The sequence below is a fragment of the Blastococcus saxobsidens genome, assembly GCF_002938435.1.
In the GTDB taxonomy this organism is placed as follows: domain Bacteria; phylum Actinomycetota; class Actinomycetes; order Mycobacteriales; family Geodermatophilaceae; genus Blastococcus; species Blastococcus saxobsidens.
The window spans coordinates 1-56,420 of record NZ_POQT01000018.1 but is presented as its reverse complement, the minus strand read 5'-3'; the positions used below and the strand labels follow the sequence as shown (position 1 = coordinate 56,420).

The 56,420-nt window shown below is 75.4% G+C and carries 54 protein-coding genes, 4 pseudogenes and 2 riboswitches (1 of these 60 running past the window's edge); of the genes and pseudogenes, 27 read left to right on the top strand and 31 right to left on the bottom strand.

The features are described 5' to 3' along the window. Positions 1-262, bottom strand: partial view of an alkene reductase gene (locus C5507_RS12440; RefSeq protein ID WP_104528841.1) — the start only. Its footprint begins 818 nt before the window's first position; only the first 262 of its 1,080 coding nucleotides appear in the window; it begins with the start codon at positions 260-262; the stop codon falls past the left edge of the window. A 106-nt stretch (positions 263-368) separates the two neighbouring features. After that, entirely contained in the window at positions 369-2,210 is a 1,842-nt protein-coding gene (locus C5507_RS12435) for an ABC transporter ATP-binding protein (protein WP_104528840.1), read from the bottom strand. A gap of 86 nt (positions 2,211-2,296) precedes the next feature. On the opposite strand from C5507_RS12435, the gene C5507_RS12430 reads away from it, so the two are divergent. Beyond that, complete coding sequence (locus tag C5507_RS12430) at positions 2,297-2,713, top strand: MarR family winged helix-turn-helix transcriptional regulator (protein ID WP_207225886.1); 417 nt, start codon at positions 2,297-2,299, stop codon at positions 2,711-2,713. A gap of 68 nt (positions 2,714-2,781) precedes the next feature. Further along, entirely contained in the window at positions 2,782-3,351 is a 570-nt protein-coding gene (locus C5507_RS12425; protein ID WP_104528839.1) for a DUF421 domain-containing protein, read from the top strand. Here C5507_RS12425 and C5507_RS12420 read toward each other — a convergent pair. Continuing rightward, positions 3,352-3,918: pseudogene (locus C5507_RS12420) on the bottom strand (hypothetical protein); the annotation flags it as partial. A gap of 262 nt (positions 3,919-4,180) precedes the next feature. Further along, on the bottom strand, positions 4,181-4,750 hold the full coding sequence (locus tag C5507_RS12415; RefSeq protein ID WP_104528837.1) for a TetR/AcrR family transcriptional regulator: 570 nt from the start codon (positions 4,748-4,750) through the stop codon (positions 4,181-4,183). A 42-nt stretch (positions 4,751-4,792) separates the two neighbouring features. Here C5507_RS12415 and C5507_RS22325 point away from each other — a divergent pair, with 42 nt between their 5' ends. Continuing rightward, positions 4,793-4,942 (top strand): hypothetical protein, encoded by a 150-nt coding sequence (locus C5507_RS22325; RefSeq protein ID WP_158657596.1) that lies wholly within the window; start codon positions 4,793-4,795, stop codon positions 4,940-4,942. Next, the gene (locus tag C5507_RS12410) at positions 4,939-5,454 is read left to right on the top strand and encodes a DUF2269 domain-containing protein (RefSeq protein ID WP_104528836.1); all 516 of its coding nucleotides are present in this window, start codon (positions 4,939-4,941) and stop codon (positions 5,452-5,454) included. Before C5507_RS22325 ends, C5507_RS12410 begins: the two co-directional genes overlap by 4 nt. A 60-nt stretch (positions 5,455-5,514) precedes the next feature. Here the strand turns inward: C5507_RS12410 and C5507_RS22685 are convergent, their stop codons facing one another. Then, positions 5,515-5,691 (bottom strand): hypothetical protein, encoded by a 177-nt coding sequence (locus tag C5507_RS22685; RefSeq protein WP_165400476.1) that lies wholly within the window; start codon positions 5,689-5,691, stop codon positions 5,515-5,517. A 137-nt stretch (positions 5,692-5,828) separates the two neighbouring features. Between C5507_RS22685 and C5507_RS23325 the strand changes: the two genes are divergently transcribed. Next, positions 5,829-5,957, top strand: a complete 129-nt coding sequence (locus C5507_RS23325) for a hypothetical protein (protein ID WP_278044332.1) — start codon at positions 5,829-5,831, stop codon at positions 5,955-5,957. Between the two features lie 8 nt (positions 5,958-5,965). Here the strand turns inward: C5507_RS23325 and C5507_RS12405 are convergent, their stop codons facing one another. Then, positions 5,966-6,472: a DnaJ family domain-containing protein gene (locus C5507_RS12405; protein WP_158657595.1), complete on the bottom strand. Its 507-nt coding sequence runs from the start codon at positions 6,470-6,472 to the stop codon at positions 5,966-5,968. Between the two features lie 142 nt (positions 6,473-6,614). Between C5507_RS12405 and C5507_RS12400 the strand changes: the two genes are divergently transcribed. The 4 genes from C5507_RS12400 (at position 6,615) to C5507_RS12385 (ending at position 11,496) form a co-directional block, all read left to right on the top strand. After that, a complete protein-coding gene (locus C5507_RS12400; protein ID WP_104528834.1) occupies positions 6,615-8,090 on the top strand; it encodes a SulP family inorganic anion transporter in 1,476 nt (491 codons plus the stop codon). After that, positions 8,090-8,470 carry a MerR family transcriptional regulator gene (locus tag C5507_RS12395; protein ID WP_104528833.1) on the top strand — a complete coding sequence of 127 codons (381 nt, stop codon included), beginning with the start codon at positions 8,090-8,092 and terminating at the stop codon, positions 8,468-8,470. Before C5507_RS12400 ends, C5507_RS12395 begins: the two co-directional genes overlap by 1 nt. Before the next feature lie 93 nt (positions 8,471-8,563). Then, entirely contained in the window at positions 8,564-9,577 is a 1,014-nt protein-coding gene (locus C5507_RS12390) for an ATP-dependent DNA ligase (RefSeq protein WP_104528832.1), read from the top strand. 65 nt (positions 9,578-9,642) lie between these two features. Continuing rightward, positions 9,643-11,496, top strand: coding sequence for a sensor domain-containing diguanylate cyclase (locus C5507_RS12385; RefSeq protein WP_104528831.1), 1,854 nt, complete (start codon positions 9,643-9,645; stop codon positions 11,494-11,496). A gap of 12 nt (positions 11,497-11,508) precedes the next feature. Here C5507_RS12385 and C5507_RS12380 read toward each other — a convergent pair whose 3' ends face one another. Then, positions 11,509-12,504: a sensor histidine kinase gene (locus C5507_RS12380; RefSeq protein ID WP_158657594.1), complete on the bottom strand. Its 996-nt coding sequence runs from the start codon at positions 12,502-12,504 to the stop codon at positions 11,509-11,511. A gap of 163 nt (positions 12,505-12,667) precedes the next feature. On the opposite strand from C5507_RS12380, the gene C5507_RS12375 reads away from it, so the two are divergent. Next, positions 12,668-13,162, top strand: a complete 495-nt coding sequence (locus C5507_RS12375) for a phosphoribosyltransferase (RefSeq protein WP_104528829.1) — start codon at positions 12,668-12,670, stop codon at positions 13,160-13,162. Positions 13,163-13,414: 252 nt separating this feature from the next. On the opposite strand, the gene C5507_RS12370 is transcribed toward C5507_RS12375, so the two are convergent. The 3 genes from C5507_RS12370 to msrA form a co-directional block, all read right to left on the bottom strand. Further along, on the bottom strand, positions 13,415-14,539 hold the full coding sequence (locus tag C5507_RS12370; protein ID WP_104528828.1) for a class I SAM-dependent methyltransferase: 1,125 nt from the start codon (positions 14,537-14,539) through the stop codon (positions 13,415-13,417). Further along, the gene (locus C5507_RS12365) at positions 14,536-15,450 is read right to left on the bottom strand and encodes a haloalkane dehalogenase (RefSeq protein WP_104528827.1); all 915 of its coding nucleotides are present in this window, start codon (positions 15,448-15,450) and stop codon (positions 14,536-14,538) included. Before C5507_RS12365 ends, C5507_RS12370 begins: the two co-directional genes overlap by 4 nt. 94 nt (positions 15,451-15,544) lie before the next feature. After that, positions 15,545-16,198: a peptide-methionine (S)-S-oxide reductase MsrA gene (gene msrA, locus C5507_RS12360; RefSeq protein WP_104528826.1), complete on the bottom strand. Its 654-nt coding sequence runs from the start codon at positions 16,196-16,198 to the stop codon at positions 15,545-15,547. A 69-nt stretch (positions 16,199-16,267) separates the two neighbouring features. On the opposite strand from msrA, the gene C5507_RS12355 reads away from it, so the two are divergent. From C5507_RS12355 to C5507_RS12345, 3 genes are read left to right on the top strand one after another with little or no spacing between them, the layout of a single operon-like run. Then, positions 16,268-17,290: an NADP-dependent oxidoreductase gene (locus C5507_RS12355; protein WP_207225884.1), complete on the top strand. Its 1,023-nt coding sequence runs from the start codon at positions 16,268-16,270 to the stop codon at positions 17,288-17,290. Positions 17,291-17,330: 40 nt separating this feature from the next. Then, positions 17,331-17,543: a hypothetical protein gene (locus C5507_RS12350; protein ID WP_104528825.1), complete on the top strand. Its 213-nt coding sequence runs from the start codon at positions 17,331-17,333 to the stop codon at positions 17,541-17,543. Next, complete coding sequence (locus tag C5507_RS12345) at positions 17,540-18,226, top strand: alpha/beta hydrolase (RefSeq protein ID WP_104528824.1); 687 nt, start codon at positions 17,540-17,542, stop codon at positions 18,224-18,226. Before C5507_RS12350 ends, C5507_RS12345 begins: the two co-directional genes overlap by 4 nt. A 4-nt stretch (positions 18,227-18,230) precedes the next feature. Here the strand turns inward: C5507_RS12345 and C5507_RS12340 are convergent, their stop codons facing one another. Both C5507_RS12340 and C5507_RS12335 read right to left on the bottom strand, forming a co-directional pair. Next, positions 18,231-18,779, bottom strand: a complete 549-nt coding sequence (locus C5507_RS12340) for a GNAT family N-acetyltransferase (RefSeq protein ID WP_104528823.1) — start codon at positions 18,777-18,779, stop codon at positions 18,231-18,233. A 23-nt stretch (positions 18,780-18,802) separates the two neighbouring features. Beyond that, a pseudogene (locus C5507_RS12335) lies at positions 18,803-19,605 on the bottom strand (SDR family NAD(P)-dependent oxidoreductase). A 300-nt stretch (positions 19,606-19,905) separates the two neighbouring features. Between C5507_RS12335 and C5507_RS12330 the strand changes: the two are divergent. Next, entirely contained in the window at positions 19,906-21,201 is a 1,296-nt protein-coding gene (locus C5507_RS12330; RefSeq protein ID WP_207225883.1) for an Nramp family divalent metal transporter, read from the top strand. Positions 21,202-21,281: 80 nt separating this feature from the next. Here C5507_RS12330 and thiD read toward each other — a convergent pair whose 3' ends face one another. From thiD to C5507_RS12305, 5 genes are all read right to left on the bottom strand, one after another. Beyond that, a complete protein-coding gene (thiD, locus tag C5507_RS12325) occupies positions 21,282-22,106 on the bottom strand; it encodes a bifunctional hydroxymethylpyrimidine kinase/phosphomethylpyrimidine kinase (RefSeq protein WP_104528822.1) in 825 nt (274 codons plus the stop codon). After that, positions 22,103-22,759: a thiamine phosphate synthase gene (gene thiE, locus C5507_RS22855; protein ID WP_104528821.1), complete on the bottom strand. Its 657-nt coding sequence runs from the start codon at positions 22,757-22,759 to the stop codon at positions 22,103-22,105. Before thiE ends, thiD begins: the two co-directional genes overlap by 4 nt. Next, the gene (thiM, locus tag C5507_RS22850) at positions 22,756-23,553 is read right to left on the bottom strand and encodes a hydroxyethylthiazole kinase (protein WP_104528820.1); all 798 of its coding nucleotides are present in this window, start codon (positions 23,551-23,553) and stop codon (positions 22,756-22,758) included. Before thiM ends, thiE begins: the two co-directional genes overlap by 4 nt. Further along, a riboswitch (TPP riboswitch) is annotated at positions 23,543-23,636 on the bottom strand. It overlaps the preceding gene by 11 nt. Before the next feature lie 15 nt (positions 23,637-23,651). Continuing rightward, positions 23,652-24,293 (bottom strand): TenA family protein, encoded by a 642-nt coding sequence (locus tag C5507_RS12310; protein WP_104528819.1) that lies wholly within the window; start codon positions 24,291-24,293, stop codon positions 23,652-23,654. After that, complete coding sequence (locus C5507_RS12305) at positions 24,290-24,898, bottom strand: TenA family protein (protein WP_104528818.1); 609 nt, start codon at positions 24,896-24,898, stop codon at positions 24,290-24,292. The genes C5507_RS12310 and C5507_RS12305 overlap by 4 nt, the downstream gene beginning before the upstream one ends. 32 nt (positions 24,899-24,930) lie before the next feature. After that, positions 24,931-25,043: riboswitch (TPP riboswitch) on the top strand. Here C5507_RS12305 and C5507_RS12300 point away from each other — a divergent pair. The 6 genes from C5507_RS12300 (at position 25,034) to C5507_RS12275 (ending at position 29,707) form a co-directional block, all read left to right on the top strand. Beyond that, a complete protein-coding gene (locus C5507_RS12300) occupies positions 25,034-26,383 on the top strand; it encodes a purine-cytosine permease family protein (protein WP_104528817.1) in 1,350 nt (449 codons plus the stop codon). Its footprint overlaps the riboswitch before it by 10 nt. Then, positions 26,380-27,495: a glycine oxidase ThiO gene (gene thiO / locus C5507_RS12295; RefSeq protein ID WP_104528816.1), complete on the top strand. Its 1,116-nt coding sequence runs from the start codon at positions 26,380-26,382 to the stop codon at positions 27,493-27,495. Before C5507_RS12300 ends, thiO begins: the two co-directional genes overlap by 4 nt. 33 nt (positions 27,496-27,528) lie before the next feature. After that, entirely contained in the window at positions 27,529-27,729 is a 201-nt protein-coding gene (gene thiS, locus C5507_RS12290; RefSeq protein WP_104528815.1) for a sulfur carrier protein ThiS, read from the top strand. Positions 27,730-27,731: 2 nt separating this feature from the next. Beyond that, on the top strand, positions 27,732-28,559 hold the full coding sequence (locus C5507_RS12285; RefSeq protein ID WP_278044331.1) for a thiazole synthase: 828 nt from the start codon (positions 27,732-27,734) through the stop codon (positions 28,557-28,559). After that, positions 28,556-29,155 (top strand): thiamine phosphate synthase, encoded by a 600-nt coding sequence (locus tag C5507_RS12280; protein ID WP_104528814.1) that lies wholly within the window; start codon positions 28,556-28,558, stop codon positions 29,153-29,155. Before C5507_RS12285 ends, C5507_RS12280 begins: the two co-directional genes overlap by 4 nt. A gap of 117 nt (positions 29,156-29,272) precedes the next feature. Next, the gene (locus C5507_RS12275) at positions 29,273-29,707 is read left to right on the top strand and encodes an ATP-binding protein (protein WP_104528813.1); all 435 of its coding nucleotides are present in this window, start codon (positions 29,273-29,275) and stop codon (positions 29,705-29,707) included. Positions 29,708-29,721: 14 nt separating this feature from the next. On the opposite strand, the gene C5507_RS12270 is transcribed toward C5507_RS12275, so the two are convergent. Further along, positions 29,722-32,265 carry a SpoIIE family protein phosphatase gene (locus C5507_RS12270; protein WP_104528812.1) on the bottom strand — a complete coding sequence of 848 codons (2,544 nt, stop codon included), beginning with the start codon at positions 32,263-32,265 and terminating at the stop codon, positions 29,722-29,724. A 2,010-nt stretch (positions 32,266-34,275) separates the two neighbouring features. Between C5507_RS12270 and C5507_RS12260 the strand changes: the two genes are divergently transcribed. Both C5507_RS12260 and C5507_RS12255 read left to right on the top strand, forming a co-directional pair. After that, a complete protein-coding gene (locus C5507_RS12260; RefSeq protein WP_242611252.1) occupies positions 34,276-34,845 on the top strand; it encodes an APC family permease in 570 nt (189 codons plus the stop codon). Positions 34,846-34,866: 21 nt separating this feature from the next. Next, a pseudogene (locus C5507_RS12255) lies at positions 34,867-35,631 on the top strand (nucleoside hydrolase); the annotation flags it as partial. Positions 35,632-35,824: 193 nt separating this feature from the next. Here C5507_RS12255 and C5507_RS12250 read toward each other — a convergent pair. Further along, on the bottom strand, positions 35,825-36,517 hold the full coding sequence (locus C5507_RS12250; RefSeq protein WP_104528810.1) for a GAF and ANTAR domain-containing protein: 693 nt from the start codon (positions 36,515-36,517) through the stop codon (positions 35,825-35,827). A 161-nt stretch (positions 36,518-36,678) separates the two neighbouring features. On the opposite strand from C5507_RS12250, the gene C5507_RS12245 reads away from it, so the two are divergent. Next, a complete protein-coding gene (locus C5507_RS12245) occupies positions 36,679-37,179 on the top strand; it encodes an ATP-binding protein (RefSeq protein ID WP_104528809.1) in 501 nt (166 codons plus the stop codon). Between the two features lie 10 nt (positions 37,180-37,189). Here the strand turns inward: C5507_RS12245 and C5507_RS12240 are convergent, their stop codons facing one another. The 8 genes from C5507_RS12240 to C5507_RS12205 form a co-directional block, all read right to left on the bottom strand. Then, positions 37,190-38,770, bottom strand: coding sequence for a GTPase (locus tag C5507_RS12240; RefSeq protein WP_104528808.1), 1,581 nt, complete (start codon positions 38,768-38,770; stop codon positions 37,190-37,192). Then, positions 38,767-40,470, bottom strand: coding sequence for a P-loop NTPase family protein (locus tag C5507_RS12235; RefSeq protein WP_104528807.1), 1,704 nt, complete (start codon positions 40,468-40,470; stop codon positions 38,767-38,769). The genes C5507_RS12240 and C5507_RS12235 overlap by 4 nt, the downstream gene beginning before the upstream one ends. A 37-nt stretch (positions 40,471-40,507) precedes the next feature. Then, positions 40,508-41,146: a PilZ domain-containing protein gene (locus tag C5507_RS12230; RefSeq protein WP_104528806.1), complete on the bottom strand. Its 639-nt coding sequence runs from the start codon at positions 41,144-41,146 to the stop codon at positions 40,508-40,510. A gap of 159 nt (positions 41,147-41,305) precedes the next feature. Continuing rightward, positions 41,306-42,583 carry a GGDEF domain-containing protein gene (locus C5507_RS12225; protein WP_158657593.1) on the bottom strand — a complete coding sequence of 426 codons (1,278 nt, stop codon included), beginning with the start codon at positions 42,581-42,583 and terminating at the stop codon, positions 41,306-41,308. 121 nt (positions 42,584-42,704) lie between these two features. Next, positions 42,705-43,409 (bottom strand): NYN domain-containing protein, encoded by a 705-nt coding sequence (locus C5507_RS12220; RefSeq protein WP_242611251.1) that lies wholly within the window; start codon positions 43,407-43,409, stop codon positions 42,705-42,707. A 110-nt stretch (positions 43,410-43,519) separates the two neighbouring features. Then, positions 43,520-45,577, bottom strand: coding sequence for a putative bifunctional diguanylate cyclase/phosphodiesterase (locus C5507_RS12215; RefSeq protein ID WP_104528803.1), 2,058 nt, complete (start codon positions 45,575-45,577; stop codon positions 43,520-43,522). A gap of 171 nt (positions 45,578-45,748) precedes the next feature. Beyond that, on the bottom strand, positions 45,749-47,368 hold the full coding sequence (locus C5507_RS12210; protein ID WP_104528802.1) for an acyl-CoA dehydrogenase family protein: 1,620 nt from the start codon (positions 47,366-47,368) through the stop codon (positions 45,749-45,751). Positions 47,369-47,683: 315 nt separating this feature from the next. Further along, positions 47,684-48,226, bottom strand: coding sequence for a hypothetical protein (locus C5507_RS12205; protein WP_104528801.1), 543 nt, complete (start codon positions 48,224-48,226; stop codon positions 47,684-47,686). A 160-nt stretch (positions 48,227-48,386) separates the two neighbouring features. On the opposite strand from C5507_RS12205, the gene C5507_RS12200 reads away from it, so the two are divergent. The 3 genes from C5507_RS12200 to C5507_RS12185 all read left to right on the top strand — a co-directional run bounded on the left by C5507_RS12200 (position 48,387) and on the right by C5507_RS12185 (position 51,662). Then, positions 48,387-48,737, top strand: coding sequence for a hypothetical protein (locus tag C5507_RS12200; protein WP_130504294.1), 351 nt, complete (start codon positions 48,387-48,389; stop codon positions 48,735-48,737). A gap of 153 nt (positions 48,738-48,890) precedes the next feature. Next, positions 48,891-50,699, top strand: a complete 1,809-nt coding sequence (locus C5507_RS22315; protein WP_158657592.1) for a hypothetical protein — start codon at positions 48,891-48,893, stop codon at positions 50,697-50,699. 126 nt (positions 50,700-50,825) lie between these two features. Continuing rightward, positions 50,826-51,662 (top strand): class E sortase, encoded by an 837-nt coding sequence (locus C5507_RS12185; RefSeq protein ID WP_104528799.1) that lies wholly within the window; start codon positions 50,826-50,828, stop codon positions 51,660-51,662. Between the two features lie 10 nt (positions 51,663-51,672). Here the strand turns inward: C5507_RS12185 and C5507_RS12180 are convergent, their stop codons facing one another. Both C5507_RS12180 and C5507_RS12175 read right to left on the bottom strand, forming a co-directional pair. Continuing rightward, positions 51,673-52,056 carry an SRPBCC family protein gene (locus C5507_RS12180; RefSeq protein WP_104528798.1) on the bottom strand — a complete coding sequence of 128 codons (384 nt, stop codon included), beginning with the start codon at positions 52,054-52,056 and terminating at the stop codon, positions 51,673-51,675. After that, positions 52,053-53,339, bottom strand: coding sequence for a competence/damage-inducible protein A (locus tag C5507_RS12175; protein WP_104528797.1), 1,287 nt, complete (start codon positions 53,337-53,339; stop codon positions 52,053-52,055). Before C5507_RS12175 ends, C5507_RS12180 begins: the two co-directional genes overlap by 4 nt. Positions 53,340-53,495: 156 nt before the next feature. Between C5507_RS12175 and C5507_RS12170 the strand changes: the two genes are divergently transcribed. Further along, positions 53,496-54,179 carry a hypothetical protein gene (locus C5507_RS12170; protein WP_104528796.1) on the top strand — a complete coding sequence of 228 codons (684 nt, stop codon included), beginning with the start codon at positions 53,496-53,498 and terminating at the stop codon, positions 54,177-54,179. Between the two features lie 52 nt (positions 54,180-54,231). Here the strand turns inward: C5507_RS12170 and C5507_RS12165 are convergent, their stop codons facing one another. Next, positions 54,232-55,710, bottom strand: a complete 1,479-nt coding sequence (locus C5507_RS12165; RefSeq protein WP_242611250.1) for a protein kinase domain-containing protein — start codon at positions 55,708-55,710, stop codon at positions 54,232-54,234. Beyond that, positions 55,707-56,420: pseudogene (locus C5507_RS12160) on the bottom strand (PASTA domain-containing protein); the annotation flags it as partial. The gene C5507_RS12165 and the pseudogene C5507_RS12160, both read right to left, overlap by 4 nt.

The following is a 56,420-nucleotide window of genomic DNA, read 5'->3' as shown; positions in this document are numbered from 1 at the left end:
GCACCGCGTCGGCGACCCTGCGCCACCCCTCCGCCTGCTCCTCGGTGACGATGCCCGGCTGGCCGGCGAAGGCGCGCGACTCGTCGTTGGGAAACGTGCCCTCGGTGATGATCAGGCCGACGCCGGCCCGTTGCTCGTAGTGCTCGACGACGATGTCGCGGGGAACGCCGGCGCGACCGGAGCGCATCCGGGTGAGCGGGGCCATGACGACGCGGTTGGCGAGCTCGAGGTCGCCGAGCCGCACGGGGGAGAACAGGTCCATGTCGCGCGCAACCGGATCCGCCCCGCCTCCGATTCCCGAGGCATGGGAAGCGATACATGCGTCCAGGGCTCCCGGACGCATGTATCGCTTCCCATGCCCCGGTGCGTCAGGAGCTGAGCACTGCGTCCCGCTGGGCCATGCCGGCCAGCCGGGCGTAGCGGCCGCCCCGCGCCATGAGCTCCTCGTGCGTCCCCTGCTCGACGATCCGACCCGCGTCCAGGACGGCGATGCAGTCGGCGTGCCGCACCGTGGACAGCCGGTGAGCGATGGTGATCGTCGTGCGGCCGCGGCTCGCCTCGTCGAGCGCCGCCTGCACCGCCCGCTCGGTCTCGTTGTCCAGCGCGCTCGTCGCCTCGTCGAGCACCAGCACCCGCGGATCGCGCAGCAGCGTGCGGGCGATGGCCAGCCGCTGCTTCTCCCCGCCGGAGAACCGGTGCCCGCGGGCACCCACCACGGTCTCGTAGCCGTCGGGCAGCGCGGTGACGACGTCGTGCACCTGGGCCCGGCGGGCGGCGTCGACGACCTCCTCGTCGGTGGCGTCGGGACGGGCGTGCAGCAGGTTCTCCCGGACCGTCCCGTGCAGCAGGTAGGTCTCCTGGCTGACGACGCCGACGACCTGCGCGAGGTCGGCCAGCCGCATGTCCCGCACGTCCACGCCGTCGACCAGCACGCGCCCGGTCGTGGGGTCGTTGAGCCGGGCCACCAGCGAGGCCAGCGTGCTCTTGCCCGATCCGGTCTCGCCGACCAGCGCCAGCGTCGTCCCGGCCGGCACCACGACGTCGATGCCGGTCAGCGCGGGGCGGACGCCGTCGGGGTAGCGGAAGCCCACGTGCTCGAACCGGACCTCGCCGCGGGCGCCGGCGGGGTCCACGCGGACCGGGTCGGCAGGGTCGTCGATGTCGACGGGCAGGTCCAGGTACTCGAACACCCTGCTGAACAGGGCCATGGAGGCGGTGAGCGAGACGCCGATGTCCAGCAGCTGCATGAGCGGCCGGAAGAGCGCGCCCTGCAGCGTGGTGAAGGCGACCAGGGTGCCGATGGTCATGCCGCCCGACGTCGCGGGCAGCCCCGCGGCCAGGTAGATCAGCGCCGGGATGCCGGCGAAGACGATGCTCATGGTGGCCATGCGCCAGCGGCCGGCGAGCTGCGAGCGCACCTCGAGGTCGACGAGGAACTCCGACGTGCCGGCGAAGCGCCGGGACTGCGCGGGCCCCGCGCCCAGGGTCTTGCCCAGGAGCACCCCGCTGACCGAGAGCCCCTCCTCCACCTGGGAGTGCAGGTCGGCCAGGTGCCGCTGGCGCTGCGCGGTGATCGCCCGGCGCATGCGGGCCACCCGGCGGGTCAGCCACACCGCCGGCGGCAGCACGACGAGCGACAGCAGGGACAGCCGCCAGCTCAGCACCGCCATGGCGACGACGGTGCCGATGACCGTCGTGGCGCTGGAGGCGAACGACGTCGCGGTAGAGGTGACGACCGACTGCATGCTGCCGACGTCGTTCATCAGCCGCGACTGCACCTCCCCACCCCTGGTGCGGGTGAAGAAGCCGAGCGACTGGCGCTGCAGGTGCGCGAAGACCGCCGTCCGCAGGCCGTGCATGACGCGCTGCCCGACGGTGGTGGACAGCCAGGTCTGGACGACGCCGAAGATCGCCGTGACCACGGTGACCGCCAGCATGCCGCCGACCGCCCACAGCAGCAGCGGCACGTCCTGCTCGGGGATGGCCTCGTCGATCACCAGGCGGATCAGGAACGGGGTGGCCAGGGCGACGACGGAGGAGGCGACGATCAGGGCCACGACGACGGCGAGCTGCCAGCGGTAGGGGCGGAACAGCGCGGCGACGCGGCTCCAGCGGACGGGGGAGCGCTCGAGCTGGGCCCGGTCGGCGGGGTCGGGCCGGCGACCGATGCCACCACCACCGGGACCACCGCCCCGGCCGCCCGTCGTCATCTCGGTGATGCCACCACCTCCCCTTCCACGATTGCTGAGGTTACCTCATGATGAGGAACACGCGGGGTCGTCGCTACCATTCCCCCGTGGCGGACGACGGGAGCGGCGAGCTGGGCGACCTCCTCATGCGCGCGGCCCGCACCCAGCGGCGCCGATGGCGCGACGCCCTCGCCCCCTGGGACCTCTCCCCGCACCAGGCCCGGGCGCTGCGGGTGGTCTGCGAGCGCGACGGGGTGCGCCTGTCCGACCTCGCCGACTCCCTGCACATCGCCCCGCGCTCGGCGACCGAGGTGGCCGACGGGCTGCAGGAACGCGGCCTGGTCGAGCGCACGCCCGATCCGGGTGACCGGAGGGCGGTGCTGCTGCGACCCACCGAGGAGGGCCGGCGCATCCGGGGCGAGGTCGGGCGGGCCCGGGCGGCCGACTCCGCGGAGCTGTTCGCCCGCCTGGGGGAGGAGGACCGCACGACGCTGGCCCGCATCCTCCGGACGCTCGCCGGCTGAGGCCCGGCCGCCGACGACGCGGACCGGCGACAATGGGCCGGTCCGACCGTCGACGCCGAGGGGATCCGATGCGGGAGCAGCTCGGGATCGACGCGGGAACTGCCGCGCTGGTCGTGCTCACCACGGTGGCGATGTACCTGACCCTGGTCCTCTGCGTCCGCCTGGTGGGCCAGCGCAGCCTCGCGACCATGTCCAGCTTCGACCTGGGGTGCGCGATCGCGCTCGGCGCGGTGGTGGGGCGGACCGTGCTGCTGCTCGATCCCACCCTGGCCACCGGCGTCGTCGCGATGGTCACGTTGTTCGCGACGCAGACCACGCTGGCCCGGCTGCGGCAGAGCCGGTGGGTGGACCGGCTGATGAACCGTCCGCCCGTCCTCCTCATGGCCGGCCCCACCCCGCTGACGGACAACCTGCGCGCCGCCCACGTCGCCGAGGACGAGTTGCGGCAGAAGCTCCGCCTGGCCGGCATCCGGGACCTCGCCGAGGTGCGCTGCGTGGTCCTGGAGCGCACCGGGGCGGTCAGCGTGATCCGGCGGTCCGAGCCGCTGGACCCGTGGCTCTTCTCCGACGTCCCGGGCGCGGAGCGCCTGCTCGGAGCCGAGCGGGACGAGCCCGGCCCCCGCCGCCCGCCGTCCTGATCACTGCCCGCGCGGTGGGTGCTCGGCGCGCCAGGCGTCGAACGCGTCGAGGAAGGAGATTGCCATGGTGTTCTCGGTCAGCACCTCGTCCCGGTCCCGCTCGTCGACCATCCGCTCGCTCAGCGCGAGGGTGTTGAACTTGATCGCGCGGAAGTAGGGGATGAACGAGGCCGGCGTGAACGCGCGTTCGGACGGCCGCGGGTCGACGCCGTCCAGGGTCCACGGTCCCGGCTCGGGCAGCGCCGGGAGGCCGAGCCGCTCGACGGCGGTCAGGATCGGCTCGTCGTCGGGGCGGTCGGTGAAGTCGCGGGAGCGCTCGCGGAACACCTCGCCGCCGTCCGGCCCCACCGCCACGACCACCGGCCGGAAGATCGAGGCGTCCTGGTCCCAGGCGTCCAGCGGACGGGCCAGCCGGGACCCGTCGGGATCGCTCACCCAGCGGTAGGGGACGCGCCAGGTGTGGTCGAAGGCCAGCTGCACCTCCGGTGGATCGACCGAGGCGAGCACGACCTCGGTACCCGCAGCAGCGAGCCGGGACGACGACTGGGCCAGACGGACCGCCTGGGCGCAGCAGTAGGGCTACCAGTCGCCCCGCAGGCCGACGAGGAGCAGGGCCGCGCGGTCGTCGGTCCGCAGCGCGAGCAGGTCGGAGCTGTCCATGACCTCCACCGTAGGGAGGTCGGCACCGAAGCGCGCGGGCGGGCGGATGGCTCGCCCGGCAGCCCGGCGTCGCTACCGTCGCACCCATGCCGCCGGCGCTCGCCCGGGTGAGCATCGCCCTGTTCGCCCTCACCACTTCGCCGTCCGCAGCTCCTGACCGCGGCGCCGGTCACCCCCGCGGCCGGAGCCCGTCGAGCGTCACCGCGACCAGGCGCTCGACCGCCTCTCCCGAGCCCAGCTCCGCTGCCGCGTCCAGCGACGCGAGGCAGTAGGCCGCGAGCTCCGCCGGAGGCACGTCCGTCCGGACGGCGCCGTCGGCGGCCGCCGCGGAGACGAGCCCGTGGACCATCTCGCGCACGTGCCCGTGCGCCCGCGTCACGGCCGCACCGCCGTGCAGGGGAGCCGCGTCGCCGACGCCCGGGTGCCGGTGCCGGATGGAGCCGAAGGCCTGCAGGACCGCGGCCAGCCGGTCCAGCGCCGGCCCGCCGGCGCGCCGCAGTCCGGCCAGTTCGTGCAGGTGCTGCCCGAGCCGCCGTTCGTGCCAGGCGTGCAGCAGCGCGTCGACGTCCGGGAAGTACCGGTACAGCGTCGCCCGGCCGATGCCCGCGTCCGCGGCCACCTGCGACATCGTGACCGCACGCAGCCCGCCGCGGGCCACCAGGGCCCCGGTCGCGTCCAGGATCGCGGCCTGCACCACGGACCGGTGCGCGGCGAGCGTGCCCTCCCGGAGTCGCGGCATGGGCACATCCTATTCATCGAGACACGTTGTATCGTTCCCGTCATGGTCATCCGGAACGCTCCGCAGCACGGGGGCCCACCGCGCACGCCCCGGTGGGTGGTGGCGCTGGCCGTGGTGGCCGGGCTCCTGCTGCTGCTCCTGCTCGCCGGAGCACTCCTCGGCGTGGACCACGGTCCCGGTCTCCATTCGTGACCGCGCCCCCCGTCGTGCGCAAGGCCACCCTGACGCTCCACGTCACCTCGTCGGTCGGCTGGCTGGGCGCCGTGGTGGTCGCGGTCGCCCTGAGCGCCGTGGTCGCCGGTTCGTCCGACGCCCAGCTGGTCCGAGCCGGCTACCTCGTCCTCGACCGGATCGGCTGGTGGGTGCTCGTCCCGCTCGCGGTCGCCTCGCTGGTCAGCGGCGTCCTCCAGTCACTGCTCACCCCGTGGGGCCTGGTCCGCCACTGGTGGGTCGTGGTCAAGCTGGTCCTGACGGTCCTCGCCACCGGGGTGCTGCTGCTCTACACGGGAACGCTGGGCCGGCTCGCCGCCACGGCCCGGATCGCCGACGGGTCGGCGGTACCGCTCAGCAGCTCACCGCTCGTCCACAGCCTGGGAGCGCTGGTGGTGCTGCTGGGCGCCGTCGTGCTGTCGGTCCACAAGCCGCGAGGGCTGACCCGCTACGGGTGGCGCATGCAGCAGGCGGGCCGGGCGCCCCGCGCCTGACCGGCTCCGCCGCCGCCCCGGAGGTCACCCCCCGGGGCGGCGGAACCGACCGCCGGCGGGTCAGGTGCCGAGCTCGGTGTCGCCCGCCGAGGGCTTGGCGTCGTCGCCCGTCACGCCCTCGTCCCCCTGTGGCCGGACGTCGTCGCCGGCCCCCTCGACGTCCTCGGGGACCAGCGGGGTCTCGTCGCGGACGTTCTCCCTGGCCTCGTCGCGGTCGGTGCCCGGTGTCTCGGTCATGGTGCCTCCTTCGTGGCGGACCGCTCCCCTACCCCGCCGATCGGCAGGCAGGCCCTCGTTCGCTCCGGGCGGACGGCACGGGGCGACCAGGGACCTCCCGACCTGCGCGGCACCCGGCACAGAGGCACGCTCGGGCCGTGACCGAGCCACGCGAGGACGACGACCAGCCCATCAACCTCCACCCGGGCCAGCACGACGAGGGTGGCTCCGGCGGCATGGCCACCCGCGAGCTCGCCGCGCACGAGCAGGAGGACGCGGAGGACTGACCCGCCGGTCAGGCCGGACGACGGCGGCGCAGCCGCGCCGCCAGGCGGGAGAGGCGACCCGCCGGCGGGACCACCTCCACCTGCGGCGCGATCGCCGGTGGCGCCGGTGGACGGTCCCGTCGCCAGCCGTCCAGCAGCGCGTCGACGTCGGCCAGGCCGGGCACCGGGGCCCACCGGCTCTCCGCGGGACGGCGCCACAAGGCCTCCACCCGCGCGTTGTAGTCCTCGGCCAGCCCCCGGACCTCGGCCTCGGAGGTGAGCCGGGCGGCGCGCCCGGGCAGCTCGTCGCGCTCACGGCGCAGCGCGAGGCCCGGAGGCAGCATGGCCGCGGTCTCGACGCCCTCGCGCCGCGCCTTGGCGACGGCCCAGTCGTAGGCGTTCTCCGACAGCGCCTCGCGGGGCAGCGGCCGGCCGGCCCCGGACAGGTTCTCGAAGTCGCCGCGGGCCTGCCCGCGGGCGATCTGGTGCTCCACCCAGGTCTCGTACGAGACTCCCGGCGGCTTCCGCTCGGTCATCGCCCTCCACGGTACGAGTGACCGGGAACTCTGCACTCTCCTCTTACGTGAGAGTCGGGTCTGCGGCAGCATGGACCGTGATCCGCGCCCCCGCGCCCGACGCACGGGGAGTCGCCACCAGCCCTCCACCCGAAACGGGAGCATGTCCGTCCTGCCTGCGCTCCGCCCTGCCCGCCCGTCCTGGCTGAACCCGGGGGTCGCCCGCACCGAGGTGCTGGCCGGCCTCGTGGTCGCCCTGGCGCTCATCCCCGAGGCCATCAGCTTCTCGATCCTCGCCGGGGTCGACCCGCGGGTGGGCCTGTTCTCCTCCTTCGTCATGGCGGTGGTCATCGCCTTCACCGGCGGCCGACCGGCGATGATCACCGCGGCGACGGGTGCGATCGCCCTGGTCGTCGCCCCGCTCGCGCTGGAGTACGGCGTCCAGTACCTGTTCGCCGCGGTCATCCTGGGTGGGATCTTCCAGATCCTGCTGGCCGCCGCCGGCGTCGCCCGGCTCATGCGGTTCATCCCGCGCAGCGTCATGGTGGGGTTCGTCAACGCGCTGGCGATCCTGATCTTCAGCGCGCAGTTCCCGCAGCTGATCGGCGTGCCGTGGCTGGTCTACCCGATGGTCGCCGCCGGGCTGGCCATCATCTTCCTGCTCCCCCGGCTGACCAGCGCCGTCCCCGCACCCCTGGTAGCGATCATCGTGCTGACCGCGCTCACCGTGACGGGCGGCTGGGAGCTGCCCGACGTCGGCGGCGAGGGCGAGCTGCCCGACAGCCTGCCGTTCTTCCTGCTGCCCGACGTGCCCTTCACCGCCGAGACGCTGGGCGTCATCGCCCCCTACGCCCTCGGCGTCGCCTTCGTCGGGCTCATGGAGTCGCTGATGACGGCCAAGCTCGTCGACGACATCACCGACACGCACTCGGACAAGACCCGCGAGTCCTGGGGGCAGGGTGTGGCGAACATGGCCTCGGGCTTCTTCGGCGGCATGGGCGGCTGCGCCATGATCGGCCAGACGATGATCAACGTGAAGGCGTCCGGCGCCCGGACCCGGCTGTCGACCTTCCTGGCCGGCGTCTTCCTGCTGGTCCTCGTCGTGGCCCTCGGCGACATCGTGAGCATCATCCCGATGGCCGCCCTCGTCGCCGTCATGGTCTTCGTGTCCATCGCGACCTTCGACTGGCACAGCCTGCGGACCATCCACCGGATGCCGAAGAGCGAGACCACCGTGATGCTCTCGACGGTCGCGGTCACGCTGATCACCCACAACCTGGCGATCGGTGTGGGCGTGGGCGTGCTGGTGGCCTGCGTCCTCTTCGCCCAGCGGATCGCGCACCTGGTCGACGTGGACCGGGTGGTCGAGGGCGGCACCGCGCGCTACACCGTGGACGGCGCGCTCTTCTTCGCCTCGAGCAACGACCTGTACACCCAGTTCGAGTACGCCGACGACCCGGAGCACGTGGTCATCGACCTCTCCGGCGCCCAGGTGTGGGACGCCTCGACGGTCGCGGTGCTGGACGCCATCACGCACAAGTACGCCACCCGCGGGAAGTCCGTGGAGATCGTCGGCCTCGACGAGCACTCGCTCAGCCGGTTCGAGCGGCACTCCGGGCAGCTCGGGGCGGGCCACTGATGGCCGCCCGCACCGGCCTGCTGCAGATCGGCCAGGTCGCCGAGCGCACCGGCCTGAGCCTGCGGACCATCCGGTTCTACGAGGAGAACGGGCTGGTCCGGCCCACCACCCGCAGCGACGGCGGCTTCCGGCTCTACAGCGACGACGACGTCGCCCGGCTCGAGGTCATCAAGCGGATGAAGCCGCTCGGCTTCTCGCTGGAGGAGATGGAGGAGCTGCTCGGACTTCTCGCCGAGCTGGCCGAACGCCCCGGCGACGCCGCGCTGGCCGACCGGCTGCGGATGTTCCACGAGGCGGCCACCGCCCGGGTGCACGCCCTGCGCGAGCAGCTGTCGATCGCGGAGGGGTTCGCCGCGGACCTGGCCGGCCGACTGGGCTGATCACCTCTCCCTCCGCGTGTCACGGAGCGCGAACGGGTGACTGCCGCGGCGCCCTGTGCTGCGACTCCGGGCGGGACCGAGCAGGCTGGGCGGGTGCCTCTGTCCGTCCCGGGTCTGCCCGCGCTGCCACCGGAGCTGGCCGGCCCGGTCGCGGTGCAGCTGGCCAAGCCGGTGCGGGAGATCCCGCAGCCCACGGCGCTGTCCGGTGGCTGCCGGTACGAACCCAAGTGGGACGGCTACCGGCTCGTCATCGTGCGCGACCGCAGCTCCACCCGGCTGTGGTCCAAGCAGGGGCGTGACCTCACCGACCGGTTCCCCGACCTCGCCGCCGCCGCGGTCGCCCAGCTGCCCCCCGGCTCCGTCGTCGACGGCGAGGTCGTCATCTGGCACGACGACCGGCTGGACTTCGGGCTGCTGCAGCGCCGCATGGTGACCGCCGCCGGTCGCATCGCCGCCCAGGTGGCCGCCGCGCCGGCGTCCTACGTCGCCTTCGACCTGCTGGCCACCGGTGGTGAGGACCTCCGCCGGAGCACCTTCGCCCGGCGCCGCGCGGGCCTGGAGGGCCTGGCCGCCCGCTGGGCGCCGCCGATGCAGCTCTCGCCGGTGACCGCCGATCCGGTCGAGGCCCGGCGGTGGTTCGACGACTTCCGTCCCGCGGGGGTCGAGGGGCTGGTGGTCAAGGGCGCCGCCACCCGCTACGCACCGGGTCGCCGCGACTGGCTGAAGGTGAAGAGCTGGGAGACCACCGAGGTGCTCGCCGGGGGCGTCATCGGCCCGATCGGACGCCCCGGCCAGCTGGTGGCCGGGCAGTACCGGGGCGGCGAGCTCGTGGTGGTCGGCCGCACCAGCCCGCTGACACCGGAGCAGTCCGCGGAGCTGGCCGGTGTGCTGCGCCCCGCGGCGGACGACCACCCCTGGCCCGAGCGCATCGGGACGGGCCGCTTCGGCGGCGGCCGGCTGTCGGTGCCGCTCACCCGCGTCGAGCCGACCGCCGTGGTCGAGGTCAGTGCCGATGCCGCGCTCCAGGCCGGGGTGTTCCGGCACCCGTTGCGCTTCGTCCGCGTCCGCCCGGACCTGCACGCCGACGACCTGCCCGTCCTGCCCTGAGCGGGGCGCACCCCTCGGGGGGATGAACCGGTCAAGTTTGCATCCCTGCAGGTCGATGGGGGTTCGTGACCGGCCACACCCCTCCGATCGCCCGTGCTGCCTGGCTGCACACGGCGCTCGCCGTGCTGGTCGTCGCCGTCATCGTGACCGTGGTCCCTGCCGGGCCGTGGCGGCCCGCCGCCGAGGTCGTCCTGTTCGGACTCGGCACCTCCGCCGTCCTGTGCGCGCTTCGTCGGCACCGCACCCGGCTCGTCGTCGCCTGGCGCGCCATCGGTGCCGGCCTCGGCTTCTTCGCCGCGAGCTGCGTCGCGGAGGTCGTCGCGCTCAGCGGGATCGCACCCGGACCGTCGTCGGCCGTGGAGTCGTTGCTGGACGTCGCCGCCTACGCGGCCCTCGTGGTCGGCGCCCTCGGAGTGATCCGGAGCGGCCGGCGTCGCCGGGACTGGAGCAGCTGGATCGACACCGCCACGCTGCTGCTGGCCGCCGGCCTGGCCATCCTGGCTGTCGGCGGGGACCGGCGCTCGATGTCGGTCGACCTGGTCGAGGTCGACATCGGCACGCCGCTCGTCACCGTCGTGCTGCTCTTCGTCTGCGTACCGCTCGCCATGTCGCGGGGCGGCCGGTCGGTCACCACCATGGCCTTCCTGGTCGCCGGCGTGTTCACCGTCATCGGGTACGGCGGCCGCATCCTGGGTGACACGGCCCTGCGCGACGCACCCCTCCTGGACCCCCTGCCGCTGCTGGCCGTGGCGGCGCTCTGCCTCGCCGGACGGCACCCCGCCGTCGCGACGATGGGCGAGCCGCCCTCGTCCGTGCACGAGGACACCGGCAGCCGGGTCCTCGGTCTGGGCGCTGCGCTCCTGGTCAGCCCGGCCCTGCTGATCCTCTGGACCCTCGGCCGCGGCGGGATCGGCTACGTGCTCGGCATCGGCAGCGCGACGCTCACCGGCCTCGCCCTGTGGCGCCTCATGGCGCTGGACCGGGAACGCGAGCGGATCCGCGTCGCCCTGGACGCCAGCCAGACACGGCTGGAGCTCCTGCTGGCCAACTCCGCCGACGTCATCTCGATCATCGCCTCCGACGGCACGATTTCCTACATGAGCCCCGCCGTGGAGTCGCTGCTCGGCCGGCCCGCCTCCTACTACGTCGGCCGCGAGGCGATCACCCTCGCCGATCCGCGGGACCAGGCGCGGCTGCGCGCCGTCGTAGCGTCCGCCGGCCCGGCCACCGGCGGCTTCACCGACACCGACATCCGGGTCCAGCACAGCTCCGGCAACGCACGCTGGGTCGAGATGCGGATCAGCGGCCGGGTCGACGCCGCCGGCATCGAGGGCTGGGTGGTCAACATCCGGGAGATCACCGACCGCAAGCTCTTCGAGGACGAGCTGCGCCGCCAGGCGACCACCGATCCGCTGACCGGTCTGCTCAACCGCACGGCATTCAACGACCGGCTGGTGGCCGCGACCGCGGACGCCGACCCGGCGGCCCCGCCGGCGGTCCTCTTCGTCGACGTCGACGACTTCAAGAGCATCAACGACACGCTGGGGCATGCGGCCGGCGACGAGCTGCTGCTCGCCGTCGCCGGCCGGCTCTCCGCGGACGTCCGCGGCGACGACGTCGTCGCCCGGCTGGGCGGGGACGAGTTCGCCCTCCTGCTCATGGACGCCGACGCCGACCGGCTCCGCGACGTCGCCGACCGGCTGCTGGCCGCCGTCCGCCTCCCGGTGCAGCTCGCCGGCCGGCCCGTGACGGTGACGGCCAGCGTCGGCGGCGCCCTGGCCGGTCCCGGCTGCACCGCCGAGGAGCTCCTGCACCGGGCCGACACCGCCATGTACAGCGCCAAGCGCGGCGGCAAGGACTCCCGGGCCCTCTCCGGCACCACGCCGGCCCCCGTGCCGGGGAGCGACGCCAGGACCTGACCGGCCCCGGGGTCAGCTCAGGCGGGTGCTGAGCCGGACGGTGACACCCCCGGGCCGGGGCAGGACGTCCACGTGGTCCCACAGCTTCCGCGCCAGCCACAGCCCCATGCCGCCCAGCGCGAGGTCGTCCCCGTGCGCGGGACGGAAACCCGTGAACGGGTCGTCGAACCCGGGCCCGCTGTCGCTGATGGCGCAGACCAGCCGGTCGTCGGACACCCACACCTTCGCCGAGACCGGCCGGGCGCCGTGCCGGAACGCGTTCGAGGCGATCTCGCTGGCCGCGAAGTGCAGGTCCTCGGCCAGGTCCGGGTCGCTCACCCGCTCCGACATCACCGCGCGGAGAGCGGCCCGCAGGGCGGCCAGCGACTCTGCGTCGGTCACGCCGAACACCGGGCCGGCGTCCTCGAACGACTCGCGGGGCACCGGCAGCCGCCGGACGTAGTCCCGCTGATCGCCGAACTCGCCGCTCGGCCGCACGGCGCCGCCGGAGATCAGCAGGGGGTGCGTCCGCGCGACCCCGCCCAGCACGTCCGCGGGGAGCTCCCGGCGGTCGAACAGGCACAGCACCGACACCGGCTGCCCCGCCAGGCCCGGGTTCACCGCGGCCTCGTACCGGAGCCCCTCGCGCCGGCTCCGCGGTGCGGTCCCGAACCGCACCTGCGTGACGAGCCGCAACCGTCCGGACCGGGCGGCCCGCGCCCGCTGCACCCACTCGGCGGTCACACCCGTCGCATCGGCGACCCGGGTACCGATCAGGCAGATCCGCTCGTCGACGGCGACCTCGGCCGCACGGTCGCCCAGTGCTCCGGTGATCAGCGCGACGGTGGCCGGCGGGCAGGAGACCAGGATCAGGTCCCCGGCCAGGAGGCCCGCCTCGACGAAGGGCACGACACCGGCCAGCATCTCTGCGTCGGAACCGAACAGCAGCCCCACGTGCGCGTGCGGCTGGGCGCCGTCGAGTGCCGGCACAGCGGCACGGGTCGTGCCTGCGTCCACCGCCTCGCTCATGCAGTCCTCAGTGGTCCGCGGCCGCGCCTCGGCCGGATGGTTGAACGCCGGATGGTTGAACAGTGTGGGGCATGTCCGTGACGACGTCGCCACCGGGCCGGTACCGGTGGCACGAGCGGCCTCCCGCCCCCGGCGACGATGTTTCACGTGCACCATCGACGCCGTGAGCGACGACCGTGAAGTCCTGACCTACGAGGCGTTCGGCACGGCCAGCCGTGAGCTGGCCCGGCAGGTCGCCGCCGACGGCTTCGAACCGGACCTGGTGCTGTCCATCGCCCGTGGCGGGCTCTTCCTCGGCGGGGCCCTGGGCTACGCGCTGGACGTCAAGAACCTCTTCGTGATGAACGTGGAGTTCTACACGGGGGTGGACGAGCGGCTGGACCTGCCGGTGGTGCTCCCACCGACCCTCGACGTGGTCGACCTGACCGGGGCCAACGTGCTCGTGGCCGACGACGTGGCGGACACCGGCAAGACCCTCGAGCTGGTCCGGTCGTTCTGCGCCGGCTACGTCGCCGACGTCCGCACCGCGGTCATCTACGAGAAGCCCGGCTCGCTGGTGCGCTGCGACTACGTCTGGCGCCGGACCGACCGCTGGATCGACTTCCCCTGGTCGGCCGAGCCGCCGGTGCGGCGGCGGGCGGGCTCCTCCGGGCACTGACCACCCGGCCGGGACGCAGATCGGCGGCGGTGGGATCGCTCCCACCGCCGCCGTCCCCCCAGGTCGCCCCGTCGCCGCGTCTTGCGCCGGGCCCCGCGACCAAGTCTCTGCTGCGCCGGATCGGCGCCATGCCCCCTTCATCGGCGGCTCGCTGGAACTACTACAGCGGAATCACCCGATCGATGAACCTTCCTCGTTCCGTAAACCCGCCCGAGATGGGTCGGAACCTATTTCTTCCGGAAGTGCGGACGGTCAGCGGCGGTGGGAGACGGTGACCGTGAACTTGGGCGTCCGCGCCACCAGCGACGTCGGGCCGACCGTCCGCCCCAGCACCGGCTTGTACCTGAGGGTGCTGTTGTAGACGGTCCAGAGCTCGCCACCGGGCCGCAGCACCCGCGCGGCCGCCACGAAGAGCCGGTCGGCTGCGGTGGTGACCACGGCGGCGCCGACGTGGAACGGCGGGTTGCAGACGACCAGGTCCACGCTCGCGTCGGGCAGCGAGGCGGCGGCGGCGTCGCGCACGACCTCGACCCGCTCCCCCACCCCGTTGGCGTCGGCCGTGGCCCGGGCGGAGGCGACCGCGGCGGCGGACTGGTCGGCCGCGACCACCCGCAGGTCCGGCCGGGCCTGCGCCAGCGCGACCGCCAGCACACCGGTGCCGCAACCCAGGTCGAGCGCGGTGCCGGCCGCGGCCATGCGGTCGAGCGAGCCGAGCAGCACGCGGGTGCCGATGTCGATCCTCGTGCCGGCGAACGCGGCGCCGTGCGCGCAGACGGTCATCGGCGGGTCGGTGTGCACCTGGCGGCGCGGGAAGGACGAGCCGTGCGGGCGGGGACCGCGGGCCACCAGCACGCGCGACTTCTGCCGCGCGAGGGTTGCCGAGACGTCGGTGAAGGACTCCCGCAGGACGTCGTTCATCGCGTGCGTCATGTGCTTGACCCGGCCGCCGACCAGCACCGTCACGTCCGGCGCGGCCGACGAGGCCACCACCTCCGCGATCTCCCGCAGCGCCTCCAGGCCCTTGGGCGCCTGCACCAGCACCAGCCGGGCACCGGCGGCGAGCCCGGCGTCCAGCGGCAGCGACCGGTAGGAGCCGGGAAGGCCCAGCTGCTCGGCGTTGCGGGCCAGGGCGAGCTCCCCGACCAGCAGGTCCTGGCTCACCCGCACGTCGCTCGCGCCGTGCAGCGCCACCGCGCCCAGGGTGAGGGCGCCGTACCCGTCGTCGACGACGGCCACCTCGCCGGGCCCGCAGAGGGCGAGGGTGGCAGCGGCCTCGTCCAGCAGCAGCCGGTCGGTGGCGTCGACGGCCACCAGATCGGGGGCCTCGACGTCCGGGGCGCGACCCAACCGGGCGAAGAACTCCTCGGGGGAGCTCACCGCGGGGTCGCGGCGATCAGCTCCACGACGACGCGGGCCAGCTCGGGGCCGACGTCCTCCTGCAGGAAGTGCCCGCCGCCGGGCAGAGTGGTGTGCGCCATCCCCTGCGCCCCGGGCACCAGCTTCTGGAAGGCCCGCTCGCCTCCGCCGGTGATCGGGTCGGAGTCGGAGAACGCGGTGAGGAAGGGCTTCTCCCACCGGGTGAGCACCTGCCAGGCCGCCCGGTTGGCCGCCGCCGCAGGGTCATCGGGTGCCGTGGGCACCAGCGCGGGGAACATCCGCGCGCCGGCCTTGTACGAGTCGTCGGGGAAGGGCGCGTCGTAGGCGGCGACGACCTCCGGGGACAGGCCGGCGACCGTGCCGTTGCCGACGATCCGGCCGACCTGGAAGTCCGGGCTCTCCTGGGAGAACCGCTGCCACGCCAGGAACGCCTCGCTCATCGGCTGGTCACCGGTGGGCAGGCCGGTGTTGGCGACGACGACCCGGGCGAACCGGTCGGGGTTCTCCGCGACCAGGCGCAGCCCGATCAGCCCGCCCCAGTCCTGCCCGACGACGGTGACGTCGCGCAGGTCGAGCTCGTCGAGCAGCGCCTGGCGCATCCACCCGACGTGCCGGGCGTAGCTGTAGTCGTCCCGGGCGGCCGGCTTGTCCGAGCGGCCGAAACCGACCAGGTCCGGCGCGACGACGCGCAGCCCGGCGTCCACCAGCACCGGGATCATCCGCCGGTAGAGGAAGGACCACGACGGTTCGCCGTGCAGCAGCAGGACCGTCTCGCCGTCGGCCGGTCCCTCGTCGAGGTGGGCGACCCGCAGCCGCCCGCCGTCGCCGCTGTCGACCGCCACGTAGCGGGCCTGGTACGGGAAGTCGGGCAGGTCGGCGAACCGCTCGTCCGGCGTCCGGAGGATCTCCATGCCGCCACCCTGCCAGGCCAGGCATGGGAAGCATCACCTGCGTCAGCGGCGCGGAAGACGCAGGTATCGCTTCCCATGCCTGGCGTGGGGCGCGTCAGACGCCGGGCAGGCCGACCGGGCAGGAGACGCCGGTCGAGTGCACGGGGCAGTAGCCGTTCGGCACCTTGTAGAGGTACTGCTGGTGGTAGTCCTCGGCGTAGAAGAACTGGCCCAGCGGCGCGATCTCGGTGGTGATCTCGCCGTAGCCGGCCGCCTGCAGCCGCTCCTGGTAGGCGTCCCGGGTGGCCCGTGCGGCCTGCTCCTGCTCGGGCGACGCGTAGTAGATCGCCGAGCGGTACTGGGTGCCGATGTCGTTGCCCTGCCGCATGCCCTGCGTCGGGTCGTGGTCCTCCCAGAAGACCTTGAGCAGCCGCTCGTAGGAGATCACCGCGGGGTCGAACACGACGAGAACCACCTCGGTGTGCCCGGTGCGCGCCGAGCAGACCTCGTCGTAGGTCGGGTTCCGGGTGTACCCGCCCGCGTAGCCCGCGGCGGTCGAGTAGATGCCCGGGGTCTCCCAGAAGACCTTCTCCACGCCCCAGAAGCACCCGGCACCGAAGACGGCGGTCTGCATGCCGTCGGGGAACGGCGGCTGGATGCGGTTGCCGTTGACCGCGTGCACCTCGGGCACGTGCGGCAGCGGGTCGGGACGACCCGGCAGGGCGCCCTCGGGCGCGACCAGTTCGGTCTTGGCACGGGAGAACAACATGTCCCGAGCGTAGGACGGCGTCGCAACCCGGTGGCACGCGATGCACCTGGTCGGGCGCATGATCGACGGGTGACCGTGCGCACCCGTGAATGGCAGCTGGCGGCCCGGCCGCACGGCGAGCCCACCCCCGACGACTTCCGGCTGGTCGAGCTCGACCGGCCCGACCCCGCCGAGGGCCAGGTCGTCATCCGGATGCTCGTGATGTCGGTCGACCCGTACATGCGCGGCCGGATGAACGCCGGGAAGTCCTACGCCGCCCGGTGGGAGATCGGCGAGACCATGCGCGGCGGCGCCGTCGGCCGGGTCGTCGCCTCGCGGTCCGCCGACGTCCCCGAGGGTTCCCTGGTCCTCGCCGACGCCGCATGGCGCGACGTCGCCGTCCTCGACGCCGCGCACGTGCGCGTGCTGCCCGAGCTGCCCGGCATCCCGCCCAGCTACCACCTCGGCGTCCTGGGAATGCCGGGGCTGACCGCCTGGGCCGGGCTGTTCCGGCTCGCGGAGTTCCGGGCGGGCGACACCGTCTTCGTGTCGGGCGCGGCCGGCGCCGTCGGCAGTCTCGTGGGCCAGTTCGCCCGGCTGAGCGGGGCGTCGGCGGTGATCGGCAGCGCCGGGACACCGGACAAGGTGCGCTGGCTGACCGAGGAGCTCGGCTTCACCACGGCCTTCGACTACCACGACGGGCGCGTCGCCGACCTGCTCGCGGCCGCGGCCCCGGACGGCATCGACGTCTACTTCGACAACGTCGGGGGCGAGCACCTGGAAGCAGCGATCGGCGCGTTCAACGAGCACGGCCGGGCCGCGCTGTGCGGCGCGATCTCCGCCTACAACGCCGTCGAGCCGCCGCCCGGGCCGCGGAACATGTTTCAGATGGTCAGCAAGAAGCTGAGCCTGCGCGGGTTCATCGTCGGCGACCACACCGACCTGCAGCCGGCGTTCGCCGCCCAGGTGCCGGAGTGGCTGCGCGCCGGTGACCTGGTGGTCCGGGAGACCGTGCGGGAGGGGCTGGAGAACGCGGTGGACACCTTCCTCGACCTCCTGCGCGGCGGCAACACCGGCAAGATGATCGTCCGGCTCGCGGCCGAGGACGGCTGACCGGGGTTCCGGCACGGTCCGGCGGGGAAGGCTGGAGACCATGTGGCTCTTCCTCACCGCCCGGCTGCGCACCTGGCTGCTCCTCACCGTCGTCGTCCCGCTGGCCACCGGCCTGCTGCGCAGGATCGGCCGGGCCCTGGAGCGGCGCGGGGGTCCCTCGCGGATCAGCGGCGCCCTGCTCAAGGCCGGGGAGCTCGGTGACCGCGCCCGGGCGACGCTGCGCGGTGGCGGGCGCGGAGGCCGGCGCCGGTGACCGCGCCGGTCCTGGAGACCCACCCGGCGACCGGGCGCCCGCGCGCGGTCGCGCTGTTCTGCCACGGCGGCACGGTGGCCAGCGTGGAGCCGCCTAAGGAGCGGGCGCTGTCGCTGGTCCGGATGCGCGCGATCGAGCAGTTCGTGTCCGCCGCGGGCGGGGCTCAGGGGCTCACCACCTGCCTGCTGCGGTACCGCCTGGCCGGCTGGAACGGGGTGGCCGCCGACGCCTACGCCGACGTGCGCTGGGCACTGGACCGGATCCGCGACGAGCACGGCGACCTGCCGGTCGTGCTGGTCGGCCACTCGATGGGCGGGCGGGCCGTCCTCCGCGCCGGCGGTCACGACGGCGTGGCCGCGGTCTGCGCGCTGGCGCCCTGGACGCCCCCCGGCGAGCCGGTGGAGCACCTGCGGGGGCGCAGCGTGGTGATCCTGCACGGTCGGGGCGACCGCTGGGTGCCGGCGGGCCTGTCGGAGGAGTTCGCCGTCCGGGCGCAGCAGGCCGGGGCCCGGGTGGCCCGGTTCACCGTCGCCGGCGGGCACAGCATGCTGCGCGGCGCCCACCGGTGGCACGGGTTCGTGCGGGACGTCGTCCTGGCCGGCGCCGGGCTCGCGCCGATGCGCCGCGACGTCGCCGAGGCGCTGGACCGCCCGGCACCCGAGGGCCTGACCGTCGCGCTGTGACCGCTCAGCCCGGCAGGGACGGCGCCGGGTCGTCGTCCAGCCGGGCCCACAGCAGCTCGTCGTGCTTCACGCCGTCGCCGTACCGGAAGGACCGGCGCAGCCGCCCCTCGTAGGTGAAGCCGGCCTTCTCCGCGACCCGCGCCGACGCGGCGTTCTCCACGGCGTGGCACAGCTCGATGCGCTCGACCGGCAGCGCGTCGAAGGCCCAGCGGCAGGCGGCGTCCACGGCGGTCGGTGCCACTCCGCGGCCACGGGCGGGCGGCGCGGTCCAGTAGCCGATCTGTGCGTCGCCCTGGCGCGGGTCGATCGAGTGAACCGACACCGAGCCGAGCAGCTCCCCCGTGGCGCCGTCCACGACCGCCCACGACGCGCGGTCGGCGTCCGTGCGCAGCGTGGCGAGCAGCGCGACGGCGTCCGCCCGCGAGGAGACACCCCCGGTGCCCGACCACAGCCGCGCGACCGGGTCCTGCTGGGCGGCGAACAGGGCGTCGACGTCGTCGTCCCGCCACGGCCGCATCCCCAGCGGGCCAGGGGTCAGCTCGGGCGGCTCCACCCCGCCATCGTGCCGCAGCGGGCTCAGCCCTGCGCGGACCCCGGCCGGAGCATCGGCTTGTGGCTCTTGCCGGCGATCGCGTCGGGGAGCACGGCCGACAGCTTGCCCATGAGCTTGCTGGACCCCGACCCGGCGAACACCGATGCCTCCCCCTTCATCAGGCCCTCGAACCCCTGCCGGGCCACCTGGGCGGGATCGTCCTTGCTGTCGCTGGCACCGAGCTTGGTGTCGGTCGCCTCGGCCCGGTCGAAGAATTCCGTCTCGGTGGGCCCCGGCAGCAGCGCGGTGACGGTGACGCCGGTGTTGGTGAGCTCCTCGCGGATGCCCAGCGCGAGGAACTGCACGAAGGCCTTGGTCGCGGAGTAGACCGACTGGAACGGCTCGGGGGCCTGGGAGGCGACCGAGGAGGTGAACAGGATCCGCCCCTCGTTCCGCGCCACCATGTCCTGCACGACCCGCTTGGCCAGGTGCAGCGTGGACACGCAGTTCAGCTCCACCATGCCGATCTCGGCGTCGAGGTCGGTCTCGGCGAACCGGCCGCGACGCCCACGCCGGCGTTGAGCGCGGCGGCGTCCAGCGGCCGGCCGGCCCCGCGGACGGCGGCGACCACCTTCTCCACCTCCGCCCGCCGCGTGAGGTCGGCCCGGATGTCGGAGACGGCGGCCCCCCGCTGCTGGAGCTGGAGCTTCGCCGCGTCCAGCTCGTCGTCCTCCGCGACCACGATCAGGTCGAAGCCGTGCTCGGCGAACTGCTTGGCCAGCTCGAGCCCGATGCCGCTGGAGGCACCGGTGACGAGGGCGAGGGGGCGGACTGCTGCGTCGGACACGGGACCTCCAGCTGGGGACGGCGGGACAGACCCTCCTGCCCACGCTCGCGGCCGGCCACGCGTGCCCGGTCGCACGTCTGCCGTCGAGGTCGCGCGGTAGCCGTTCCCCCGAGCGACTGCCAGGCATGGGAAGCGATACACCCGTTTCCGCGGTCAGAACGCATGTATCGCTTCCCATGCCCAGGGGGGAAGGCGAGGCTGACCTTGGCCCGCCGGGGCCACGGGTCGGCCCCCGCGTGACACCCCCGGAGGGCAGGACAGGAGCGACCACCCAGTCCTGAACCGCCCTGCGAGGCCGCCGTGTACCTGTCCAAGACCGAGGCAGCCGTCCTGCCGACCACGTTGGGGGCCGCCCGGACGCCCGCGAACGCGCCCGCACCCGGCCGCCGGCGCCTGTGGTCGATGCTCGGCCCGGCGTTCGTGGCCGCCGTCGCCTACGTCGACCCCGGCAACTTCGCGACGAACTTCTCCGGCGGCGCCGCCTTCGGCTACACCCTGCTGTGGGTCATCGTCGCGGCGAACCTCATGGCGATGCTGATCCAGTCGCTCACGGCCAAGCTCGGGCTGGCCACCGGTCGCGACCTGGCCACGCTGTGCCGCGAGCGCTTTCCCCGGCCGGTCACCTGGGGGCTGTGGCTGCAGGCCGAGGCGGTCGCCATCGCCACCGACCTCGCCGAGATCGTCGGCGGCGCGGTGGCGCTCAACCTGCTGTTCGGGGTGCCGCTGCCGATCGGCGGGCTGATCACCGCGGTCGTCGCGTTCGTCCTGCTGGCCGCGCAGTCCCGGGGGCACCGGCCGTTCGAGCGGGTGATCACCGGGCTGCTGCTCGTGGTGGGCCTCGGCTTCGGCTACACGCTCGTCGGCGCCGGGGTGGACGTCGGCGGCGTGGCGAACGGGATGGTGCCGTCGTTCGACGGCGCGGACAGCATCGTGCTGGCCACCGGCATCCTCGGCGCCACCGTCATGCCGCACGTCATCTACGTGCACTCCGCGCTCACCCCCGGCCGCTACGGCGACGCCGTCACCGCCGGGCGCACCCACCAGGGGCGACGGCGGCTGCTGCGCGCCCAGCGCCTCGACGTGCTGCTGGCCATGGGGCTGGCCGGCCTGGTGAACGCGGCGATGCTGATCATCGCCGCCCAACTGTTCACCAGCGGCAGCGGCGCCGACACCCTCGAGGGCGTGCACGCCGGGCTCGGCGACCAGCTGGGCACCGGTGCGGCGCTGGCCTTCGCCGTTGCGCTGCTGGCCTCCGGCTTCGCGTCGTCGTCGGTGGGCACGCATGCCGGGCAGGTGGTCATGGCCGGGTTCCTGCGCCGGCACATCCCGGTGCTCACCCGCCGGCTGATCACCCTCGCGCCGGCGCTGGCCGTGCTGGTGCTCGGCGGCGACCCGACGACCGCGCTGGTGTGGTCGCAGGTGGTGCTGAGCTTCGGCATCCCGTTCGCGCTGGTGCCGCTGCTGTGGCTGACCAGCCGCCGGGACCTGATGGGCGGCTGGGTGAACCGGCGGGTCACCACGCTCGCCGGCTGCGTGGTCGCGGCGCTGATCATCGGGCTCAACGCCCACCTGCTCCTGGGCCTCGTGCTCGGCTGACGCTGCGTCTCCGCGGAAACGCAGGGGTGGGTTTCCGCGGAAAAGCGGGGTGGGGCGGTGGTGAAGGGCAGCGGTTCCTCTCACCACCGGTGGACGAAGTGGTGCACCGGGCCGTGGCCGGACCCGATGCCGAGGGACTCCCCCGCCCCGAGCGCCGCGTGCAGGTAGTCGCGGGCCTGCTCGACCACCGACTCCCACGCACCGGGCCCGCCCACCCCGCGCGCGACCAGGGCGGCGATCGCCGAGGAGAGGGTGCAGCCGGTGCCGTGCGTGGCCGACGTCGCCACCCGCGGACGCCGGGTCACCAGGACCCCGCCGGCGTCGACCAGGACGTCGACGCTCTCCTCCCCGTCCAGGTGCCCGCCCTTGAGCAGGACCGCGTCCGGGCCGAGGCCCAGCAGCGCCCGGGCCTGCTCGACCATCGCGTCCACCGTCCCCGCCGGCGGCCCGTCGAGCAGCGCCGCCGCCTCCGGCACGTTGGGCGTGACCAGCGCGGCCAGCGGCAGCAGGTCGGTGCGGATGGCGTCCACGGCGTCCTGCCCGACCAGCCGGTCGCCGCTGGTAGCCACCATCACCGGGTCGCAGACCACCGGGCCGGGGCGGCGCTCGGCGAGCACCGCCGCCACCTCCCGGACGACGTCGGCCGTGCCCAGCATGCCGAGCTTGGTGGCTCCCACGGGCACGTCGTCGAGCAGCGTGCGCAGCTGGTCGCCGACGAAGGCCGCGGGAACGGCGTGCACCCCGGTGACGCCGCGGGTGTTCTGCGCGGTCAGCGCGGTGAGCACCGCGGTGCCGTAGACGCCGAGAGCGCTGAAGGTCTTCAGGTCGGCCTGGATACCGGCGCCACCGCTGGGGTCGCTGCCGGCGACGGTCAGCGCGACGGCGGTCGGCGTCGCCCCGGTCATCGCGCCACCGCCGTCCCGACCGCCGACCGCAGCGCACGCGCCGCGGCCTCCGGATCGGGCGCCGCGCAGATCGCCGAGACCACGCAGACGCCGTCCACGCCGGTCACCGAGGTCGCCCGCGCGGCGTCGATGCCGCCGATCGCCACCGTCCGCAGCCCCGCGGCGCGGGCCCTCGCCGCCAGCGCCGCGACGCCCCCGGGGCCCAGGCCGGTGCCGGCGTCCGGCTTGGTGGGCGTGGCCCAGACCGGACCGATGCCGACGACGTCGACCGTGCCCGGTGGCAGCGCCAGCGTGGCCGCCATCTCCGCCGTCGTGCCCGCGGACAGCCCCAGCAGCCGGTCCGGGCCCAGCAGCGCACGGACCTCGGCCGGCGGCAGGTCGTCCTGGCCGATGTGCACGCCGTCGGCACCGGCCAGCAGGGCGACGTCCACCGCGTCGTTGACGAACAGCGCGACGCCGGGAGCGCCGGCCAACGCGTCGCGGACGGCGAGGGTGAGCTCGTAGAGCTCGCGCCGCGAGGCGTCCTTGTCGCGCACCTGCACCGTCGTCACGCCCCCGGCGACCGCGGCCCGCACGACGTCGGCGACGGTGCGCGGACGGGAGAGTGCGGTGTCGGTGACCAGGTAGAGGGTCGGGTCGAGGCCCGGCCTCACGACTCGTCCCGGAGGTCGGCGCGCAGCAGGTCGTCGGCGGTCACCGCGTCGAGCGCGTCCACCCAGGCCGCCGCGAAGGTGCCCGGTCCCGAGCACACCGCGGCGGCGGCCTCGGCGGCCAGCGCCACGTGCGCGTGCGCCGCCACCGCACCGGTCAGGCGGTCCCCGGCCACGGCGACGTACGCCGCGGTGAGCGCGCCCAGCGCGCAGCCGGCCCCCGTCGTCCGGGTCAGCAGCGGGTGCCCGCCACCGACCCGCACGACCCGCGAGCCGTCGGTGACGACGTCGACCGGGCCGCTGACCGCGACGACCCCGCCGGTGCGCGCGGCCAGTGCGGCGGCGGCGTCCAGCGCATCGTCCGCGGTCGCAGTGGAGTCCACCCCGCGCCCGCCCGCACCGGCGCCGGCCAGGGCCATGACCTCCGAGGCGTTGCCTCGCACCACGGCCGGCCCACCGCCCGCCAGGTCGACCGCCAGGTCGGTGCGGAACCGCAGGCCGCCCACGGCCACCGGGTCGAGCACCCACGGTGTCTTGGCCGCCGCGGCGGAGCGGACGGCGACGCGCATGGCCTCGGCGGAGCGCCCGTGCACCGTGCCGACGTTCACCAGCAGCGCCGAGGCGATCGCGGCGAAGTCGCCGGCCTCCTCGGGCGCCTCGACCATCGCCGGCGCGGCGCCCACGGCGAGCAGCACGTTGGCGGTGAGCGTCTGCACCACCGTGTTGGTCAGGCAGTGCACGAGCGGGCTGCTCGTGCGGAGCGCCGCGCGAGCGGCCGCGAGCGCGTCGACGTCCACGTGACATCCCTTCGCCAGCATGACCTGGGCAGGTTCGACGGGTGTCATCTCAGCCCGGTGCGCGGGCACCCCGTGTCGAGGCCGAAGGTAGCAAGCGCTCAGCCGCGCCGTTCCCCTCCGGACCACGCCGATTCGAAGAAGCCCAGCTCCAGCTCCATCGCCCGCCGGTAGGCCGCAGCGACGGCGGGGGTGTCGGCCGCGTACCGGTCCAGCAGCTCCTCCAGCGTCGCCGCCAGCTGCTCGAAGCCGGGATCGGCGTAGGTGGTGACCCACTCGGCGAAGGGCCCGTCGGAGGCCGCCGCGGACCCACCGGCCAGCGACTGCCCGAGGAAGGCGTAGAGCCGCATGCACGGCGTCATCGCCGCGCAGGTCTCCCCCAGGCCGCCGGTGGCGGCGGTGGCCAGCAGGAAGTCGGTGTAGGCCGAGGTCGCCGGCATCGGCTCGACGCCGGTCAGGGCGATGTCCTCCCGCGCGGCGTACCCGTCGTGCAGCCGCAGCTCCTCGCGGACCCCGGCCAGCAGGTCGGCGAACGCCTCCAGGCCGGCCCGGTCGGGGCTGCGGACGACGGCCATCGCGTACCCGCGGGCGAACGCCTGCAGGAAGAAGGCGTCCTGGGCCACGTAGCCGGCGAAGCGCTCCCGCGGCAGCGACCCGTCGGCCAGCCCCCGCACGAACGGGTGGGCCAGCGTGGCCCCGGCGAGGTCGGTGGAGTCCGCCCAGAGGCGGCGGGCCAGGCTCATGCGGCGCCCCGGGACCCGTCGCCCATCGCCATGTCCCAGAACGCGACCTCGGCGTCGAGCACCTCGAGCACCACGTCGTCGTGCCGGCCGCCGAGGGCGTCGGCCGCGGCCGCCAGCCCGTCGACGTAGCCGGCGAACTCCGGCGTGGTCCAGTGCGCCACGTACCCGGCGTACTCCGGCGCGCCGGGAGCCGCCGCGCTCCAGGCGTCCAGGTAGACGCGCTCGATCGCCCAGAGGGCGGTCAGGGCCGCGGGGACGTCGACGCCGTCCAGGCGGTCGAGCAGCCCCGCGTAGGCGGCGGTGGCCGGGAGGCGGGGGACGTCGAGGTCGAGACCGCGGCGCCCGGCGAGCTCCTCGAACCAGGCCAGCTCCGCCACGAGTGCGACCGCCCCCGCCGCGAGCACGGCCTGCGCCGGACGCGGCGCGCGGGCCAGCAGGCGGGCCTGGAACCGCAGCAGGTCACCGACGTAGCGGGCGTCCTGCACGAGCCAGGTGTCGAAGGCCCCGGGAGGGATGCTGCCGTCACGGACGGCGAGCAGGAAGGGATGGCGGGTGGCCCGTTCCCAGGCCGCAGCGTGGTCACGGAGCAGATCGGACGTCGGCACGGCGCGACAGTACGGGCGGGGCTACAGTTCCGACGCACGTGTGCGGGAGCTCGGGTCGACCGGGCTGAGAGGGCGGCTGACTGCGCCGCCGACCGCTGGAACCTGTCCGGGTAATGCCGGCGTAGGGAGCTGACCATGAGTACGTCCGATGCCGTCCGCACGTCCACCGCCCGCGGCGACGCGCCGCTCACCCTCACCGAACCCCCGCCGCGATCGCTGGGCTTCGGCGACGCCCTCGGCCTGTGGGGCAACCTCGGGGTCAGCCTGCTGCTGCCGGTGGCCGCCGTCTTCGTCGTCCTGCCCGGCCGACCGCTGACCGAGACGCTCGGGGCCGTCGTCGTCGGCGCGCTGATCGGCGCGCTGCTGCTCGGGATCGGCGCCGCGGCGGGCGCCCGCGAGGGCGTGCCGGCGATGGTGCTGCTGCGTGGGCTGCTCGGCCGGCGCACCTCCTGGCTGCCGACGGCGTTCAACCTGGTGCAGTGCATCGGCTGGGCGACGTTCGAGATCGTGATCATCGCCGAGGCTGCCTCCCGGGTGCTGGACGCCCCCCGCTGGCCGTTCGTGCTGGTCGCCGGCGTCCTGGCGACGCTCATGGCCCTGCGCCCGCTGGGCGTCGTCCGGATCCTGGCCCGCTACGCCATCTGGGCGGCGGCCGCGGCGGTCGTGTACCTGCTCGTCGACGTCCTGTCCCAGCCGCTGCCGGACACGATGGACGACGGCGTGGCGACGTCGTTCTGGACGGCGACCGACATCGTCATCGCCCTGCCGATCTCCTGGTTCCCGCTGGCCGCCGACTACACCCGGCACGTGCGCAGCGGGCGGGCCGCCTTCGCCGGCGCGAGCATCGGCTACGGGCTGGCGACGATGGTGATGTTCACCCTCGGGGTGCTCGCGCTGGCCGCGTACGGCAGCGGCGGGTTCGACGTCATCGACGCCCTGCTGGCCGTGCCGCTGGGTGCGCTCGCGGTGCTGATCCTCGTCACCGTCGAGCTGGACGAGGCCTTCGCGAACCTCTACTCGACGGCGGTGTCGGCGCAGAACGTGGTCGGCCGGCTGGACCGCCGGGTGGCGGTCCTCGTGGTCGGCACCCTGGCCACGCTCCTGGCGCTGAGCTTCGACATCGTCGCCTACGAGCCGTTCCTCTTCCTCATCGGCGCGGTCTTCGTGCCGCTGGTCGGCGTCTTCGCCGTGGCCTACGCGCTCACCCCGCGGGGCGCCTGGGACACCTCCGACACCGCCCGCACGCGGCCGGCGCTGCTCCTGCCCTGGGCGGCCGGGTTCGTCGCCTACCAGCTGACCCTGCCGACCTTCTTCGGCGGCCCGGGCTCGGGGTGGACGGCGTGGTGGTCCGCGCGGCAGGCCGACCTCGGGATCGATCCGGCCAACGGCTGGTCGGCCTCGCTGATCAGCCTCGCCGTGGCCGCGACCCTGACCGCGCTGCTGGTCCTGCTCGGCGTGCTGCGCCGCAGGCGGGCGCCTCGGTGACCGCCGACGTCGTCGTCGCCGGCGGCGGCCTGATCGGGCTGTCGCTGGCCTGGCGGGCCGCCCGGCGGGGACTGTCGGTGACCGTGGTGGACGACGCCCCGGGCAGCGGCGCCTCGCGGGCCGCCGCCGGGATGCTGGCACCGGTCTCGGAGGCCGGTTACGGCGAGGAGGCGCTGCTGCGGCTCTGCCTGGCCTCGCTGGACCGCTACCCGGCCTTCCTCGACGAGCTCGCCGCGGACACCGGGGTCCGGGTGCCGCTGCGGAGCGCAGGCACGCTGGTGGTCGGCTTCGACGACGACGACATGCGGGTGCTGGCGGACCTGCAGACGTTCCACGTGGAACTCGGGCTCGAGGTGCACCGGCTGCTGGGCCGGGAGGCGCGCCGCCGCGAGCCGTCGCTGAGCCCCCGGGTGCGCGGCGGCCTGCACGTCGCCGGCGACCTCTCGGTGGACCCCCGCGAGCTGCACCCGGCCCTGCGCGCCGCCGCCGAGGGCGCCGGCGTCCGGATCGTCGGCTCCCGCGTGGCCGGACTGCTCACCGACGGCGGCGCCGCCCGCGGGCTCGCGCTGGACGGCGGCGCGGAGCTGCGCGCGGGCACCGTCGTCCTGGCGCTCGGCCCGCACAGCGGCGCCCTCCCCGGGGTACCCGCCGTGCCGGTCCGCCCGGTGAAGGGCCAGATCCTGCGGATGCGCGCAGCGGCCGGGCTGCTCGAGGGCACCGTGCGGGCACTGGTCCGCGGCCGCTCGGTGTACCTGGTGCCGCAGGGGGACGACGGCCTGGTCGTCGGCGCCACCGTGGAGGAGCGCGGTTTCGACGGCACCGTCACCGCCGGCGGGGTGCACGACCTGCTGCACGACGCCCTCGACGTCGTCCCGGGCGTGAGCGAGCTGGAGCTGGCCGAGACCCTGGCCCGCTGGCGGCCGGGCACCCCCGACAACGCCCCCCTGCTGGGGCCGACCAGCGTGCCCGGCCTGGTGCTGGCCACCGGGCACCACCGCAACGGCGTGCTGCTCACGCCGGTCACCGCCGACGCCGTCGCCGACCTGCTCGTCACCGGCGAGCTGCCGGAGGTGGCCGCGCCCTTCACCGTCGACCGTTTCGGGGCACCCTGAGATGTGCCCCGCAGCCCCAGGAGGACGAGTTCTGTGCAGGTGACCGTGAACGGCGTCCCGGCCGAGCTGGCCGAGGACGTCACCGTGGCCGACCTCGTGGCCGCGCGCGTCGGCGGGCACGACCGGGTCGCCGTCGCGCGCAACGGCGACGTCGTACCGCGCAGCAGTTGGGGGCAGGCCCGGCTGGCCGACGGCGACGCCCTCGAGGTGCTCGCACCGACCGCAGGAGGATGACCATGACCGCACCCGAGGCCCCCACGGCCGACCTCGTCCCCGCGTTGGCCCGGGAGGAGGCGGGCGACCCGTTCACCGTGGGCGGCGAGACGTTCACGTCCCGGCTGCTGCTGGGCACCGGCGGCGTGCCCAGCCTGGAGGCGCTCGAGGCGTCGGTGCGGGCCTCGGGCACCCAGCTGGTCACCGTGGCCCTGCGCCGGGTCGAGGCCTCGGCCGGTGGGGCGATGATGGCCGTGCTCGACCGCTGCGGTGTCCGCCTGCTGCCCAACACCGCCGGCTGCCGGACCGCCCGGGAGGCGGTGCGCACCGCTCGCCTGGCCCGGGAGGCGTTCGACACGAACTGGGTGAAGCTCGAGGTGATCGGCGACGAGCACACCCTCCTGCCCGATGCCGTCGAGCTGCTGGACGCAGCCGAGCAGCTGGTGGCCGAGGGCTTCGTCGTGCTCGCCTACACCACCGACGACCCCGTGCTGGGCCGCCGGCTGGCCGACGCCGGCTGCGCTGCGGTCATGCCGCTGGGCTCGCCGATCGGCAGCGGGCTGGGCATCCGGAACCCGCACAACATCGCCCTGCTGCGCGAGGCGGTGTCCGTGCCGGTCGTGCTCGACGCCGGCATCGGCACGGCCTCCGACGCGGCGCAGGCGATGGAGCTCGGCTGCGACGCGGTCCTGCTGGCCTCCGCGGTCACCCGGGCGCGCGACCCGGAGCGGATGGCGCTCGCCATGCGCCAGGCCGTGGAGGGGGGGCGGCAGGCCAAGCTCGCCGGCCGCATCCCGCGCCGCTGGCACGCGGAGGCCTCCACGTCGTTCGCCGGCCTGCCGGAGCTGTGATCCTCCCCCGCCTGGTCGTGGTCACCGACCGGACGCAGTGCGCGCGGCCGCTCGTGCAGGTCGTGGCGGCCGCCGTCGCCTCCGGCGCCCGTGCCGTGCTGTTCCGCGACAAGGACCTGCCGCCCGCAGAACGGTCCGCCCTCGCCACGGACCTGCGGTCGGTGCTCGAGCCCGTCGGCGGCCTGCTGGTGCACGGTGGCGCAACCGGGGCGCCGCCCGGGACGCCGGTCCACCTGGCCGCGGCCGAACCGTTCCCGGCGGCGCGGCCCCCGCTGGTCGGTCGCTCCTGCCACTCGGCCACCGAGCTCGCCGCGGCGGCGCGCGAGGGCTGCGACTGGGTGACGCTCTCCCCGGTCTTCCCCACGGCGTCCAAGCCCGGCTACGGCCCGGCGCTCGGCCTGGACGGCGTGGCCGAGCTGGCGGTGGGCGCACCGCCGGTGCTCGCGCTGGGCGGCGTCCGGCCCGACGACGTCGCCGGTTGCCTGGCCGCCGGGGCGCACGGGGTGGCGGTCATGGGCCCGGTCATGCGCGACCCCGCGCTCGTCGCGGAGTACCTCGCCGCGGCGGCCGGGGGGCCCGGTTCGCAGCACCCCTGATCGGACGGCCGGAGTGATCTGGGCTACATCAGGTTTGGGGAGCCGCCCGGCGACCCATACGTGACTGTTCAGCCTGCACAGGATCCTGCGGGCCGGGGAACCGAGGAGAACGCGCGCGTGACAGGGCAGGCGGCCGGGACCACCTGGCGGTCGGCGTACCCGCCTCCGGTCGAGCCGCTGCTCGCCTGGGAGCTGACGGTCGTCGCCGAGCTGCCCGACGTCCGGGCCGACGTGCGCCGCGAGCTGACCGCGGATGCCCGCGGATCGGCGACGCCCGACCTCATCGACCGCCTCGTCCTCGCCCTCGACGAGATGGCCTCCAATGCGCTGCGGCACGGCGGCGGAGCGGTCCGCGCCGCGATCGGCAGCACCGCCACCGCCTACCTGATCGAGGTCTCCGACCAGGCGGCACAGACACCGCCGACGCCGGCGGTCGGCCGCGACCCCAGCTTCGGCGGCCTCGGGCTCTACCTGATCGCGGAGCTGGCCGACGAGCACGGCTGGTACTCCTGGGACGGGCACAAGCACGTCTGGGCACTGCTGCCCCGCTGAGCGGCGTGCGCGCCTCAGTCCTGCGGGTGCAGGCGCAGCGCGACGATGGCGACGTCGTCCTGCAGGCCCTCGGGGCGTAACCGCAGCAGCAGGGCGTCGCACAGCTCCGGCAGCGGCAGCCCGACCAGCTCCGCCAGCGCCGCGGTGAGGCGTGCGGTGCCCTCGTCGAGGGAGAGGTCACGGCCCTCGACCAGGCCGTCGGTGTAGAGAAGCACGGTGGCGCCGCGCGCCACCGTGGTCTCGGTCTCGGTGCGCCGGGTCGCCGGGTCCACGCCGAGCATGAGCTCGGCCCGCTGCCCGGCGAGCTCCTCGATCCGGCCGTCGGGGTGCACGACCAGCGGCGGCGGATGGCCCGCGTTCGACCAGCGCAGCCGGTTCACCCCGGCGGCCCGCTCCTCGGCGGTCTGCTCGACGCGCACGATCGCCGCCGTCGCCAGCGTGCCGACCTGGAGGCTCTGCATGGCGCCGTCGAGGTCGGTCAGCACGGTGGCGGGCCCGAGACCGTCCCGGAAGCCGATCCCGCGCAGCATGCCGCGCAGCTGGCCCATCGCGGCGGCGGCCTCGGTGTCGTGCCCGACGACGTCGCCGATGACGAGCACGGTGGCGCCCGAGGCCTGGACCCAGGCGTCGTACCAGTCGCCGCCGACCTCCGCGACCGCCATCGCCGGGTGGTAGCGGACGACGATCTCGCTGTGGTCGGGCTGGGGCGGGGCGGTGAGCAGGCTGCGCTGCAGCCCCTCGGCCAGCCGGCGCTGCTGCCGGTAGAGCCGGGCGTTGTCCAGGGCGAGCGCCATCCGGCCGGCGACATCCCGGACCGTCGCGACGTCCTCGTCACCGGGCACCGGGCGGTCGGCGGACCGGTAGATGCTGACGGCGCCCAGCGTCCGGCCCCGAGCGGACAGCGGCAGGGTCACCGCCGACTGCGGCGCCAGGCGCCAGAAGACGTCACTCACCTCGCCGGCCGGCAGGGTGGAGCCCGCCGCGGCGCCTACGTCGGGGACGACGAGGACCTGGCCGGAGGCCAGCGCCCGCATGATGGGCGCCCCGGGCTGCAGGGAGGCCAGGCGCAGGGCGGCGTACCGGGCCACGAGGTCGCGCTGCTGCGGGTCCCGGTGCGAGGTCGCGACGTCGCGCATCCGGCCGTCCTCGTCGACCAGCGTGAGGATCGACCAGTCGCCGAGCTCGGGCACGAGCAGCTCGGCCACCCGGCGCAGGGCGGCCTCCTCGTCCTCCAGCGTGCCGAGCGCGGCGGACATGGCCGTGGTGGTGTGCGCGACGAGGGCGAGCCGGGCCGCGCTGCGCCGCGCATGGTCCTCCGCCGCCCGCCGTTCGGTGACGTCGAGGAAGGAGACGGAGAGGCCGTCGGGGGTGGGCCAGGCCCGCACCTCGAACCAGGCGTCCAGCGGCGCCGGGTAGTAGGCCTCGAACATCTGCTCCCGGCCGGTGGCCGCCGCCGTCCGGTAGTGCCGCTCGAAGTCGCTGCCCACGGCAGCCGGGAAGAGCTCCCAGACGACGCCGCCGAGCAGCTCCTCGCGGCGGGCGCCCAGCACGCGCTCGGCCTCGGCGTTGACGTAGGTGAAGCGCCAGTCCCGGTCGAGGGAGAAGAACGAGGCCTTCATCGCCTCCAGCAGGCGGGCGATCCGCACGTCCTCCTGCCGCTGCGGCGTGGTGTCGTATCCGGCGCCGAGCAGGCGCACGGCGGTCCCCTGGTCGTCGGCCACCGCGCGGCCGCTGCCCCGGATCCAGCGGGTCTCCCCGGACGGCAGGACCACGCGGTACTCCGCGTCGTAGGAGCCGACGGTGTCGATGGCCGCCTGGAGGGCCTCCAGGGTGCGCTCGCGGTCGTCGGGGTGGACCCGGGCGGCGAAGGCGTCGATCGACTCGTCGAACCCGGCCCGGTCGTAGCCGAAGAGGGAGAGCAGCCGGTCGTCCCAGAGCAGCCGCCCGGTGACCAGGTTCCAGTCGAAGCTGCCGATGCCGGCCGCGTCGATGGCCAGCTCGAACCGCAGGCGGTGCGCCTCGTACTCCGCGGTGAGCGCCATGAGGTGCAGCTCGGTGCCCACGGAGTCGGCGAGCTGCCGGAGCAGCGCGATGTCGCGTTCGGTCCAGTCGCGCGCCTCGGTCCCGTAGACGCACAGCGCCCCGAGCGCCTCGCCCTCACCCGTGACCAGCGGGATGCCGAGGTAGGAGCCGATCTCACCGGAGCGCACCGGAGCGCGCTCGGAGACCCGGGGATCGCGCGCGGCGTCGCGCACCACGAGCGGACCGCCGGCGGCCACGGCGACGGCGCACAGGGAGTCGGCCAGCGGGAGCCGGGCGCCGATGCCGCCGGGTGGGAGACCGGTGCCGGCCACCGCCGTCTGCACCTCGCCGACGAGGGAGACCTGCGCGATGTCGCAGTCGAGCAGCCGGGTGGTGAGGTCGGTGAGCCGCTGCAGGTTGCGGGACCCGAGGGCCTCGGGGACCAGCCGGCGCACCTGCTCGGTGCGGTCGGCCCCTCGGCCACCCGGGTCCGCGGCCCCGGGGAACAGCCCCGGGGAGCGCTCGGCGGCGGTCACGACGGTTCCTTCCCAGCGGTGCGCGGTGGTGGGACACGGCTGCTTCGGTCCGGCCACGGTCGGTGAAGAGCGTTTCACACCGGTCGACGGAGCGCGCGCGCCCCGGGAGGGGAGGGGTGGGAGGGGACGAGGACGACGAGGGGCGCCGGGAGCCGGGGCGGGCGCCCACCGGCCGGGACCGGAGCCGGTCCCGGCCGTCGTCGGCGGGCGCCCGCCGCTCGGCGGCGGTGGCGGACGGTGGACCGTCCGCCGGCGCGGGTCCGCGGGAGCCGGCGACGCCGTCCTCCCCGCCGACCGGAGCGGCAGCGGCGGATGTCGCTCGTCGGCCCGCGCCGTCCACCTCGCGCCGGCCAGGCGCTGTCGGTCAGAGACCCGGGTCGCGAGGTTCGCGCCCGCCGGGCACCGGCAGGACCTGTCGTCCACCGCGACGGATCCGCAAGGCCGGCAGTCCGCGCCGCCGGCGATCCGTGCCTCCCTGGAGGGTCCGCGCGCTGCCTGGGGTGCGGCAGCCGTGCGGGGGGACGAGGCCGGATACGACGAGCGAGAGGTCTGCGGGTACTGCGGAGGGGCACCGTCGAGGCGGGCTGGGCGTGGCCGACGGGGGTCGGCCAGGAGGGGGGACGGAGTCGGGACCGAGACGACGATCCGCGGTCACCCGGGGAAGTGGGCGACCGGTCGCGGCGTGCTCGACGGAGTGCGGGAGACGGCGTCCACGGCCGGCTGCCGTGGTCGCGCGGAGTGCGTCCCCGGCGGCGCTGGCGGCGCCGGGAGGGAGTGCGACGAGGGTGCCCGCGCGGAGAACGGTTCCGGGGGGAGACCGTTCGCGGGCCCGTGTCTTCGCGGGGGTGGGGGTGAGCCCCTGGCCGTGCCCGGGAGCGGATCGCCCCGCGCCCGGGTGTCACCGGAGCCCCGGGGGGCTCGCGGTGCGGGCACCGCGGAGGTCCGGGTCATCGGACCGGAGGAGCGGACCGGGAGGGACGGCGGCGTGGACCGCGCCCAGTACCGACCCGAGGACGGCCAGTCCCGCGGTGGACGCGAGCCGACGCGTGGCTGCGACCGTGCCGAGGGTTCCGTGGAACTCGGGAGGGTGGGAGGACGGGCGGTCGCGTCAGATGCGGCCGTACCGGTCCGCGTCCCCGGCGACGACGCCGGCTCCGCGGGAAGGAGCGCCGGGGCGGGGGAAGACGCCACGGGCGCGATCGTGGGAATGCTGGGCAGCTCGCGCAGCACCACGGGCGGGTCGAGGTCCCGGCGGACCGGCCGAGCGGCCGAGGGGCCCCAGGCCAGGTACTCGCCCCGGTCGCCGGCGCCCCACAGGGCGGCACGGCGGTGCAGGTCGCGCAGCGCGCCCCGGCGCCGGCCGGGCGGCGCCGCGGGTGCACCGGGGGTGGAGCCCGGACGGGTGTGCGCGGGAAGGTGCCACGCCAGGTACTCGCCCTGCTCGCCGGCGCCCCACAGCGCGACCCGGCGGACGAGGCCGCGGACGCCGCCCAGGGGCCGGCGCACGCGGTCGGGGACCACCACGACCCGGGGGACCGGGACGGCGGGGACCCGGGCGCTCCGGGCCCGCGGCGCCGGCTGCACCGAGCGCAGCGGGCCGGGTCGCCCGGCCGTGCGGTGCGTCGCGGAACGCTGCCGCGGCCGGACGCCGTCGGCGCGGTCGAGGACGTCGATCAGCCCCGCCAGCGTGCTCGTCGCGGCGCGGCCGCCGGGCTCGGGGGAGACGTGAGCCGACGCCGGCCGGGGGGCCCGCGTGGTGCTGCTCATGTCGCCTCCTCAAGTCATGTCCGCGGCCGGGGAAGGTGTCGCGGACAAGGAGAAAACTAGGGAACTCCAGAGCCGCGGAGCCGTTCCTCCGACCCTCCTCCGGAGCCGCGTGACCGAACCGTTGCGGGGCCGCTCCGGACCGGTCGGTCACCCCCTCCCCGCGCCGGGCCCTTGTCGACAAGCACCCGGTTCCTGAGCGTGGAGAGGCGCGCGGGGAGGGACGGTCATGTCCGGGACCCTCCGGTGCGCCCGGCGTGTCGGGAGCGGCTGCCGGCCGTCGTCCAGGCCGCCGACGTCGGCATCCCCGACCAGCTGTTCAGCCTGGTGGCGCTGATCGCGGTGGCCAACGGGGCGCTGCTCACGATGATCATGGCCAGCCGGCTGGTGTTCGGCATGGCCGAGCAGCGGCTCCTCCCCCGCCTGCGGGGCCGGGTGCTGCCCGGTCGCCGCACGCCCTGGGTGGCGACCGTGCTCACCACCGTGGTGGCGATGGGCCTGACGCTGGTCGGCGACCTGGGCGACCTCGCCAACGCCGTCGTCCTGCTCCTGGTCTTCCTCAGCACCGACGTCGCGGTGCTGGTGCTGGTGCTGCGCCGCGACCGGGTGGAGCAGGAGCACTTCCGCGCGCCGGCGGTCCTGCCGGTGCTGGCGATCGCCTCCTGCCTGCTGCTGCTCTGGCAGCAGGAGGGCCGCACCTGGCTGCTGGCCGGCGCCGAGCTGGCGGTGGGCGTGCTGCTCTACCTGCTGGCCCGGGCACCCTGGTGGTCCCGGGTCGACGCACCGGCCCCGGAGACGGCCGGCTCCGCCCGCTGACCCTGCTGGCAGGATGCGCCGGTGACCGAGCGCATCCCCCTGGTGATCGACACCGACCCCGGCATCGACGACGCCCTCGCCGTCCTGCTCGCTCTGGCCAGTCCCGAGGTGGACCTGCGGCTGGTCACCACGGTGCACGGCAACGTGGGGCTCGAGCAGGTCACGGAGAACGCCCTGCGGGTGCTGCACCTGGCCGGCCGGTCGGACGTGCCGGTGGCCGTGGGCGCGCGGGCCTCGCTCATCCATCCCCAGCCGGAGCGGGCCGGCCACGTGCACGGCGCGGCCGGCCTGGGCGGGGTCGAGCTGCCGCCGTCACCGACCGCCGTGGACCCGCGGCCGGCGGTCGTCGCGCTGGCCGAGCTGCTGATGTCCTCGCCCACCCCGGTGACGGTGGCGGCCATCGGTCCGCTGACGAACGTCGCGCTGCTGCTGGCCGTCTTCCCGGAGGCCGCGGCCCGCATCGGGCGACTGGTGGTGATGGGCGGTTCCGCGGGGTGCGGCGGCAACGTGACGGCCGCGGCCGAGTTCAACATCTGGTCCGACCCGGAGGCCGCGCAGGCGGTGTTCGGCGCGGACCTGCCCACGGTGATGGTGGGGCTGGACGTCACCCTGCCCACGGTGCTCACCGAGGAGGGCATCGCCCGCTTCGCGGCCGCCGGGCCGGTCGGCCGGACCGCCGCGGCCATCCTGCAGCAGTACGTCGACCACGCGAAGGACGTCTACGGGACGCCGGGCGTCGTCGTGCACGACGCGCTGGCCCTCACCGAGGCCATCGTCCCGGGCACCCTCGGCACGGTGCGCCGCGACGTCGTCGTCGACACCACGCTGGGTGCCGGCCGGGGGGCAGACGCTGGTCGACCGCCGGTCGGTCTCCTCCTCGGCGACCGCGGTGGAGGTGGCCGAGACGGTGGACCCGGAGACGGCGGTGGAGTTCCTGGTGCAGCGGCTGTGCCGGCTGGACCCCCGCCTCTGACCTGCGTCAGGCCCCCTCCTGCACGCCCTCCACGATGCCGGTGGCGATCTCCCGCAGCTTTCGGTTGTAGCGCTGCGAGGCCTGCCGCAGGATCTCGAAGGCCTGCTCGGGGGTGCAGTGCCGCTGGGCCATGAGGACCCCCTTGGCCTGCTCGATGACCGCCCGCGACTCCATGGCGATGCGCATGTTGCGGGCCTGGTCGACCAGCTGCGCGTGCGCGTCGGCGTTGGCCACGGCGACCGCGATCGTCTCCGCGACCTCGAGCCCGGCGGCCAGCGACTCGGGGGAGGCGAAGGCCGTCGGCTTCGTCGAGTAGACGTTCAGCGCCCCGATGGAGGAGCCCTGGTAGGGCAGCGGCACCGACAGCGAGCTGCGGACGTCCGTCTCCCGTAGCACCCGGGCGACGTAGTCGGGCCAGCGCTGCTCGGTGCGCATGTCGTCGATGCGCAGCACCACCCCGCCGCGGCCGGCGTCGACGCAGGGGCCGTGGCCCTGCGCGTACTGCAGCTCGTCGGCGGCCAGGGCCATCTCGCCGGAGTAGGCAGCGGTGAAGGCCTTGTCGTCGCGGATCAGCGTGCTGGACACCGCCTCCGCACCGGGGATGGCGCCGGCCGCGATACCGGTGATGTCACCGAGCACGTCGGACAGCTCACGGCCGGCGAAGGCGACCCGGCTGAGCTGGCGCAAGACGTCGTCCACCAGGCCATTGTGCCCGTCCGGTCGCCCGTCCCTCGCCCGGCTTCGCGCGCCGGGCACCGATCGGTCAGGATGGTCCCTGCCGGAACGGGGGAGGGCCCGTCCTGCTGCCCCTGCACACACTCGGGCCGCGCCAGGGACAGGACCAGACGCGAGAGGAAGCGATGGCCGACGAGCTGGCCCACGACGCGTGGCCTTGCGCGCCCGTCCCCTCCGTACCCGGTGACGTCTGGCACTGGCAGCTGGAGGCCATGCACGTGGTCTCCCGGGTGCGGTCGGACCTCCGCGCGCGCATCGCCCACCCGTCGGTCTCCGCCGCCTCCACCGAGGACGCGCGCGACGGGCTGCTCCTGGTGTTCGAGGAGCTGGCCTCGAACGCGCTGCGGCACGGTGGCGGCGACGTGCGCGCCCTCGTCGTCGCCGGCCCGGCCGGCTGGCTGCTCGACCTCAGCGACGAGGCGCCGGACAGCCCTCCGGTGCCGGCCGTCGACCGCGACCCGGCACTCGGGGGCATGGGCCTGCACCTGGTCGCCCAGCTGTCCACCGGCTACGGCTGGGAGAAGCGCCCCGGCCGCAAGCACGTGTGGGCGCTGCTGCCGACGGGCCGGGAGACCACCCAGCCGCTGCGCGAGCGGCTGCCGGAGCAGCGCTCCCCCGGGCTGTAGCCCCGACGCCTCAGCGCGCGGCGGCCGCCACCGCCGCGCAGAAGCGCTCGGCGTCGCGCTCCACCTCCGCCATCGGCGCGAGCAGCTCCTCCTCGGCCACCTCCCGGACGGCGGCCGTCAACCGCCGCTCGGCCGTCCGGGCGCGCCGTCGCGCACCGATGGCCACCAGGGGCCGGCACACCAGGGCGAGCAGCAGCCCGGCCAGCAGGCCCCCGGCCACCAGCAGCGTGGGCAGCGGGACGCCCTCCACGCGGGGCAGCGGCAGGACGTCGTCCAGCTGGAAGAAGCCGAGGAGCACGAGACCGAGCAGCCACACCACGCCGATGAGGGCGGCCACGAGCAGCAGCCACTGCAGCCCACCCGCGGCCCGCTGCCACAACGGCACCCGCTGCGGCCCCAGGTCGGTGCCGGCCACGGCGCGGTCCAGCGAGTCGGCCAGCCGCTCCTCGGCGATGTCGGCCGTGCGTCGCAGCTCGTCCCGCCACGCCGGGGCCAGGCCCGCCCCGACGCCCTCGCGCACCGCCCGCACGGCGGTGCTGACCCGCGCGGTCTCCACCACCCCGGCCACCGGCAGCGAGCTCCGGGAGCGCTCGTCGCCCAGGTGCAGCCTGGTCAGCGGGTCGGCCCGGAGCTTCCGGGTCCAGCGCAGCAGCGGCCAGCCGGTGCGCCCGGTGCCCTCCCGGCGGGTGGACCGCTCGACGGCCGCGGTCACCGTCGGCACGCCCGCCGCGCCGGACAGGGCGTCGACGAGCTCGTCGGCGACCGGCCGGCGACCGGCAGCCGCCGGCCCGTCCGGGCAGTGCGCCGACAGCGCCGTGCCGCTGGCCCGCACGTCGGCGACCAGGCGTTCGGTGGCGGCCCGCCGGGCGGTGACCCGGCGGGCGAGCTCGCCCCGGAGCTCGGCCAGCCCGGCGCCGGTGCGGCCGGACACGGCCAGCAGCGGGGTGGCGGCCAGGCCCTCCCGGTCGAGCAGCCCGCGCAGGTCTGCCAGGCAGGCCCGGGCGGACTGCTCGTCCAGCCGGTCCACCTGGTTGAGGACCACCAGCAGCACCCCGGCGTGCCCGGCCAGCGGCACGAGGTAGCGCTCGTGCACCGCGGCGTCGGCGTACTTCTGCGGGTCCAGCACCCAGACCAGCACGTCGACCAGGCCGACGAGCCGGTCGACCTCGAGCCGGTGTTCCAGCCGCACGCTGTCGTGGTCGGGCAGGTCGAGCAGGACCAGGCCGTCCAGGGCCGGCTCCGGCTCCCGCCGGTGCCGCCGGGGGACCTCCAGCCAGTCGAGCAGCCGGTCGGTGTCCTCGCCGGCACCCCACACCGTGGCGTGCGCGACGCCGGTGGTGGGCCGCCGCACCCCCGGCGTGCTGACCTCGCTGCCCGACAGCGCGTTGAACAGGGTGGACTTGCCACTGCCCGTGGCGCCGGCCAGCGCCACCACGGTGGCGTCGCCCAGCGCCTCGCGGGCGCCGGCCTTGGCCAGCACCGAGCGCGCCGCGGCGACCTCGGGGACGTCCAGCCGCTCCTCGGCGACCTCGACCGCCTCGCGCAGCGACGCCAGCCGCTCGGTCAGGGGACGATCGGCCTTCCGCCTCACGCCGCCGCCCGCCGCGCCTCGGCCAGGCCCGCCACCGCGGCCCGCAGCTCGTCGGCCGCCGAGGCGGACGGGGCGACGTCGAGCACCAGGTCGTCGAAGCGGCCCTGCTCGTAGCGGAGCAGTCCCTCGGCCCGCTCGCGCAGGTCCGCGCGCGCCTGCTCGGCCAGCGCACGGACCGCGGCGTCGCCGAAGACCGCCTCCAGCACGCGCTGGCCCACCACGCTGGTCCCACCGGCGACGGCGACCTCCCCGCCGAGCAGACCCCCGGTCTGGGCGAAGACGGCGATCATCACCACGGCGCCGGCACCGTTGATCCCCCAGGACAGCAGCCGAGCCCGGGACCGCTTGTCCGCCCCCTGGTCGCGGACCAGGTCCAGCACCGTCCCCTGCCAGTCGCGCACCTGGGCCGCGGCCGCCTCGGGGAAGTCCGGGGACACCCGGGCCAGCTCCTGGTCCGCGCCGGCGATCAGCGGAGGGCCCGCGGCCAGCGCCCGCCAGGCGGTCACCGTGCGCTCGGCCGCGCGATCGGCCTCGGCGCGGAACAGCGCCTCGACGTTGCTCTCCAGCGCTCCCGTCAGGCTCTCGACCGGCGCCGGCCGCCCGGTGAGGGCGGCGGTGACGCGGTCGCGCAGCCGGCCCACCCGGTCCTGGAGGGACCGCATCCACTCCCCGGTGCCGACGAACTCCTGCCAGCGGGCCAGCACCTCACCGCGGAGCAGGCTGCCGTCCCGCACGCCCTGGTCCACGCCATCGAGGGCGGCGTCGTAGGACGCCGCCGCGGCGGACCGCAGGGCGCCTGCGGCCGCCTCCTGCTCCTCCACCGCCGCCACCAGTGCGGCGGTGCGCTGCTGGAGGCTCTCGAGGGCACCTGTCAGGGTCTGCCGCACGACGGCGCCCCGCTCCTCCTGGTCGGCGGCCAGGCCGTAGAGCCACGCCCGCAACGGGGCCACCTGCGCCTCCGGGAGCCTGCCGTCGACCAGCCCGCCCTCCTCGACCACGAACAGCCGGGCACCGGGCAGCCCCGCCCGGTCGAGCATCCCCGCGAGGTCCGCGGTGATCTCCGCGGCCGCCTCCGGTGGCACCCGGTCCAGGACGACGGCCAGCGCCGTCCCCCGCTCCTGCGCCGTCCGCAGCACGTCCCACGGCACCGCGTCGGCGTACCGGGCCGCCGTCGTCACGAAGACCCACAGGTCCGCGGCGGCCAGCAGCTGGGCGGCCAGGTCGCGGTTGGACTCGACCACCGAGTCGACGTCCGGGGCGTCGAGCAGCGCCACCCCGGGCGGGACGTCGTCGCGGACGACGAGCCGCACCGTCCCGGGACCACCGTCGCCCCCGGTCACCCGGGCCAGGCCGGGCAGCACGCGGTCCCCGGAGAAGCTCGCCGCGTCCGCCGGGGAGCACACCAGCACCGGGGCGCGGGTCGTGGGCCGGAGCACGCCGGCGGTGGTCACCGACGAGCCGACCAGGCTGTTGACGAGCGTGGACTTGCCGGCCCCGGTCGAGCCGCCGATGACGGTGAGCAGCGGGGCGCCGAGGTCGCGCAGCCGCGGGAGCAGGTAGTCGTCGATCTGGTCGGTGACCCCGCGCGCGGCCCGCACCGCGGCGTCGCGCCCGGGCGTGGCGAGCCCCAGGGGGGCGGCGGCCAGCCGGTCCCGCAGAGCCGTGAGTGCCTCGGGCAGGTCGAGCGGAGGTGCGGTCACCCTGCTGCACTGCCCCGCGAGGGCCCTGGCTACCCGCTCACTCCGCCAGGCGGGCCCGCTCCTCGCGCAGCGCCTGGAAGACCCGGCGCCGGATGCGGTCCTGGTCCTTCTCCTCGATCTGGATGAACCGGATGCTCATGGACCAGCGCGTGCCCCGGATCTGGATGCGGATGACCTCGCCCCTGGCCCGCAGCGGGGCGTCCTCGAAGGCGATCGCCAGCCCGAAGGTCGTCCCGGGCTCCGGTGGCAGCCCGAAGCCCTCGAACTGCGCCCGGGCACCGTTCTCGCTGAGATCGGCCGTCTCGCCGGTGAGCTGCACGCCCCCGAACTCCGCCTCCACGGGGAGGACCAGCCGGCCGCGCACCGCCTCCCGGCGCTGGCGGTGCTCGGCCGGGCCGGTGGCCGTCAGGCGCCACCGGATCACCGCGCCCTGCTCGACGTCGGTCACCTCCGCCGGCACCGCACGGTGGCCATCGGCCGTCTTCCAGTAGACCTCGACCAGGTCACCGACCTTCGCCACCGACTGGCCGACGTACTCGCCGGTGGACGGCCGGACGGAGATGACTCCTTCGTGGACGATCTCCACCCGCGCCGTCACCGACGTGTCGACGCCGGTCAGCCGGATGTCGACCTCGGACTGCTCGGGCGGGTGGTCGACGCCGGGAACGCTGCTCATGGGTCCTCTCCGATCCGGTGCGTGCACCGGCTCTCCCGCCGTGGCACCTGCCCGGTGGGGAACGGTAACCGGCGCCCGCCCACCTCCGCCGCCCCGCCCCGGCGACTCGCCGGGGCGGCACGCCGGTCGCAGGGGCCGGTCGTTGCTGGTCGCCGGCGCTCAGCCCGCCGGCTGGGGGACGGGACGGGCAGCGGCCGGCGTGGCCGGCCGCTGGCCCGCCCCGACGGCGTTGCGGGTCTCCTTGGCGCGGTAGAGCTGCTCGTCGGCGCGGGACATCAGCTCCAGCGGGTAGGCGTCGTCCCCGCTCGCGGCCGAGACCCCGAGCGACAGGCTGATCTCCCCCGGCTCGAAGCCGTCCGGCTGCAGCGTGCGGGCCGCGCGGCGCAGCTGCTCGGCGACCTCTGCCGCGCGCGCCGCGTCGGCCCCCGGCATGAGGACGGCGAGCTCGTCACCGCCCAGTCGCGCGACCAGGTCACCGCCGCGCACCCGGGCCGACAGCAGGGCCGCGACGGCGCGCAGCGCGGCGTCGCCGCCCGCGTGGCCGTGCCGGTCGTTGACGTCCTTGAAGTGGTCCAGGTCGACCAGCACCACGCTCAGGGCCCCGCCGCGGGCACGGGCCTGCGTGCACATCGCCGCCAGCTCGGCGTCCCAGCGGCGGCGGTTGGCCAGGCCGGTGAGCGGGTCCTCGTGGCTGAGCCGGTCCAGCTGGGCGAGCAGCACGCCGGTGCGCTGCTGCTCCCGCTCCAGCCGGACCCGGGTGGAGATCTCACGGACGTGGAGGGCGTACCGCCGCAGGTGCGTCAGCATGGCGATGACCGAGGCGGTGCCGACGAACATCGTGACCGCCACGAGGTCGGCGGCCCGGAGGTCGTCCCAGTGCAGGACCGAGATGCCCAGGCAGGCCCACGACAGGCCGATGGTGGCCCCGGTCCAGCGTGGCCGGGCCACCATGATGCAGCCGCTGCCGTAGATGGCCAGGGTGAAGCCGAGCAGGTAGTACTGCCGATCGGGGACCACCGTGAGCATCCAGGCGATCGCGATCTGGATGACGGCCAGGACCAGCAGGGCGAGCCCCTCCGGCCGCCGCCGTCCGACGGGCCACCGCCACAGCGCGACGAGGGCGACCAGCATGGGGACCTCGACCAGGAGGCGCACCGCCAGCAGCGCGTGCGCGTGCTCCGGGGCCGACAGGTGGTCGACCGCCGTCCAGGCGGGCATCACCAGCACGCCCACCCAGCACAGCAGCAGCCCCGCGGTCCGCCCCGTCCCCGCCAGCTCGGCGGCGAGGTCGTCGTTGGTCGCGGCGAGGGCGGACACCGAGGGGGTGGCCTCCCGTGCGCCGCGCTCGCTGCGGCCGGACGGTGCCGACGCCGGGGACGACGCCGCCGGCAGCACGTCGCCCCGGCGCAGCACCGCCTCGAGGCGTTCGATCAGCATCCACCGCACACGTGGTTGATCGGCAGCGCCCCGGGATTCCTGAGGATCCGCCCGCCGGCCCACCCGGCCGGGTGAGCGGAGGGTGACCCGTGCGGCCGGGGCGGAGCGGCCCTCCGTGCGGTCAGCCGCCCCGGCGGGCCGCGAACGCCGCCACGAACTCGCGCAGGCTGCGGGTGGGCCGCAGCCAGGCACCGTCCGGGGGCAGCGCATCCAGGCGGACCCGGTCGAGCGGCTCGACGAATGCGCCCGGGACGTCCTCGATGTCGATGAACTCGAGCAGGTCCGAGCTGATGGCGTAGCCGGCGACCTCGCTGAAGGCCACGACGACGACCTGCACGCCGTCGCGGACCAGGTCCTCCAGGGGCTCGGCGAAGTTGCGCCCGTCGCCGGAGAAGACCACCAGGCGCCGCAGCCGGTGGCTGTGCGCCCGGACGGCGATGTGGTCGAGCATGTCCTGGTCGATGTCGTCGTCGGGCTGGGTCTTCGGTCGTGCGAACACCGAGAACCCGAACCCGCGCAGCGCCTCGACCCACCGCTGCAGCGAACCCGGCTGCGGCGGGATGTTGGCGAAGACGCAAGCCTCCACCTCGGGCGCGCCCGGGGCGTCGGAAAGCCCACCGGCCCCCTCGACGAACCAGGCCGCGATCGCGTCGAACCGGGGGCGGGAGGCAGGGGTGGGCCGCGCGCCGATGACCGTCGAGAGGGTCATGTCGATGTTCGGGGCGTCCCAGATGAGCAGGTCCAGCGAGGGGCGCGACTGCCCGTCGCCGACCGCGGGCAGCGGCTCACCACTGACGTCGGCCACGGCCTCGGAGGTGTCCAGCACGGGACCAGTCTGCCCGTCGGCGCCCGGGGACGCGTCCAGGGGCGGCGCGGCGTCGGCCGGTCGCGGCGGGCCGACGGGTGAGGTCGCCCGCCGCACGCGGCGGCGGACGTTCACCGGCTCGCGGGGACGGCGCCACCGGAGACGGCCATCGCGCAGAGGTCACCGCCCTGCCGCTGCACCTCGCGCACCCACTCCCGCAGGCGGTCGGCCGGCATCGGGTGGCCGAGCAGCCAGCCCTGCGCCAGGTCGCAACCGGCCTCGCGCACCAGGCGCAGGTGCTCGGGGGTCTCGATCCCCTCGGCCACGGACCGGATGCCCAGCGTCCGGGTGAGCCCGACGATCGCCGCGAGCACGGCCCCGGTGTCGCCGACCGACACGCGCTCGGCGGCGGCGATCAGGGAGCGGTCGATCTTGAGGGTGCCGATGGGCAGCGAGAAGAGCTGCGCCAGCGAGGACCAGCCGGTGCCGAAGTCGTCGATCGCGACGCGGACGCCGAAGCGGCGCAGCACCGCGAGCTGGTCCTCCGCCCGCGTCGGGTCCTCCGCCACGCTGGTCTCGGTGAGCTCCAGGACGAGCTGGTCGGCGGGGAGCCCCGACTGCTGCAGCGCCACGCGGACGTCGCGCACGAGCGTCTCGGCGGAGAAGTGCCGGGCACTCACGTTGACCGACATCCTCAGCGCCATCCCGTCGGCGGCCCACTCCGCCGCCCGTCGGGTGGTCTCGCGCAGCAGCCACCGGGTGATCGGGATGATCTGGCCCGTCTCCTCGGCGACGGACAGGAACGTGTCCGGGGAGAGCAGGCCGCGCTCGGGGTGCTGCCAGCGCACCAGGGCCTCGACGCCCTCGATCTGGCCCGTGTCCAGGCGCACGACGGGCTGGTAGTGCACCACCAGCTGGTCGATCGCGTCCCCGCGCAGCTTCGTCGCCACCTCCAGCCGCCAGCGGGCGGCCTCCCGCAGCGACGGGGAGAACAGGTGCACCCGGTCCCGCCCGGAGCTCTTGGCCGCGAACATCGCGGCGTCGGCGTCGCTGAGGAGGTGGTGGGCGTCGCGGACGTCGGACCGGGCCACCGCGACACCGATGCTGGCGCTCAGCGGGACCGAGATCTCGCCGGCCGAGAACGGCTGGGCGAACACCGTCTGCAGCCGGAAGGCCAGCGCCGCCGCCTCCGAGGCGTCGCAGCCGTGGGCGAGCACGACGAACTGGTCGCCGCCCAGGCGCGCCACCGTGTCCCCCGGCCGGATCTCCTGCGACAGCCGTCCGCCGACCTGCCGCAGCAGCTCGTCGCCGATCTGGTGGCCGAGGGAGTCGTTGATCGTCTTGAAGCCGTCCAGGTCGAGCATGAGCAGCGCGCCGGCGATGCGTCCGGGCACGGCCAGCGCCTCACCGGCGAGCTCCAGCAGCCGTGCCCGGTTCGGCAGCCCGGTGAGGTCGTCGTGCCGGACCTTCCAGACCAGCTCCTCCCGGGCCCGCACCTGCTCGGTCACGTCCAGATGGGTGATGACCACCCGGCCCGCGGCGTCGACGCGGGTGGCGTGCAGGTGGAACCAACCCTGCCCCGCCAGCATCTGGCAGGAGTAGTCCCACTGGAAGGTGCCGTCGCCGCCGGGCTCCGTGCCCGCCAGCAGCGGCTCCAGCCCGGCGACCAGCTCCGCGTGCGTCTTCGGATCCAGCCCGCGCGACATGACCATCAGGTAGTCCTCGCCCAGCCGGCTGGGGAGCACCTGGTCCGGCAGCGCCGCGGCGTTGCTGCTCCACGCCCGGTTGGTGGAGAGGATCCGCCCGTCGCGGCCCACCAGCACGGTGGGCGAGGGCAGCGCCTCCAGGACGGCGGTCAGCTGACGGACCTGCGCGTCCCGTTCCTCGTCGCTGCGCCGGCGGAGGTCGATGTCGCGGAAGAGCACCACGGCGCCGCTGGGATCGGGGAAGATCCGGACCTCGAACCAGCGACCCACCGGCTCGTAGAAGAACTGGAACTCCCGGGACCGGCCGTCGTCCAGCACCTTGCGGTACTGCTCCTCGGCCAGCGAGCCGCGCAGCGCCGGGAAGGCGTCCCCGGCGTTGCGCCCCAGCAGCTCGGCCGCCCGGTGACCGAGCAGCCGCTCGGCTGCGGGGTTGAGGTAGGTGAAGCGGCCCGAGGGGTCGAGGCGGTAGACCGCGTCCGGCACGCCGCCCAACGGGTCGGGCCGGCTCCCGGGGGGCCGGACGTCACCTGGTTGCACGCTGCCCGCTCTCGTCCACTCGTCCTGTCCGCACCTGCGGACCCGGGCACCGGCTCCCTCCGGTGAGATACCGGGCAGCCGCGAACCGCTCCCGAGGGTAACGGTCCGGAGCACTCCTCAGCGCTCCGCGACGCCACTCCGTCCGACGATGCCGGTCACCGGCGTGCCGGCCGGGAGCGTGCCGAGGACGGTGCCCCCCTCCCCGACCAGGCGAGAGGCGCAGAACGCGTCGGCGACCTCCGCCGGGGCGTACCGCAGCAGCAGCGAGCCCTGCAGGCACAACGCCAGCTGACCGGCGATGCGACGGGCCCGGAACGGCAACCCCTCCCGGTCGCCGAGCTCGGCGGCCAGCCGCTTCACCGCGTCGTCGAAGCGCCGATCGGCGCCGCGCGCCAGCTCCAGCTCCGCGGTGATGGCGGCCAGGGACTCCCCCGAGCGCTCCAGGGCCCGCAGCACGTCGAGCGCGATGACGTTGCCCGAGCCTTCCCAGATCGAGTTCAGCGGCGCCTGCCGGTAGAGGCGGGGCAGGCCGGAGTCCTCGACGTAGCCGTTGCCGCCCAGCACCTCCATGGCCTCGGCGACGACGCCCGGCGAGCGCTTGCACACCCAGTACTTCGCCGCGGCGCCGGCCAGCCGCAGGAACGCCGCCTCGCCGGAGTCCACCGCCGCGGCCAGCCGGATCGCCAGCGCCGTGGCGGCCTCGCTCTCCACCGCCAGGTCGGCCAGGACGTTCTGCATCAGGGGCTGCTCGACCAACCGGGCCCCGAACACGGACCGGTGCCGGGCGTGGTGGATCGCCTGGGTGAGGGCCGCACGGACCGTGGCCGCCGAGCCGAGCACGCAGTCGAGGCGGGTCATGTTGACCATCTCGATGATGGCCGGGACGCCCCGGCCGGGCTCGCCGACCAGCCAGCCGGTCGTGCCGTCGAACTCCACCTCGCTCGAGGCGTTCGACCGGTCTCCGAGCTTGTCCTTCAGACGTTGCACGTGGAACACGTTGCGGCTGCCGTCGGGGAGCACCCGGGGGACGGCGAAGCAGGAGACGCCCTCGTCCAGCTGGGCGAGCACCAGGAACAGATCGCTCATCGGCGCGCTGGTGAACCACTTGTGCCCGGTGAGCGCGTAGCTGCCGTCGGAACGGGCGACGGCGCGGGTGGTGTTGGCCCGCACGTCCGAGCCACCCTGCTTCTCGGTCATGCCCATGCCGGCGATCAGCCCGACCTTGCCGGTGGGCTCGGCGAGCCCGAACTCGTACGCCCGCGCGGTGAGGCCGGGCTCGTAGCGAGCCGCCAGCTCGGGCGTCCGGCGCAGCGCGGGGACGACGGCGTAGGTCATGGTCACCGGGCAGCCGTGGCCCATCTCGACCTGGGTCCACCCGACGTAGCCGACCGCCCGCCGCACGTGTGCGTGGGGGGAGGGGTCGACCCACGGCGCGCCGGCCAGGCCGTTCTCGACAGCCGTGCGCATCAGCTCGTGCCAGTACGGGTGGAACTCCACCTCGTCGATCCGGTGGCCGTACCGGTCGTGGGTCCGGAGCCGCGGCGGGTTCTCGTTGGCCACCCGGCCCCACTCCTGGGCCTGTTCGCTGCCGGCGATCCGGCCCAGCTCGCCGAGCGAGCCGAGCGTGGCGGCGTCGGCGTGACGGATGCAGGCCTCGGCCAGTGCGGCGTCACCGCCGATCGGGTCGTGCCCGATCAGCGGCGGGACCTGGTTGGTGACCTGGTGGGTTGCCGGCATGGGCGCACCGTACGTGGGGGGATCACGCTCCCGGCGCGGACGGCGCCCACGCGCCGCTGGGCCGTGACCGGCCGGTGCGCAGCGCTCGTGGGTAACGGAACCCGTCACTCTCCGCCATCCCCCTGTCCCGCAATGAGTTGTGACACGCCGCACACCAATTCGGCGGCACAGCACCATCTGGTCAGCGGACGGACCCGTCCATAACGTCCGCGCCATGTCACGGACCGCAGCGCTCGAGGGTGGCCGACAGCCGCTCTCGGCGCGCCGGCCGTGGCTCCGGCGCGTGCTCGCCACCTGCTTCCTCGGGGCGGGCGTCTACGCCGGGATCGCCGTCGGCACCGACGACGCCGCCCGCGCCGAGGAGACCCCGGCGGCGACCTCCGCCCCCACGTCCGCGGAGGCGAGCGGCTCCGGAGACGGGAACGCCACGGGCTCCGAAGGGACGACGACCTCCGGCTCCAGCAACTCCAGCTCTACCAGCACGTCGTCCACCTCGTCGACCACGAGCTCGTCGTCCTCCACGACGACGACCTCCTCTGGATCCGGCACGTCGACGACGTCGACCACGTCGCGCTCGTACTCCTCGACCACCACGGAGGGGTCGGGGGACTCGCCGGAGACGGGCACCGCCTCGACGGACGGTGCGGACAGCAGCACCAGCTCCACGGAGGCCGGCCCGCCCAGAGCCACGAGCACGACGACGACCGCGACCGGCACGACCGGCGACACCGCGGGCACGACGACCAGCACGACGACCAGCACGGCGGCGCGCACGGCGACCAGCACGGCCGGCGACCCCGCCACCACGACGACCACGACGACCACGCCGACCACGCCGACGACGCACGGCGCGGCCACGGGCGGGGCCCCGGCCGGTCAGGAACGGACGACCCCCATCTGTGATGCCGGCGCCACCTCGCCGGCCACCGCCTGCGGGTCCCTGCCGGCCGGCACGGCCACAGCGGTCGGGCCCACCCCGTCCGCCGCCGACTGCGGCCCGGTGCCGACGGTCACCACGGTGCACCGCGCCGAGAGCCCCGTCGTCGCGCCGGCCGCCCGCCCGACGGCGCTCACCACGTCGCTGGCCGCGGTGCAGCCGGCGACGGCAGCGGGCCCGGCGGAGACGCCGCTCAGCGCTCCCGCGCCGCTCCCCCCGTACACCGCGCCGGCAGCCGCCTTCAGCGGCCTGACGGCCTGCAGCGGCCAGACCGCCGCCCCGGGCGTCCCGGGCACCGGCTCGGCCCCGGCGGTCGCCGTCCTGCACGCGGTGTCGGACATCTCCAGCGAACCGAGCAGCAACGAGCGCACGGCGCCGGTGGCGGGATCGACCGCCACCTCGGCGACCGACCCCGCCACCCGGCCGGACTGACGCGCCGCCTTCGCGGCCCGCGCTGTCCCCAGGTGTGCCACGGGGGGCACATCACCGACCAAGTGCAGCCGCCCCGCTCGTTCCACCCATCCATCCACCCGCGCGCCCTGTCCTACCCGTTCGCGGCGCGCACACCCACGAAGGACACGCACCATGAGACGATCCGTACGCAACGGCCTGGCCGTTGCAGGAATGGCCGGAGGACTTCTCTTCCTCGGCCAGGCGGTCGCCAGCGCCGAGGAAGGCACCAACAACGCCTCGGCCGGCAACGACGCCAGCACCAGCGCCGACGCCTCCAACAGCTCCTCCACCGACACCACGGGCGGCAGCGGCGGCGACGACGGCAACGGCGGTGACGCCACCAGCGACACCACCCAGGACAGCACGGCCCGGAACGACGTCGACAACACCGCCACGACGGGGGACGTCGACGCCCAGGGTGGCCACTCGTACGTCGTCGTGTTCGCCGGTAACGGCAACACGGTCGACGCCGAGAGCGACGACGAGGGCGACGTCGACGCCTCGCAGAACGTCTCCAACGAGGTCGACGTCGCATCCCACGGCGGCAACGCCGACGTCAGCGGCAGCAACAACGCCTCGGCCGGCAACGGCGCCACCAACCACGCCAGCGCCTCCAACGACTCCGACACCGACACCACGGGCGGCAGCGGCGGCGACGAGGGCAACGGCGGCGACGCGGACAGCGACACCGACCAGGACAGCCGGGCCCGGAACGACGTCGACAACGACGCCACCTCCGGGAACATCAACGCCCACGGTGGCGACTCGGGTGTCTTCGTGGTCGCGGGCGACGGGAACGAGCTCTTCGCCACCAGCGACGACGAGGGCGACGTCGACGCCTCGCAGGACATCTCCAACGAGGTCGACGTCGCATCCCACGCCGGTGACGCCGCGGTCTGGGGCAGCAACAACGCCTCGGCCGGCAACGGCGCCACCAACCAGGCCAGCGCCTCCAACGACTCCGACACCGACACCACGGGCGGCAGCGGCGGCGACGAGGGCAACGGCGGCGACGCGGACAGCGACACCGACCAGGACAGCCGGGCCCGGAACGACGTCGACAACGACGCCACCTCCGGGAACATCAACGCCCACGGTGGCGACTCGGGTGTCTTCGTGGCCGCGGGCAACGGGAACGAGCTCTACGCCACCAGCGACGACGAGGGCGACGTCGACGCCTCGCAGGACATCTCCAACGAGGTCGACGTCGCATCCCACGCCGGTGACGCCGCGGTCTGGGGCAGCAACAACGCCTCGGCCGGCAACGGCGCCACCAACCACGCCAGCGCCTCCAACGACTCCGACACCGACACCACGGGCGGCAGCGGCGGCGACGAGGGCAACGGCGGCGACGCGGACAGCGACACCGACCAGGACAGCCGGGCCCGGAACGACGTCGACAACGACGCCACCTCCGGGAACATCGACGTCAGGGGCGGGGACTCGATCATCGAGGTCATCGTCGGCAACGACAACACGCTCACCTGCATCTCCGAGGAGGGCGACGTCGACTGCGAGCAGCACATCACCAACATCGTCAACATCATCTCGATCGCCGGTGGTGCCGATGTGGTCTGCTCGAACAACGCCTCGGCCGGTGGCCACGGCTGGGTCTGCTACCCGAAGCCGGCTGACAAGCCTGCCGAGCAGCCCGTCCAGCAGCCCGTCCAGCAGCCGGCGAACCCGCCGGCCGCGCAGCCCGTGCACCACGCGGCTCCCGCTCCGGTGCACGCCGTCAAGGCAGCCCCGGCGCACGCCGTCAAGGCCGCTCCGGCCGCCTACCGGGCGCCGGTGCAGCAGAACACGATGTCCCAGCCCGCTGGGCAGCTCGCCTACACCGGGTCCGACGTCTCCGCTCCGCTCGCCCTGGGCCTCCTCGCCCTGGGTCTGGGTGGGGCACTGACGCTGGCCGGTCGCCGTCGCTCCACCACGACGGTCTGATCCACCGGCCCGCCGTCCTGTGCACCCCGGGCGGCGGGCCGGGCTCCATCCCACGACGCCGCCTGCCGGGCAACCCCCGGCAGGCGGCGTCGGCACCATCCGGCACGACGAGACGAAGGCCGCGGAATGAGCGCACTCGACCAGGACGTCCGGCCGGGACCGACCCGGGCCGCCGGGACGCCGCCGCGTCGCCGGGAGGTGGGGCGCACGCTGCTCCGCGGCACCGGGCAGACGCTGCTCACCATCGGCCTGGTCGCGCTGCTGTTCGTGGGCTACGAGCTGTGGGTGACCGATCTGCTCGCTGCGCGCCAGCAGGACCGGCTCAGCGAGCAGATCCAGGACCGGTGGGCCGACGACCCCACGGTCACGGCGCCGGTCGCGCCGGCGCCCGACGGGTCCCCCGCCCCGGCGCCCGCACCCGCGCCGATCGACGTCGCCGTCGGGGAGCCGTTCGCCGTCCTGCACATCCCACGCCTGGGCGCGGACTACGCGCGGGTCGTCGTCGAGGGGACGGCCCAGGTCCAGCTCGCCCAGGGCCCGGGCCACTACCTCGGGACGGCTATGCCCGGTGAGCAGGGCAACGTCGCCCTCGCCGGTCACCGCGTCGGGCGGGGTTCCCCGTTCCTCGACCTGGACCTGCTGCGCCCCGGCGACCCGATCGTGGTGGACACCGCCGACACGTGGTTCGTCTACCGCGTCCTCGGCGGGCCCGGGGACCAGGACTTCACCGGCGATCCCAGCGGCATCCCCGGCCGCCGGATCGTCCGGCCCACCGACACCAGTGTCCTGTCGCCCACCCCGGGCGGCCCGGCGGATGGACCGGCCACCGGCGCCTTCCTGACCCTGACCACGTGCCACCCGAAGTACTCCGCCGAGCAGCGGCTGATCATCCACGCCGGTCTGGACGGGGCGCCGTTGAGCAAGGCCACCGCGCCCGACGGCCCGCCGGCGCTGCTCGGGTGACGCCGCCGGCCTAGCGGACGAGCCGGTGCAGCGCCCACTGCGCCAGGGGCGCGTAACCGAGGACCAGGGGCACCGGGCCGGTGGTCCGCAGGCCGGTGGTGGTGCCGCCGTCCGGGCCGTCGGTGACCCAGTGGTGCAGCCGCATCCGGAGCGGGCCGGCACCGACCGTCCACGACCACGAGCGGGCAACCGGGTCGACCGCCTCGATGGTGAACGGCAGCGGGACGCCCAGGCCGCGGACCCGGCCACGGGCACCGGCGGTGAGCTCGCGCTGCGGGCAGTCGACCCCGGTGATCTGCGGCGCCCAGTCCGGCCACCGGTCGAGCAGCCGGTACCGCTCCCAGACCTCAGCCGGGGGCAGCGGCCCGGTAGCGTGCAGCGTCGTCGTCGTCATGCCGGCGGACCGCCGAGCAGCAGCTCCCTCAACAGGTGCAGCGCCATCGTGACGGAGCGGTCCCGCACCGCCGACCGGCTGCCGTGCAGGCCCAGCGCTCGCTCGGCGACGGCGCCGTCGGGGCCCACCACGCACAGGTGCACGGTGCCTACGGGCTTGGCATCGGTGCCGCCACCCGGCCCGGCGACGCCGGTGATGCCCACCCCGAGGTCCGCGCCGAACCGGGCGCGGGCCCCGTCCGCCAGCGCGCGGGCGACCTCGGGGCTCACGGCGCCGTGCTCGGCCAGCACGGCGCGGGGCACCCCGAGCAGCTCCTCCTTCGCCCCGTTCGCGTACGCGGTGACGCCGCCCAGCACGTAGGTGGACGACCCGGGCCGCTCGGTGAGGCGGGCGGCCAGCAGCCCACCGGTGCACGACTCGCCGGTGGCGATGGTCAGGCCGCGCTCGGCGAGTGCCGCCGCGACCAGCTCGTCGAGCGTGGGTCCGGTCGAGAACACCGTCGAGGCGTACTCCCGGCCGAGCAGACCGGCGAACCGGTCGTAGGCCGGCTGCGCCTGCGCGGGGAAGCGGGTGACGATCTCCAGCTCGCCCTCGCGCAGGCAGGTGGTGATCTCCAGGTCGGCGAGCTCCGCCTCCATCTCCCGCAGGGTGGCCGCCAGCTGCGCCTCCAGGGTGCCCCAGAGCCGCAGGGTCTCCTGCCGGAGCTCCGCGGCACCGGCCAGCACGGCGCCGACGGCGGGCGCCGCCACGGCCGCCGGCCACATGCCGCGCAGCTCGCCCGGCGGGCCGGGGAGCACGACCACCGGCGGTCCCGCGCGCCCGTCGGCCGGCGGGACGACGAGGCCGGGCGCGGTGCCGACCGGCTCCAGCACCGTGGCCCCGGCGGGGACCGTCGCCTGCTTGCGGACCCCGGCCGCCGTCGCCGCCGGGTCCGCGACCCAGCCGCGGCGGGCCATCAGCCGCTCGACCACCGCGGCCACCCGCCCCTCGAGAGCCGGGTCGACCGCGGACGGACGGCCCTGGAACTCCGCCACCACCTGCGCGGTCAGGTCGTCGGCAGTGGGCCCGAGCCCACCGGTGGTGATGAGCAGCTCGGTGCCGAGCCCGGCCAGGAAGGAGAGGGTGGCGCGCAGGTCCTCCGGCCGGTCCCCCACCACCACGACGTGCCCGACGTCCAGACCCAGGCGGCGCAGCTGCTCGGCCAGCCAGGGGCCGTTGCGGTCGGGTACCCGCCCGGTGAGCACCTCGGTACCGGTGACGACGATGCCGGCGCGCGTGACCACGGCCCGACCCTAGGTCGGCCGACCCGGAACGGCAGGACCGGGAGCCGAATCCCCGTCACCCGACCGGGGCGCCCCGGTGCCGGAGCCCGCTGCCGCCGATAGCGTCAGGACCGAAGAGCACCGACCGGCGACCCGCCGGACCCGCGAGGAGGCACCGTGAGCACGCCGACCGACCCGCAGTTCCCTGACGCCCCCGCCGGCCCTCCCCCGTCGTCGACCCAGGAGATCCCCGTGGTGACGCCGGCCGCGCCCGCCGGCGCGACCTCGGTGCAGCAGCTGCCGCCCCCGTCGTCGCCGGCTCCGCCGCCGACCGCGCCGCAGGCCGCGCCGGCGCCCGAGCACCCGGCGTACAGGGAGACCGGCCCGGTCGGTTTCGTGCCGGGGCTGCCCGGGGCCGGCACCCCGCCGCCCCCGCCACCGGGCGCCTCCTGGCCGCAGTCGTTGGAGAACGACGATGCCCCCAAGGCCGCGCGCGCCCCCCGGGACCGGGCGGCGCTCGCCGCCGGTGGCCTGGTGCTGGTGTCCCTGGTCCTGCTGCAGCTGGGCCTGTCGCTCGAGTTCGGCACCGAGTCGTTCTGGTCGGCCGTCCCGCTGTGGTCGGCGTTCGCCACCGTGTGCGTCGTCCTGGGTCTCGCGGCCGTCGCGGAGCTGATCCCGGGGGGGCGCCGGCTCGCCGGTTCCGGCTGGGCCGTCGCCGCCGCCGGGCTCGTCGGCCTGGCCGTCTTCTGGGTGCTCGTCGTGCTGCCCGACGCCGACAGCGACCGCGGCTTCCTGCTCACCGCCGCGCTCGGCGCCCTCGGTGCCGCGCTGTGGCTGCGGGCAGGCCGGCGCAGCGCCTGACCCGTCCGGCGAGGTGGGAGCGGGGCCGTCCCTGCGGCTCGGCCCCCGCAGCTCAGCCCCGGCCGCCGCCCCCGCGGCCGTTGCCGTTCCCGTTGCCCGCGTTGCCGTTCCCGTTGGCGGCGCCGCTGCCGGCGGGCGGACCACCGTTGCCGTTGCCGTTCCCGTTCGCGCTGCCGTTCCCGGGGAGAACGGCGTCGTCCGCCTCCTCCGCGGGGGACACGGCCATCGTCGGGACCGGTGCCGGGACGGGCTCGGGAGCGGGCGCCGTGGTCGGCGTCGTGGTCGGCGGCGGCGCCACGGCGTAGGCGAGGGTGACCACCGTGCCCGGCGGCAGCGCGCCCACCGGGCTGACCGCGACCACCTGCCCGGCCGGCACCTCCGCGGTCTCCTGCGCCGTGCGCGCGACGCCCAGCCCGCGACCGGTCAGCTCGTCCTCCACCTCGTCCACCGGGCGGCCCACGGCGTCCTCGGCCCGCACCACGACCGGTTCGGGGCTCTCGGCCTCGGCCTGGGCGACCGGGGTCACCGGCGCGTCACCCCAGACCTGCAGCGCGGCGCCCCCGAGGCCGACGCCGACCACGAGGGCGGCCACCGGCGCCAGCAGGCGTCGCGCGAGCGGCCGCGGGCGCTCGCCGGCAGCGACGAAGGGGCGGGTGTCGCCGGCGGTCGGCACCGGCGGCAGCGAGCGGCCGGCGCGCACGTCGACGACGGCGTCACGGAACGCGGCGCCGTCCGGGAAGCGCTCCGCCGGGTCCTTGAGCAGTGCCCGGTCGATCAGCGTGCGCACCGGCTCGGGGAGGTCGCCCGGGAGCGGGGCGGGCATCTCGCGCAGGTGCCGGAGCGCGATCTGCACGGAGTTGTCGCCGTCGAAGGCCCGGTGCCCGGCCAGGCACTCGTAGCCGATCATGCCCAGCGCGTAGACGTCGCTGGCCGGGCCGGCCTTCTGCCCGGCCGCCTGCTCCGGCGAGAGGTAGTGCGCGGTCCCGACGAGCTGCCCGGTCTGGGTGAGCGGGGCGCTGCCGGCCGACCAGGCGATGCCGAAGTCGGTGATCTTCACGACCCCGTCCCGGCCGACCAGCACGTTGCCCGGTTTCACGTCCCGGTGGACCAGCCCGGCGGCGTGCGCGGCAGCCAGCCCGGCGGCGGTCTGACCGAGGACGTCCAGCGTGCGCCGCACGTCCAGCCGGCCCTCCCGGGCCAGCAGCTGCGCCAGGGACTCACCCTCCACCAGCTCCATCACCAGGTAGGCGAGGTGCTCGCCGTCCTCGGCCGGGGTCTCGCCGTAGTCGAACAGGGCGGCGATGTTCCGGTCGGTCAGCACCGCGGCGTGCTGGGCCTCGGCACGGAACCTGGCCAGGAAGGTGGCGTCGCCGGTGTACTCGCTGCGCAGCACCTTCAACGCGACCGGGCGCCGGAGGAGCGTGTCCCGGGCCCGCCACACCTGCCCCATGCCCCCGGTCGCCAGCAGCGCGAGCAACTCGTACCGGCCGCCCAGCAGCGAGGCCCCGGCCGGGCCGGCGCCCCGGATCACGGCTCCGTCGGCGACGTGGACGTCGGGGTCGCGGTCTCCGTCGGCGTTCCCGTCGGCTCGGCGGTGGTGGTCGGTGCCGCGGTGGTGGTCGCTGCGGCGGTGGTGGTCGGTGCCGCGGCCGTCGTCGTGGTGGGTGCGGGCGGCGTGGTGGTGGGGGCGGGCGCCTGCTCCGTCACCGGCGCCTCCTCGGTCGGCTCCGCGGACCGGGGAACCTGCGGGTCGACGGCGGCACCGGTCACGGCCGACCCCCCACCGCCACTGCGCTGCTGGGAAGCGGCCGCGTAGTGGACGACCACCCGGTCGCCGGCCCGGAGCTGCCGCCCCGCCGGCTCGACCCCGGTGACGCGGTCGGGGATGACGTCGTCACGCACCTCGGCGCGGACGGTGACGTTGAGCCCGAGCGTGGTGAGCCGGTCGGTGACCTCACCGACCGGACGGCCGAGGTAGTCGTCCTCGGACAGCACGAAGCTGCCGCTGACCGGCTGCTCGGCCGCCGCCGCGGTGGACGACGGCGGCCCCTGGGTGAGCGACTGCAGCAGGGCGGCGGTGATGCCGGCGCCGGCCAGCAGCCCCATGAACGGCAGCAGGACGACGGCCACCCGGTTGCGCCGGGGGGCGGCCGGGGGGCCGGTCGTGCCCGGGCGCGTGCCGGGGCCTTCCGGGCGGGCGGAGGCCGCCCGGCGACGGGGCCGGCGGGCGGCGCCGGCGAC

Coding starts and splice junctions, on each gene's coding strand:
- C5507_RS12435 (WP_104528840.1), bottom strand. CDS start 2,210: ATGACGACGGGCGGCCGGGGCGGTGGTCCCGGTGGTGGTGGCATCGGT.
- C5507_RS12425 (WP_104528839.1), top strand. CDS start 2,782: ATGCGGGAGCAGCTCGGGATCGACGCGGGAACTGCCGCGCTGGTCGTG.
- C5507_RS12415 (WP_104528837.1), bottom strand. CDS start 4,750: ATGCCGCGACTCCGGGAGGGCACGCTCGCCGCGCACCGGTCCGTGGTG.
- C5507_RS22325 (WP_158657596.1), top strand. CDS start 4,793: ATGGTCATCCGGAACGCTCCGCAGCACGGGGGCCCACCGCGCACGCCC.
- C5507_RS22685 (WP_165400476.1), bottom strand. CDS start 5,691: ATGACCGAGACACCGGGCACCGACCGCGACGAGGCCAGGGAGAACGTC.
- C5507_RS12405 (WP_158657595.1), bottom strand. CDS start 6,472: ATGACCGAGCGGAAGCCGCCGGGAGTCTCGTACGAGACCTGGGTGGAG.
- C5507_RS12400 (WP_104528834.1), top strand. CDS start 6,615: ATGTCCGTCCTGCCTGCGCTCCGCCCTGCCCGCCCGTCCTGGCTGAAC.
- C5507_RS12395 (WP_104528833.1), top strand. CDS start 8,090: ATGGCCGCCCGCACCGGCCTGCTGCAGATCGGCCAGGTCGCCGAGCGC.
- C5507_RS12380 (WP_158657594.1), bottom strand. CDS start 12,504: ATGAGCGAGGCGGTGGACGCAGGCACGACCCGTGCCGCTGTGCCGGCA.
- C5507_RS12365 (WP_104528827.1), bottom strand. CDS start 15,450: ATGGAGATCCTCCGGACGCCGGACGAGCGGTTCGCCGACCTGCCCGAC.
- msrA (WP_104528826.1), bottom strand. CDS start 16,198: ATGTTGTTCTCCCGTGCCAAGACCGAACTGGTCGCGCCCGAGGGCGCC.
- C5507_RS12350 (WP_104528825.1), top strand. CDS start 17,331: ATGTGGCTCTTCCTCACCGCCCGGCTGCGCACCTGGCTGCTCCTCACC.
- thiD (WP_104528822.1), bottom strand. CDS start 22,106: ATGACCGGGGCGACGCCGACCGCCGTCGCGCTGACCGTCGCCGGCAGC.
- C5507_RS12310 (WP_104528819.1), bottom strand. CDS start 24,293: ATGAGCCTGGCCCGCCGCCTCTGGGCGGACTCCACCGACCTCGCCGGG.
- C5507_RS12300 (WP_104528817.1), top strand. CDS start 25,034: ATGAGTACGTCCGATGCCGTCCGCACGTCCACCGCCCGCGGCGACGCG.
- C5507_RS12285 (WP_278044331.1), top strand. CDS start 27,732: ATGACCGCACCCGAGGCCCCCACGGCCGACCTCGTCCCCGCGTTGGCC.
- C5507_RS12245 (WP_104528809.1), top strand. CDS start 36,679: ATGGCCGACGAGCTGGCCCACGACGCGTGGCCTTGCGCGCCCGTCCCC.
- C5507_RS12230 (WP_104528806.1), bottom strand. CDS start 41,146: ATGAGCAGCGTTCCCGGCGTCGACCACCCGCCCGAGCAGTCCGAGGTC.
- C5507_RS12225 (WP_158657593.1), bottom strand. CDS start 42,583: ATGCTGATCGAACGCCTCGAGGCGGTGCTGCGCCGGGGCGACGTGCTG.
- C5507_RS12210 (WP_104528802.1), bottom strand. CDS start 47,368: ATGCCGGCAACCCACCAGGTCACCAACCAGGTCCCGCCGCTGATCGGG.
- C5507_RS22315 (WP_158657592.1), top strand. CDS start 48,891: ATGAGACGATCCGTACGCAACGGCCTGGCCGTTGCAGGAATGGCCGGA.
- C5507_RS12185 (WP_104528799.1), top strand. CDS start 50,826: ATGAGCGCACTCGACCAGGACGTCCGGCCGGGACCGACCCGGGCCGCC.
- C5507_RS12180 (WP_104528798.1), bottom strand. CDS start 52,056: ATGACGACGACGACGCTGCACGCTACCGGGCCGCTGCCCCCGGCTGAG.